This window comes from Paenibacillus sp. S-38 (assembly GCF_049942825.1).
GTDB lineage: Bacteria > Bacillota > Bacilli > Paenibacillales > NBRC-103111 > Paenibacillus_G.
The window spans coordinates 1193874-1249164 of the sequence record NZ_CP187970.1 but is presented as its reverse complement, the minus strand read 5'-3'; the positions used below and the strand labels follow the sequence as shown (position 1 = coordinate 1249164).

Here is a 55291-nt window from a genome sequence, read left to right as displayed (position 1 = left end):
GAATCCGGGTTAGGAGGTCGTCGAACCGCGTCAGGGCGGAGGCATAGGCTGCGCCAAGCGAGCGGACCTGGCCTCCAAGAATGACGGCGCGCTTGTCGTTCTGGTTTTCGGCCGCAAGGCACCCCGTGAAGGAGTCGGCCTCCCGGATCTGAAGCGAAGCCTTCTGCAGCAGGGCGATCAGCGGAAGCAGCGCAGACACCTCCGACGGCGAGGCAGGAGCCGGGGTGGAGCTCAGAAGCTCCTCGGCCTCGGCAATATGCTGGCGGAGCCCGTCCAGGAAGCGGCCGAACTCCTCAGAGGCGCTGCCTCCGGGAAAGAACCTCTCGAGGTTCCAGGTTTGCGGAAGCGGGGTTTTCATGGGGCTGCACGCACCTTTCCTAGGGTTATGTAGTAAGAGCACGTCCTATTGTATGATATGAGCTTACCCCTTCATTAAACCACATTTTGCCACTCGGGCCCAAGTCTCTTCCACCGGATTATTCCTTTAGGATTGAACTTTCCTTTAGGATTGAACTTTCCTGCGGGAGTGTGATTAAATGAGGGGAAGACCGGCATACTACCCGCCAACGTACAAAAAGGAGGCCCTATCCATGAGACCCCTGCAAATATCGCCCGATACGGCGCAAAAACTGGCTAAGGAGCTAGGCGTCCCGCTCGAGCACCTGATGCATATGCCCCAGCACATCCTGCTGCAGAAGCTGGGCGAGCTCGCGCGCAAAGAAGCGTCTCCCGCCGGGGAAGCGCCCAAAGACCCGGCTGCCGGCGAAGGCACCAAGGAGTAACCAAGGCCATGATTCCATTCCAGAATACCTGGCCCTACGAGAGGGTCGGACAGGATATCTACGTGCAGAATTGTCCGTTCTGCGGCGCGGATAACGTGCTGCTGGCCCTCAAACCCAGAGAGCTCCAGGATCTCAAGGACGGGGTGAAGAAGCTGCTCATCTTCCCGTGCTGCCGGAACAAGCTCACGCTCGTCGGAGCCGATTCCGACTACCTGCTGGCCTCCCGGGCGCTCAGCCGCTCCGGCGGGCGCTGAAGCCCGGGCCGTCATTCCGCGGCAGCCCCCTCGGCACAGAGCATGGGGAGCCGCCTCTCCCCTCCCAAAAAAACGCACAGAGCCTGCGGACTCTTCAGCCGCGCAAGGCTCTGTGCGTTTGGTCTTTCCGGGTGTGCCCCCGGGGTATAGGATAAGAGCGGGACGCTTTAAGTAAGCTCGGTTTCGTCAATCGGCTCCAGCTTGTCCGCCTGCATGTCCTCCCGGACGACCGCCCACTGCTCCCGGCAGGCGCGGATCATGCCCGCGTCGTTAATCGACTTGTCGTTGATGACTCGCGTGAACCACTTCACCGCCGGCTTGTAATGTTTCAGCCGCCGGTTCAGCTCCCCCAGCAGATACATCAGCCGGGCGTTGTTCATCTCCCCGCCCTCCGTCTCGAAGGCCCGGGTGTATTCGTCCAGCGCGAACTGCAGGAAGCGCTTCTCCTGCGCTTCGTCCCCTTTTTCCCGGTAGAGCCAAGCGATATGGTGCAGCAGCCCCGCCGTCACCCGGGCGCTCTCCTTCACGATCTGCGAACAGAGCAGGGCGAGCTTGTAGCTGTACAGGGCATCGCCCCAGGTGCGTTCACCGCCGTACTCCTTATAGGTCCACTGCGATCCGACCTTGCTATAGAACGCTTCTTTCTCCGCCGCCGTCAGCTTCGTCTTGGAATTCTCCGTGCCGGCGAAACCGCAGTCGGGACAGATCCGCACCACATAATGCTCCGGATTAATATCCTTGTAATGGAGACAGAAATCCGTATCCGTCCGCACGGTCTTCTTGAAGCTCGGCCTCACACGCGAGGATTGGAATTCCCGGCCGCACTGGGGACAGGTCACTTTCACTTGAAATAAGGGTTCCACCATGCTACGCCACTTCCTTCAATTCGTGTATATCCTTCTCAGCTGTTCACAAAATGGTAGGCCGGCCCTTCCAGCCGCTGCAGAACCGCCCGCCGCAGCTCCTTCTCCATGCCCGTCTCCTCGAGCGCCTTCTCCATACAGCCGAGCCAGGCAGCCGCACGGGCGGGCGTAATCTCAAAGGGGAGGTGTCGGGCCCGCATCATCGGATGGCCGTATTCGTTCGAATACAAAGGAGGCCCCCCGAAGAACTGCGTCAGAAACAGCTGCTGCTTTTCCATCACCGGGGTGATGTCCTCCGGAAAGAGAGGACCCAGCAGCGGGTGCTCCTGCACCTTCGGATAGAAGGCCTCCACGATCCGGCGAATGCCCGCTTCGCCTCCCATCGCCTCAAAAAACGTCATTCCTTGTTCCTCGGACAAACGTCCTCTCTCCTCTCCCTCGCTGATTGTTCCTGGTGATCCGGCGTCCATACGAGGACGCCGGGATGAAGCTGTATGAGCTCAGGAACCCATCCTATCGAAAAAAAGATGCTACTGCAAGCTGCCTTAGCATCGTCATTTGGTAAGGTCTTATTGTGCCCCAAAAGCCTGTTCGATGCAGCTGACGCTACATATCCTCTTCACCGGAAGTCATCAGCGTCTCCCTAATGACATATACAAAAGCACATACGAGAATTCCAGCAATGACACCCATCATAAGGATCAACTCCCATTCTCATATTGGCACCATTGTACCACGAATAGTCCGAAAATTCAGCACCTTTCCAGCGGCCCGGCCTTATTTTCATCCGCTTTTCACGAAGGTCCTCCGGCATGTCTCCCCTCTCCTCTACATATATCAGAATGACAGGCTTACTCGGAAAGGATGTGGGTGCTGTGCGCCGCCGAATGTTTCCCTTCTATGCCGCGACGCTGTTCGCAGTCACGCTAGCGGGCCTGATGCTGATCTTTCCTACGGAGGCTCTGCGCGCCTCGCTCAAGGGCGTCTCGATCTGGTGGGATGTGCTGTTCCCCGCCCTGTTTCCCTTCTTCGTCATCTCCGAAATGATGCTTGGCGTGGGCATCGTTCACTTCTTCGGCACCCTGCTCGATCCGCTGATGCGGCCGCTCTTCCGCGTTCCCGGCATCGGGGGCTTCGTCATGGCCATGGGTTTCGCTTCCGGCTACCCCATCGGTGCCCGACTGACCGCCCAACTGTGGGAGCAGCGCCTGGTGAACCGGGAGGAGGGCGAGCGGCTCGTCGCCTTCACCACATCATCCGATCCCATCTTCCTGATCGGAGCCGTGGCCGTCGGCTTCTTCCATGATGCCGCCCTGGCGGGTGTTCTCGCCGCCGCGCATTACGGGGCGGCGGTGTTGATCGGTCTCCTGATGCGGTTTCATGGCAAGCCGGGGGCGGGTAATAACGCTCAAACCGCGCCTGCCGGCACGTCCGGGCCCATGCCCGGGAGGGGGCTGTGGCAGCGTGCGTTCGACGCCATGCATGAAGCCAGGATGAAGGATGGACGGCCGATCGGCGTTATGCTGCAGAAGGCGCTGGGGTCCGGGCTTCAGCTGATGTTCGTGGTGGGCGGGCTCGTCGTGTTTTTCTCCGTCGTCATGGAGGTCATGAATTCCGCCCATATCATGAATCTGCTCTATGCCGGAGCCGAATGGATTCTGCAGCTGTTTGCGATTCCCGCTCCTCTGGCGGAGGCGGTGGTCGGCGGCTTCTTCGAGGTAACGATCGGCTCCAAGGCAGCCGGCGGCGCAGCTGGGATCCCTGAGATGTACAAAGCGGCTATCGCCGCCTGGGTGCTCTCTTGGGGAGGTCTCTCGGTCCATGCCCAGATCGTCTCGCTGCTTCACCAGACCGATCTCCGCTACGCTCCCTTCGCCGCCGCCCGGCTGATCCACGGCGTGCTCGCAGCCCTGCTGGTGCTGCTGCTATGGGAGCCGCTCTCCCCCGCCCTCGCGGTCTGGTCCGTCCTGCCCGAGCCTGAGGTCACCCGGCCGGTCAGCACCCTGCTGCACCATACGCTCCCTACGGCGGCAGCCCTGTTCGCCGCGCTGCTTGGTATTCTGCTGCTGCTTTCCTTCCTGCTTTCCTTTGGCAGACGAGGTATGAACCCCCGCTCCAGATAAAATACTACTGTACTGAATGCCAAGGAACGGGCCTGCAGAGCGGTCATCCTCCGGATGGATCCGGACTTCGAACCGCCTGTCAGCCTGACACCGGCCGCAACCGTCCGCGCAGGTTCACACCGGGACGGCATGCTCCCCCACCGAGCCCGTCCGTCCCGGAAGAGATCAATGACGTCCCGGCCTCCCGAACCCGGGCACGTAAAATTGGGGTAGAGGTGAAACTATGCTTACGAAATTCCAAGCCCGAAATATCAAACTACCGTCCCGGCTCCGCCGCTTGTCGGAGCTCGCTTACAACCTGTGGTTCAGCTGGAATAACAGCGCCCTGTCCCTGTTCTCGCGGATCGATCCGCTCCTGTGGGACCAGTATCAGCACAATCCGGTACGCCTGCTGACGGAGATTGACCCGGCCATCCTCAAGAAGTGGGCGCAGGATGATGGGTTCGTCAAGCAGATGAATGCGGTTCTTGAAGAATACGACGAGTATATGGCGGCTTCCACCTGGTTCGGCCAGCAGTACCCGCAGCACACCCGGCAGGCCATAGCCTATTTCTCCGCCGAGTTCGGCTTCCATGAATCCCTTCCGATCTATTCCGGCGGACTCGGGGTGCTTGCCGGCGACCACTGCAAGTCGGCCAGTGATCTCGGTATTCCCCTTGCAGGCATCGGGCTCCTCTACAAGAAAGGCTATTTCAATCAAAAGCTGGATGCGGGCGGCGCCCAATTCGCCGAGAACGTGTCCTATGATTTTGAGAAGCTCCCCATCATACCGGCTTATGTACCGGGTGAGTCCGGAGACGCCTCCACCGAGGAGCTGTACATTACCGTCGCCGTTGCCGACCGGGAGGTCCGCCTGAAGGTATGGCAGGTACAGGTCGGCCGCAATCCGGTCTATCTGCTCGACGCAGACCTCGAGATCAACAGCCCGTGGGACCGCGAGCTGACCGCACAGCTCTACGGGGGCAACCAGGATACGCGGATCGCGCAGGAGATTCTGCTTGGCGTGGGCGGGGTCAAGGCGCTCCGGGCCCTCGGTCTGCCGACGGGCGCTTACCATATCAACGAAGGGCATGCCGCCTTCCTCGCCTTCGAGCGGATCCGGGAGCAGCTCGACAAGGGGCTGCCGTTTCATGTGGCGCTGGAGATCATCCGCGCTTCGACGGTATTCACGACCCATACGCCGGTGCCGGCCGGACATGACGCTTTTCCGATGGGGATGTTCGACTATTACTTCAGCCGTCTGTTCCACGACTATCCCGAGCACCGGGAAGCGTTCCGGACCCTCGGCTACGATCAGGGCAAGAATGCGTTCAACATGACGTACCTTGCCATGAATGCGGCGGCCCTGCGCAACGGGGTCAGCAAGCTGCACGGACACGTCTCCCGGGAGATGTTCCGCGCCTTCCACGGCGATATCGACGTAGGGGAAGTCCCGATCGGCCATATCACCAACGGCATTCACCTGCCGACCTGGCTCGCTCCCGAGCTCAAGGAGCTGTACGGCCGTTTCCTGCCCGGTACCTGGACGACGAACCAGGCGAATGCCGATCTCTGGGAGAGAATCCATCTCATCCCGGATGAATCCCTGTGGTCCGTCCATCAGAGGCTGAAGGAAAAGCTCATCCTCCATGCCCGCTCGAACCTGCGCGAGCACCGGCGCCGCAACAGCATGACGGCGGATCGGATCGAGGAAGTGCGGGAGTACCTGAACCCCGATGCGCTGACCATCGGGTTCGCGAGGCGCTTCGCGACCTACAAGCGGGCCAATCTGATCTTTGGCGACCTGGACCGGCTGGACCGGCTCGTCAATGATCCGCAGCGCCCGGTACAGTTCCTCTTCGCGGGCAAGGCCCATCCGGCGGACCACCCCGGACAGGAGCTGATCCGCGAGATCTACCGGGTCTCGCAGATGGACCGCTTCCGCGGCAGGGTCGTGCTTCTCGAGAATTACGACATGAATCTTGCCCGCTATCTTGTGCAGGGCGTCGATGTCTGGCTGAACAATCCGCGCCGGCCTTATGAAGCCAGCGGCACCAGCGGCGAGAAGGCGGCGATGAACGGTGTTATCAACTTCAGCGTGCTCGACGGCTGGTGGGAGGAAGGCTATGACGGCACGAACGGCTGGAGCATCGAAGCGAACAACGAAGCCGACTTCGAGACCCAGGAGCGGGAGAATACGGAATCGATCTACCGCGTGCTCGAGGAAGAGATCGTTCCGCTCTACTACCGCGAGAGCGGCGTGCGCTCGTCCTGGGTGAAGCGGATGAAGCGCTCGATCGTCACCCTCGGGCCCGTATATAACACCGATCGGATGGTCATGGATTATACCAACGTCACGTACGTGCCTTCCCTGCAGCGGACCGGGCATTTCCTCGCCAACGGGAACGAGGAAGCGACGAAGGTGGCCGATTACAAGCGGTTCATCCGCGAGAACTGGCACCATGTCCGCATCGTGGAGGTGAATGACGGGGGAGTCCGGACCGGAGAGAAGGAAGTGACGGCCACCGTCAAATTCGGCCCCGTGTGGTATAAGGATACGGCCGTTGAAATTCGGTATTATGAAGAGCGTCCGGGCGGCTGGGAGCCGGTCCTCGTTACCATGGAGCCCGCCCGCGAGCTTGAAGAGCGCACGGTGCTCTACCGGGCGAGCATTCCGGGACATCTGAAGCATGGGGCGCACTTCTCCGTGCGGGTTCACCCCGTCTCGCCGAACTTCATCCGGCGCTTCGAGCTTCCGCTGCTGACGACGCTGTAACCTCAGGGTCCCTTTGAACCAAGCTGCCGCCGGCAGCTTGGTTTTTTTGGCGTCGCATTCGTGGGCCGTTCCCCTGCCGGGGGCCTGGGAAGCATAGAAACCCCTTCGCTCGAAGGCATTTGTTTTCTCCCCCATAATAAATTATGATGGAACTAACAAAGAGACAGAGGGGTTCCCACTAACGAACACGCAGGTGATCGCTCATGAAATGGAACCAAGCATTAGAGACCGGCATGCTTCCGCTCCCCGGGAGCTGCACCCTAGTCCTTGTCGGCGAGACGAAGGACGGGCTTCCTTTCTGCTATGAGGACGAGTTCCGGCTGCTCCGGGCGGACGGTGACCGGATGACGGTGACCCTGGAAACTCCGGCGGTCCACCCTCTGGAGAAGCTGCATCATGTCAGCTTCGTTGAATTCTCTTACCGGGCACACGGCATTCTGCATCATGCCTTGGTGGAGCTGCAGCAGCTCGAGCTCCGCCGGAGCCTGTGCACCCTTACGCTGTCCGCGCCCGAGGCGCTGCAGAAGGCTTCCCACCGGAAGCACGAGCGCGCCCCGCTCGGGGTCCGGACACCGGTCACCTGCCGCATCGTCGGCATCCGGGGACAGACCGCGCCGCAGAGCGTCGCCTTCACCGGTCAGATTCTCGACTTGTCCGGAGGCGGGATCTCCTTCGTCACGCCCGTCCGGCTCTTCCCCGCGCTGGACCTGGAGTTCACCTTCGTCCTGCCGGCTCTCGAACGGAAGCTGAGCGCTTACGGGGAAGTGGTCCGGGTGGCCCATTTCGGAAGCGACGCTTACCGGGTGGCCGTACGCTTCAGACATGTTCCCGAGAGTCTGGCGGCTCTGATTGACCAGTACTGCATCGCCACGACAGCCGAAGGCTGACGGGGCGTATTTATAGGAGGGCAACCGTTTGAAATACAATGTGGTTCACCGCGGCGATGAGATTTCATTCCAGTTGATGCACACTTTCCACAAGCTGATTCAAGCGCACGGTCTCATTCATGAGGAGGAACAGCCCGACATCGTGCTGTCGATCGGCGGCGACGGCACCCTGCTTCACGCCTTCCACCGGTATAAGGAGCAGCTCGACCATATTTCCTTCGTCGGCATCCATACCGGCCGCCTCGGCTTCTTCGCGGACTGGAAGCCCGACGAAGTCGAACTGCTCGCCGAGCTCATGGGCGAGAGCGCCAAGCAGAATGATCTGCGGGTCGTGAAGTACCCGCTCGTCGAGATCCAGATCACCACCGGCAGCGGCCAGATCGAAACGGAGCTCGCGCTCAACGAGTTCACGCTGAAGGGCGTGGACGCCACCCTGGTCGCACAGCTGCATATCAACGACGAGCTGCTGGAGACGTTCCGGGGGGACGGCATCTGCATCTCCACCCCGTCCGGCAGCACCGCGTACAACAAGAGCCTCGGGGGCGCCATCGTCCACCCATCCCTGGACGCGATTCAGATCGCCGAGATCGCTTCGATCAACAACCGGGTGTACCGGACGCTCGGATCGCCGATCCTGCTGCCGAAGCACCACCACTGCGACATTACCCCGAGAACGAATCAGAATATCGTGCTGTCGCTCGACCATGTGTACATGCAGCGCAGCGACATTGTCTCGATCCGGAGCATGGTAGCCGCCGGCAAGAAGGTCAAATTCGCGCGCTTCCGCCCGTTCCCCTTCTGGAGCCGGGTCCGCGAGGCGTTCATCGGGTACGATATGATGTGAGGGGAAGCATTGGAACTACTCCGCTCCCATATGTAAAGCCGCTGCTTCCTCGCAAGCAGCGGCTTTGCTTGTTGCCTGTTATTCCTTCCGGGGAGGGGGGACATACCTGTTCTCCGTCTCCATGAAGGCGCTCTCTTCTTCGACCCCGGTGCCCCTGCGGCCCAGCACCATTCCTGCGCTAATCCCGCCGATCATGATGAAACCGACGATCCCCGCTACCAGACCGAACCCGGTGGGCCGTCCGGCATAGGCATACAGAGCGCAGTTCATCGGCATATCCATCCACAGCTCCAAAGCTAACTACTCCTTCTTCTTCCCTTCAGCGGGATGCTGCTTCTGATTATATCACCCTTCTGGGCCCCTAGACCTAAAATTTACTTTAGCTTCCTATCCCAAGGCTGGACCGCCCGAAGGCTGAGCGATGCGCTGCCCTGCTTGAAGGTCCGCACCAGCCCGTATCAAAAAAAGCTTCGCCCGCTCTCCCGCAGCAGGTGCGAAAAAGCAGACGAAGCTGATGTGGCTGCCGGTGTTACACGTTGGCGCGGGAGGATTCGGACTTCGGCTTAGGCGAATGCCCGCCTCCCTGGGAGGAGCCGCGGCCGGGCTTGCCGCCCTGATGTCCGCGGGATTCCCCGCCCTGCTGGCCCTTCGGCCCGGAGCCGTGATGGCCTCCGTGCGGCCGGCCCTGACGGCCTTCGCCACCGCGTCCGCCGCCTTGACGGCCGCGCCCGCCTCCCTGGTGGTCGCCGCCTTGGCGGCCGCCGTGACTGCGCTCGCGGTTCTGTGGGCCGTGCCGGTTCGGCTGGTAGCCCTGCCGGTAAGGCGCCGCCCCGGCTGCTGCCGGCGCCTCGCTTCCGCGGCCCGGCTCCGTCCCGGCTGCTGCAGCGGGCCGCTCCGCCGCTTCGCCCTCGGCGGCAGGCACCGGAACCGGCGCACTGTCGTCGTAGATGCCCTCGGGATAGCTCTCACCCGGACCGAGCTGCTTGCTGGCCACCTTCTCGATGATGAAATAGGCGCAGCCGAAGTTGCAGTATTCGTTAAGATAATCCTGCAGGGTCGAGATCGTCGTGTCGCGGGTCGCCTTCGGATGGTTGTCCTTGAAGAACCCGCGCAGCCTGAGCTGGCTGTAGCCCCAATCCCCCACAATATAATCATAGCGCTCCAGCACCTCGCTGTACCGTTCGCGGAATGCTTCGAAACGCCAGCCGTTCTTGTGATCAACGATCACTTCGTAACTCTTGCCCGCAATATGGATCACGATGCTTGCCTCCCCTGGGGTTTACGAATGCTGCGCCGATTGAACTTGTTCGTGGGCATGGTAGGAGCTGCGTACGAGCGGGCCGGACTCCACGTGGGAGAAGCCTCGCTTCAGGCCCTCCTGCTTCAGTTCCGAGAACTGCTCCGGCGTATAGTACTGGGATACGGGCAGATGCTGCAGGCTTGGCTGAAGGTATTGGCCGATCGTCATGATATTGCAGTCGACGGCACGCAGATCGTCCATCGTCTTCAGGATCTCGTTCCACTCTTCACCGACGCCGAGCATGATGCTCGATTTGGTCGGAATGGCCGGCGCGATCGCCTTCGAGCGCTGAAGCAGCTCCAGGGAGCGGGCGTACTTGGCCTTGGCGCGTACCTTATCGGAGAGGCGTTCCACCGTCTCCATATTGTGGTTGAGGATGTGGGGCTTGGCATCCAGCACGATGCGCAGCGACTCCTCATCCCCCTGAAAATCCGGAATGAGCACTTCCACACCGGCCAGCGGCAGCCGCCGGCGGATGGCGCGGATCGTCTCCGCGAAGATCGAGGCGCCGCCGTCCTTGAGATCGTCCCGCGCTACGGAAGTGACGACCACATGGCGGAGCCGCATTCCTTCGGCCGCTTCGGCAACGCGTTCGGGCTCCTGAAGATCAAGCTCCGTAGGCAGGCCGGTCTTCACCGCACAGAAGCGGCAGGCCCGGGTGCAGATATCGCCGAGAATCATGAAGGTCGCCGTCCCGCTCGCCCAGCATTCGTGAATGTTCGGACACTTCGCTTCCTCGCACACGGTATGGAGCGTTTTGCTCCGCATCATATTTTTGAGTTCCTTGTAGTTATCTCCTGTGGCCAGCTTGACTTTAAGCCAATCCGGTTTGCGCTCTATAGATGAAGTCGCCATGGCTGCTCCCCTGCTTTCTGAGAATGCGGTTCTATCCGAAACCATTGCTTTTCTCTGTTCCCCTTATTATATCACGAATGGCGGAACAATCCACTTTTGAAAATTACGCAGCGGCCCTGGAAGTATGGTACACTAAGGAATGTGTGTTTAAAGGTTTAAAGGAGGATGCCCCGAAATCATGATGAATACCTTACATATTCTAAAGCTCGTCCGTTCGGGTGATCTTGACATAGAGGAAGCCCAGCGATTGCTAGAGGAAGGCTTCTCGGGATCCGCCGTTTACAATGCCGCCGAGATGGACAAGGCGTGCGGGGAGCAGGCCCGGGGACAGGAAGCTCCGGCCCCCAAGCCCACTGAACAGGCCGCAGGCCTGGAGGCTCAGGAGGTCGACGATTCGCTCGGCTACGCCGCCATCGACCTCAGCCGCCCGTCACGGACCGGCTTCCCCGAAGTGATCTACGGGGAAGGCAAGACCGCGGTGCAGATCGCGGAGATCTTCGCCCGTATGACGCCGCATAACGCCCGGGTGCTCGCCACCCGCGTCGACGCGGACAAGGCCGCTTACGTGCTCGCTCAGGTGCCCGGCGCGGAGTACCACCCCGAGGCCCGCACCGTCACCTGGACGCGCCCGGGGACGCAGCCGGAAGGCGGAGGGTACATCGCCGTCCTCGCTGCCGGTACATCCGACCTGCCCGTGGCCGAAGAGGCGGCCATCACGGCCGAGAGCATGGGCTGCCGCGTCGAGCGCATCTATGATGTCGGCGTGGCCGGTATCCACCGGCTGTTCCGCCGTCTGCCGGCCATCCGCGGCGCAAACGCTATCGTGGTCGCCGCCGGCATGGAAGGCGCGCTGGCCAGCGTGGTCGGCGGGCTCGTAGCGGTGCCGGTCATCGCCGTGCCGACCAGCATCGGCTACGGAGCCAGCTTCCAGGGGATGGCGGCCCTGCTGTCCATGCTCAATGCCTGCGCGCCCGGCATCTCGGTGGTCAATATCGACAACGGGTTCGGGGCAGGTTACAATGCGGCGCTGATTCATCACAACCAACTGAAGAGGGATGAGCCATGAAACTATTGTATCTCGACTGCTTCTCCGGCATCAGCGGAGACATGACGCTTGGCGCTCTGGTGGATGCGGGCGCGGACAGGGAGTACATCGAGGAAGAGCTGCGGCGTATCAAGATCGAACCGTTCACCCTGGAGTGGAAGCGGGTGAACAAGCGCGGCATCTCAGCCTTGAAGATGGACGTGCTGCTCGACCCAAGCTCCCCGCCGAAGCATCACCGGCACTATTCGGAGATCGTGCGGATGATCGAGGGAGCCGGGTTCAACGACCGGGTCGTCAAGCTCAGCCTCGCGATCTTCGAGAAGATCGGGGTGGCGGAAGCGAAGATCCACAACATCCCGATCGAGAAGGTGCACTTTCATGAGGTGGGAGCCATCGATTCGATCGTCGATGTCATCGGCACGGCGCTCGCAATCGACTCTCTGCGGATCGAGAAGATTCTTTCATCCGCCGTGCCGCTCGGCTCGGGCACCGTCCACTGCGACCACGGGATCTATCCTGTACCTGCTCCTGCTACACTGGAGATGATGCGCGGCCTTCCGATCCTCCCTACTTCCCATGCGCTGGAGATGACGACGCCGACAGGGGCGGGCATTGTCGCCGGACTAGTCGACGAGTTCGCGAAGAGCCTCCCTCCGATGATCGTCGAGACGATCGGATACGGGGCGGGCACCCGCGAGCTGCCCAACCAGCCGAACGTGCTTCGCGTCGTGGTGGGCCAGGCCGATCCGTACCTGAACAAGTACCATGTACATCATGAGGAAATCCATCATGAGCACGATCATCACCACCATCATCATCACGATCCGGACCATCATCACCATGGTCATACGCATGCTCATGACCATCATCATGGGCATAGCCACGATCATGCCCATGAGCACGGCCACGATCACGGACATGAGCACGGACATGAGCATCACACCCATGACCATCCGCATCCCCATCCGGCTGAGCACGTCGAGGATCGGGATCCCAAGGCCGTGACGCATCGCCATTAGCCGGCAGGCGGCACAGCCCCGGCAGGTTCTCCAGCCACGGGAACCTGCGCAGTTGAAAGCCGGCATCGAGTGAAGGATGCTCCGCTCCCCTTCCGATAGGTACGGCCCGGCTTCCGGTCCGATGCGTGCCCGCAACGGGGCGGACAGCTCCCGCTCTCTCCCTCGGCAGCACAAAGAAGCGGTTCCCTATCGGGAGCCGCTTCTTTGTGCTGCCTGTCTGCTTGTCTGCGGCCTTCTTGAGCGTCACGCCCCTCTCACCGGCCTTCGTCGTGCTGGGCCTCCGTGCCGCCTCCAGTCCGCTGAAGAAACCGGAGCCGCACTTCGTCATACACCCGCTTCAGCGGGATTCCTCCAGCTTTGGCCGCCCTCTCGCAATCCTTAAACTCCGGCGCGAATTGAACCAGCTCCCCGCGGTGGAACCCGGCCTTAACGGCCACATTGCCCCACGGAGTCTCGATCTGCTCGAAGCTGCGGCCCAGACGGTGGCAGGCCATGCGGCCGTACCGCAGCCCCAGGGTCGTCGTCTCCCGGAAGATGACCGTCTCCATCCGGCCCGCCGACGCCTCGTCCGTCAAGACGTTCAGCATGATCCCGGGCCGGCCCTTCTTCATAATAATCGGAATCCAGAATACATCGTGCGCCCCCTGCTCGAACAGCAGGTCGGTGACGTAGGACGTAATCTCGGGATTCATATCGTCCAGATTGGCCTGGATCATCAGCATGCCCTCGTCCACATGCTCCTCGCGGTGCTCGAACCCCATCACATATCCCTCCCAGCCCTCATCATAGCAGACTCCCTCATGGATAAAAAGACAGCCCCACGCGCATCCTACCCTTATATGATTCATCCAAGAATGAACACCTGCGGCGGGAGGCTGGGCATCCCGCCAAGGTATTGAAAGTTGACCCTTACGGCACCGGGGCGAGCGCTGCTGCAAACGGATGGTTCACCTTCTGGCCCTCCATCCGCCGCAGCTCCCGGCCGACGCGTCCATAACCAGCAGAAGGAGGAAGCTTACCTATGACGGCAATCCATACCAGGGCCTGCGCTGCGGTTCTGACCGGCACACTGCTCCTTGGGCTCGTGCTTGGAGCGGAGAGCGCCCTGGCCGGCGTGCCTGCCAAGGCCCCTTCCGCCGCCAAGCCGGAAGCCGGCGGCGGGATGAAAGCCATGTTCGCCGAACGGAAAGATCTGTTTGATAAGGTCAGCACGCTGACCGGCATACCATGGTATCAATTGGCCGCCGTGGACCAATACGAACGTACGCTCAATCTCGCGAAGAAGCGTCCGGCGCCCGACGGCAGGATCGCGATCCATTACACTGATCTGCAGTGGGGCGGTGTTATGAATCCCGACCATGAAGACAAGAATCCGGCCAGCATCCGCTTCTTCGGCGGCCGCGGCAGAGACGGCGACGGGGATGGTCTCGCCGACCGCAACAGCGATATCGACCGCCTGTTCACCATGGCCTCCTACCTGCTGGAGCAGGGCACCTCGGAGGACGACCTGCGCATCGGCCTCTGGGAGTATTACCAGAACAGCCGGAGTGTAGACCGGATCACCCAGTTCGCCCGGATCTATGCCGCATTCGATACCCTGGATCTCCATGAGCACTGCTTCGTGCTGCCGCTCGGCTCGGACTACTCCTACCGCAGCACCTGGGGAGCCAGCAGGGGCTGGGGGGGATACAGGGTCCATGAGGGCACTGATCTATTCGCCGGCCATGGCGTCCCAGTCCGAAGCGCGACCTATGGCATCGTCGAGATCATGGGCTGGAATCCGTACGGAGGCTGGCGAATTGGAATCCGGGACCTGAACAATGTATACCATTACTATGCGCACCTGTCGGGCTTCAATAAGAAAGAAGTTAAGCCGGGGGAGATCGTGAAGCCCGGTCAAGTGATCGGCTGGGTCGGCAGTTCGGGTTACGGCAAGCCAGGCACCTCAGGCAAATTCCCGCCCCATCTGCACTACGGGTTATACCGGGACAACGGCCTGTCCGACTGGTCGTTCGACCCTTACCCGCATCTGCGCAAGTGGGAGCGGGAAGAGCGGCTGCGGCGCCGCAAGTAGACCCAGGGATCCCAGGGGCAGCCGGCTGCTCGGCGCCAAACTGCCATTCCCAGAACAAAGCCCCGTGAACATGGTCACAGGGCTCTTTGCCTGCCATTGGGCAGCAGGTCGCGGCCACGTACAGGTGGCGCCATTCGGTCCGGCATCATGGAGCAGAGTCCAACCGCCGGACTACGTTGTGACCTGCGTACTGGGGTCCCAGGGGTCAGGCGCTTTTTCATGTTCCCTGCCGCTTTAGCCTCCTGCCGATTCCGCCGCGCCCTCCTTCGGCAGCAAATTGAGATTCGGTACCGTGAGGCCGGGCGGCGGAGCACTTGCTGCGCCGACGGGGTTGCCTTTGCCGTCAAAATAATACGTCGGCACATCCCCCACGACGAGCGAGTAAGAAATGGGGATCTCCGTCTCCACGGCCTCGGGTACGGTGTCGAACGGAATGATGATGCTCACTTCGACCCGGATGCGGATGAACACCTCCACTAGCACCATGTTGATGCCCGCATTCTGGTGCCGCGTGCTGAGATCCACTTTGGCCGAACCGGCGGGTTCCAGCCGGATCGGGATGTCCGGCCCGAAGGAAGCCAGCAGCGGGGAATTCATCGCCTGCCCGAGGGGAATCTCTTCCGGCATCGAAGCCATCTTCTCCAGCTGCTGCTGCACCAGGCGTATCGTATCCCCGGTAATCCGAAGGTTCTCCGCCGTGTTCAGCATGAAGGCCGTCACCTTCCCGTTGCGGTCGGTCTTCCAGTCCATGAGCTGATCGAAGCTCGTCTTCATCGCAATCTGCTCGGAGATCGCCCCATTCAGCGTTTCCGTGGCGGTCTGCTTCACCCGTACCTTCGCCAGAGCGGCAAGAGGCGGATTCAGATTCCTTTCGATGAAGAGAAACAGCTGCAGCAGGAGCAGCACGGTCACAGCGAGGGCGATCAGCAGATTGCGCTTGGTCCGGGCGCGGCCCGTGGGACTGCTCCTCCAGCGGCGCCTAAGCATGCGGCCTCTCCCCTTCCCGGCCGCAGAGGCGGCCTGCCTACCTTACAAGGTATGCGGACCCGCCCTGATTCATCCCGGGCAGGGATTACCTTTCTTTCCATGACGGCAAGGCTGCTTTCTACCTGATCGGTCTAGGTCTGCGACGGCCCTCCGAGGAAATAAGTATCCATGGCTTGCTCGATTACTTTGTCATTTTTATAGACCCTGTAGGCTCTTGCCTTAGCTCTTGAACTAACCACTTTGTGAACGTGCCGCCCGATGAAATGAAGGGCTGCTCCATCATCCACCGCTATACCCGGACTAAGCTTACTGGATTGGATCAGCTTATGGTAAGCTGGCCTCCTCTCCTGCTCCCCATCATAATGCGGGCAGCTGCTGCCCTCTATGAAACCTAGACACCTGATCGGCTCGAGACCACTGCCATAGGAATCAGTAACCCCCTCTTCAAACCAACAGATGGACCCTGCACTTATACCCGCCAAGACGACCCCTTGGTGCCATGCTTTATGCAAAATGAGATCCAGTCCCCAATCTTTCCATAAGGCTAACAAATTTTTGGTATTCCCACCCCCGACATAAACAACATCCTTGTTGAGAATAAAGTCCTCTAAGTCTCTGGCCGGCGGCTTGAACAAGGAAAGGTGGGAGGGGACGCAATTCAGCTTCTGAAAGGAGGCGTAAAATCGGGCTGTGTAAGCCTCCGAGTCCCCGCTGGCCGTAGGAAGGAAGCAAACGTTCGGACATGGATTTGTGGATTGTTTTAGCACATATTCATCCAATAGAAGGTTGTCGGGCTCCATCGAAAAGCCTCCTCCTCCTAAAGCAATGATTTGACGCATATTTGGACCTCCTCATCCGGTAATAGCCGTTCAAGGTACTCTAACAGCTTTTTGTGCAAAGAATACGGCAAAATCTAAATATTTGTACATGCAATCCATGTCCGCAAACCCAGCTTCCCTCAGCCATCGAAGCTGTTCATCCCCTCTCGCGTTAATATCTACTTTCCTTCTTTCCACTGCAGCTTCAATGGCTTCTGGGGAGAGACCGCTCTGATAAATGGATTCCAGCCACCGCTTCCGATAATAAGCGTCCGAAGCTGCCGTTTCCCCCTGTACCTGATCGGCATTCACAAAGATCCCGCCGGCAGTGAGGATCCGATGAATCGTTCGAAACAGCCTTTTCTTCTCTTCGTGAGTCAAATGATGGATCGATAAAGATGAGATAACAAAGTCATACTGCTCAGTAAACGGGTAGTTGGAATAATCCGCAGCGATGTAAGCGACGTTCGAAGCATCACCGAATCTCGCTCGGGCGCCCTCCAGCATATTCTCACTAACATCCATCAGCGTGAAGTGGGCATTCGGGTATTTCTGAGAAAGGAGACTTGCGAACAGCCCGGTTCCCGAACCCAAATCAAGTATCCGCGGGGATGCGTCGGCACTCTCCACCAGGGATAAGGCCATCCCATAGAACTCGTCAAAACACGGAATCAGCTGCCTTCTCTGACGGTCGTAATCGCTGGCTGCGGCATCGAATAACATTTTTACGTTTTCGTTCATCGGGCTGCCTCCCAAAGTTTGGCGTTTACCCTATTGTAAATAACATAGCTATATACGTGAAATATATTACACTTATTGAATCAATAGGAAATTCCTATAGAGCAAGCTCGGAACATATAAGGCAGTACATATTCCGGTTGTCATTGTTCGCAATCAAAAATATAATGAGCTCAAGGAGCGTGATCATTTGCCAACGATTCGCAAGGACATTTTGATTGATGCCTCACCTGAGCAAGTCTGGGATGCAATCCAAGACGTAGGTGCAGTTCACTATCGTCTGGTTCCCGGCTATACCGAGAATACGATAATGAACGGCCACGAAAGAACGCTACTTCTGCCCAATGGCGGTAGGGTACGCGAGCTTATCATTTCTATCGATGAAACGGAACGTCGAATGGCCTACGCAGTAAAAGAAGGGAAGATGCCGCTAGTGCATCATCAGGCCTCCTTTCAGGTCTTCCCTCATAACCAAAACGAAACTAAACTTGTTTGGATAACCGACTTCCTCCCGGAGCAGCTGACAACAGAGATTCAAGCCCGTGTAACTCGCGGTGCAGAGGTTATGAAACAGACGATCGAGGCGGAAGCACAGAGAAACCAACAGTAATCCAGTCCCATACGTGTGAAGAGGCAGCCGCACCTATTTCGGATCGGCTGCCTCTGTGTCTTATTCAGCTTTCGTACCCGTCCCACAGTATTAATGAGATATGCCTCCACTCCAGCATCTTCTTATAATCTATTTTACCAGAAACAATGTGATGCAGATGGCCGCGGTGTCCGGAGCCATCCGGACCGAAATCAATTGCCCGTCCCTTCCTCCGGCCGCTGGAATCTTTGGCGCGCGGCATCAACCTCCGCCCGGATCGCACAGCCCTCGACATGATCATTGATTAACCCCATCGCTTGCATGAAGGCGTACATGGTAGTTGGCCCGACGAATTTCCAGCCTTGCTTCTTCAGCTCTTTCGACAGCGCGATCGATTGCGGCGAGGTCGATAAGGACTGCGGTGCTGCCAACTGACCCGGACCCGGCTCGAACCGCCAGATGAAGGCGGCCAGTGAGCCTTCGCGCTGGACGAGTTCCTGTGCACGCCGAGCGTTATGAATGACCGCTTCGATCTTACCGCGATGACGCACGATACCTTCATCCCCGAGCAGCCGGTCTACATCTTTCTCTGTAAAACATGCGATCCGATTGAAGTCAAATTGATGGAACGCCTTACGGAAGTTCTCCCGTTTGACAAGGATGGTACGCCAGCTTAGCCCGGACTGGAAGCCCTCCAGACTTAACTTCTCGAACAATCGGCGGTCGTCTTTGACGGGAAATCCCCATTCCGTGTCGTGATAATCGGGAAACTCGGGCGCAGCGCTGCACCAGCGACAGCGCGTTATGCCGTCATGTCCTACTACTGTCGTCGCGCTCATAAGCTCCTCCTGTTTCATGTATTATACGGGCTGATTAGGACTTCCCATGCGAGCTCAACCAGGCATACATTTGTTCGACCTCGCTCTGAATAAATTTCTCATCCTTGAAGGCCTGCGCCAGTGCGGCTACCCCTTGGCTGCGGGCGAGCAGATGCATCGACAGCTCGTCGGCATCCGCTTCGCGACCAAGCAGGGCGAACTGCCGGCTCAACCATGTCCTGAACAGGTAGAACAGCTCGTTCGCCTCCGCTCGCGAGGCGTGGTTCAGTTTAGCCAGCTCCGCGCACAACGTGCCGACTGGGCATCCGTACATAGTAATATCGGTCTGATTCGCGATCAGCATATGGATAAAGCTTTTGATGCGATCCTCCGGCTGTTCCCCTTCGGCTTCCCAACGCTCCAGCATGTTCCGGGTATGTTCCATTCGGCGTTGGATGACGGCAGCTAGAATTTCGTCCTTCGATTTGAAGTGATAATAGAAATTCCCCTTGGAAATTTGAACAAAATCAGCAATATCCGCCAAGGATGTATGCTCATAGCCTCGCTGATAGAACATTCGGTCGGCCGTTTCGACGATAAATTCTCGAGTCATCTTCCCTTTCATGTCTTACACCTCCGCAGCCGAACACACCTTCAAGGTCAGTCGGCTTCCTCATGCTTCTTCTTAGCTGTAAAAGGAATAGTCGATGTATCCTGCTTCACCGCCTTGGTAGAACGTGGTCCCATCGGCTTCATTCAATGGCAGGCCCTCCCGATAGCGGCTCACCAGATCCGGATTGGCCAAGAACGGAGTTCCAAAAGCAACCAGGTCCGCGGCGCCACTACGGACAGCCGTTTGAGCACGTCCCAAGTCATAGCCATTGTTAGCGATATACGGACCGGAAAACTTCGAACGCAAGGCGCTATAGTCCAGCTCACTGTTCTTCGTCATCATGTCACCTTCGAGCACATGGACATAGGCCAAACCACGCGGATTCAACTGCTCGACGAAATACGAAAAGTGCGTCTGCGGGTCGGAATCCGACATGGAATTGAACCGATTCTCCGGGGTCAAGCGTACACCTACACGCTGCGCCGGCCACACGGCACAAACCGCATCGAGGACTTCGTTCAACAGGCGCATACGATTCTGCATGCTGCCTCCATACGCGTCGGTGCGGCGGTTGCTGCCGTCGCGGAGGAACTGATCGATCAGATAGCCGTTGGCGCCGTGCACTTCTACGCCATCAAAGCCCGCGTGTTTGGCCATCTCGGCGGCGTGTTTAAACTGCGCTGCAATATTCGGAATTTCAGAGACCTTAAGTGCACGTGGCGTTACAAAGTCGTGCTTACCGGTGTATGTATAGACCTGGCCCTCCGGCCGCAGTGCCGATGGAGCCACCGGCATGGCGTTGTCTGGCTGTAAGCTCGGGTGGGAGATCCGCCCGCAATGCTGCAGCTGAAGAAAGATACGGCCACCGGCGGTATGCACCGCATCAGTCACCCTCAGCCAGCTGGCAGCATGGGCAGCCGTGTAGATCCCCGGGGTGAACGGATAGCCAACCGCCTCCGGTGAAACGGGGGTAGATTCCGCGATGATGAGACCTGCACTGGCGCGTTGTTGATAGTAAGTCACCATGATTGGCGGAACAACTCCATTAGCATCAGCACGATTACGAGTCATCGGTGCCATAACCATTCGATTGGCCAGTGTCAGGTCACCAAGTTGAACAGGCTCGAAGATATCCTTTGACATCACGATCACATCCCCCTTCAAAATTAGGACGTACGTCCAATTCATGAAAATTTTAGCACGATCGTCCTAATTCGTCAATTGAAAAGGAGCCTCAACCGGTCGCCTCCATATAACCCGTTACAGCCCTCAGGGCATTATTAAGCCAAACTGCCAGTTACTTCAACGCAACCAGGGAGGAGCTGCCGCGCGGCATCTCCTCCCTGGTCATTACGTTATCGCTCTTCATGCCTCAGCAAGGAGCTTGATTTCAGAATAACTTACCAAAGATTATGCGTTTCTCTTCATCCGTACTGAATCGTAGTGGGAATCGGTCCATTTATGCAGGATTCGCATCGGTTCGATCAATGATTCACCTAAAGGCGGACTGCTCCCCGGTTCTGGTGCAAATCGTATACTGCTTAGCTTAAAGTTTGAATCGAGTGTTTTATAAACGTACCCGACTACTTTCACCTGAAAAGAGCTCTAGTTCTCTTGCAACTATTTCTTTCATCTTAGCAGCGCAGTTCTCACTGCAAAGAGCAAATATCCCATCCTGTCCATTTCTTTTTGCCTCCGAGTCATCAGCCACTACGATCAAAGGAACACTCGTATTTCTTGTTTTTAAATACAATGATATGATTCTCCCATCCTTTTGCTCAAAATCTACTCCCAGCGCAAACTTGACACCTAGACCGTAGCAGGGCTTATCTTCTCCAATTTTCTTCATACACCATGAGCATCTTAGCATCACTAATTCCTCCTAATTTACTGTGTGCTTATCTTACGGTGACAGGTGACATAACTTGCGGAGGCCGCGCAGGCTCTCGCTGCTGTGTTTACTTTTGGTCACGAAGGCGCGCTGACAGATTGGGCATCTCCACCCTCCAAGGAAACCTCGATATAAATGTCTTAATACAGCCATGGATCGATTCTCATTGAACATTTGCGCGCGGCGATCTGCCCCCCGTTCCCCGTTACTTCAACAGATTTTGGTAATTGGGTTGGAAGTCATCCTTATCGGGTCCTTTGAGATGTTCAAAATGTTCAAGCTCAACCCCAGCCGATGATACCCGATATGTAAGTACATCTTCGCCGACAGGGATATGAGGACCTACTATGGGGTGAGCTTCTATTGTGATTAAAAAATCAAAACCACGGAAAGCAGCTGCCCTTTCAATGTTCTTCACATTTACAGAATCCGGATGGACAACGGGTGGTATTGAAATGACATCCGAGTATACCTCAACAAGTTTCTCTTGCATGTGCGGAAGTAGAATTAAAACAAGCATATCTTGAAGCTGCAGTTCCCTTGAGTCCTCAAGCGGCGGCCTATTATCAGTACTATTTAAAGTTTGCTCTGAAAGAGCCTCTTCAGCAGCATAATGAACATCGATTTTATGTTTGTTATCCGTCTCAGGAGAGGCTACAGAAGCAGTTGTCATGAAGAAGGCACCACACAATACACCTGCAATAAAGTGTTTTTTCAATTCGTCCTCTCCCCTTGAATTGCAAATTATACCCAATTAACGAAGCCAATGTGCTGTTTGATGCAGACATTAACTACCGCCAACATCCATGCGACTCAAGGGAATGGAACATTGCGTTGCACTGCCCGTCAACGCAACGAAGCCACCGATCAATGCCGGCAGCTTCGGGAATGCGAGGTCAATCGTCCGAGGAATGAGGATGCAGGTTTGCTCTTTCATTGTAAAGATCTCCCCATTCTTTCATCAGCAAAATAATGGGGTTCAAGGTTTTACCAAATTCGGTTAGCGAGTATTCAACCTTTGGCGGCACCTGATTGTACGTCTTGCGCTCTATGATTCCTTCACGTTCGAGTTCCCGCAGCTGCAAGGTAAGCATATGATGCGTGACCTGAGGGTAAATTCTGCGAAGCTCGCCGAACCGCTTCGTTCCGCCCATTAAGTGATAAAGAATCACCCCTTTCCACTTTCCACCAATGACACCCATCGTCGTTTCGACTGGACACTTTTTTTCTGGCGCATCTGCCATCCCGTTACCCCTTGCACAGTATTATTTCTGTTACTTGGTATTATTAATTTGCGTACTTTAAGTATATTACTAACTTAAATATAATGTAATAGCCAACGGTACCTAATATGTGAAGGGAATGATTGCAGTGGGGAATGCGAAAGACATGAAGAGATTTGAGGGCCAGACAGCGATTGTCACTGGAGGCGGCACCGGGATGGGCCGCGCTGGAGCGCTAAGACTCAGTAGAGAAGGCGCCAATGTTGTCATAGCGGGTCGACGGTCGAAAGAACTTCAAGAAATTTATGAAGAAATTGTCTCTGAGGGAGGTAAGGCCCTCGCTGTTCAGACTGACATTGCCGATCCTCGCCAGGTCGAAGCGCTTGTAGACAAGACGCTGGATGTGTTTGGAAGTCTGGATATGGCTTGGAACAACGCCGGCATTCTTGGTGCTTTCTCCCCTGTGCACAAACTATCCTTTGAAGATTTCGACACTCTGATGTCAGTCAATCTGCGCGGTGTGTTCGCCTGTCTGAAATACGAAATCGCAGCAATGCTCGACCGTGGAATCCGAGGCTCGATCGTTAACACTTCTTCGTGGACGGCGCATGGGGCAATGCCAGGTACTTCAGCCTATGCGGCCTCCAAGGGAGCACTCGACGCAATGATGAGAACCGTGGCGTTGGAAGTTGGTCCTAACAGCATTCGAGTTAACAATGTCAGTCCTGGAATGATCGCTACCCCGATGTCGCAGGAGGTTCTAAGCGACGAGACGACGGCGCATCCCTTCGTCAAACAAACTCCCTTACAGCGGCTGGGGCAATCCGAAGACGTGGCGGATGCAGTGGTGTGGCTTCTCTCCGACGACGCTCGTTTTGTTACTGGTCAGAGTATACTTGTAGATGGCGGTTACACGATCGGCGGATTACGCCCGTGACTGAACGAAGCGATATAGCGATATATTTAAGTCAAATGGCAACAGCCTGAACTCATCCTAACTCATTTTTTATCCTTAGGATCGAGGACTCCCGGTTCACGAGCTAGCCCTAGCTGCCACATACACACTGCATCACCTATAGTTCCTATATTTCATTCGCTCTGCTATGATTCCACCGCAATTACCCCGTCGCGGCAAACTGATCCCTGATCGATAACCTAACGTTCTACGTGTTTACCCTTTGCAAACCTAATTCGCGCTTGTCTCAACCTGATGCGCATAAAAGCTGCCGGCATGGTCATCCTATTCTGTGGTTGAAACAGCCAGACTTAGGGAAAGGTGGGATACCCGCATGGCGACAGCAGTACAAAACTGGCAGGAGCAGTGCCAGGAGATCCAGAATGCTTGCTCCAATGGCAACTGGAGTCAGGTGATCCAAGAGTGCAACGAGCTGATCCAGTACGCACAGCAGCAATCCGTCGTTACAGCAGATACAGCAGCACAAAACAACGCACAGCAGTCTTACCAAGGCAATGCACGGCAGCAGCAGCTGCTCATTCAAGCGCATGCCGAACAAGACTAATCGCAGTATCAGCCAAACCAATCGCATCCAGAACATGCAATAATCATTCGGGTGGTGTCAAGAAAACATAGGCAGGAGGGCCCCAATCTCCCGTGGGCGCCTCCTTTTTTGTGTCCTATCCTCCTCACCCTCAGATGAATGGTTTTGCTGCTCCTTGTTACCAATCGATTCGTTTGCCATCCCGGAAGAATTCCCCGTTAGGCCCCTCAGGTCCAATCGCCGCCAGCCAAAGGATAGACCCCGCAGCCTGCTTTGGCGTTCTCGGAGCAGAAGGTCCCCCCATATCCGTGCTCACCCATCCCGGATCCACCGCATTTATTTTGATATCACCTTTGATTTCTGCAGCTGCCAATCGCGTCAGTCCATTAAGGGCAAGTTTTGACAACTTATAAGCGCCCGCCCCTGGATAGGACATTTCACTTATCGCCCCATTATGATCCAACTAAAGAGGCACACCGGTATTGGCGTGCCCCATCATATGCTGCAAGGATGAATCGTTATTCCTTGTCCATCGTGCTGATATCGATAACGAACCGATACCGGACATCTGAAGCTAACACGCGCTCCCAGGCCTCATCAATTTGATCGGCGGAAATCACCTCAATCTCAGGAGCAATGTGGTGTTCAGCGCAGAAGTCAAGCATTTCCTGCGTTTCGCGAATACCGCCGATCATCGATCCGGCAAACGACCGGCGCTGACCGATAAGAGTTAATGCATGTACGGACAATGGATCTGCCGGCGCACCGACGTTCACGAGTGTACCGTCCAGTGCGAGCAGCGAAAGGTAGGCGTTCAAATCGACCTTCGCGCTCACCGTATTTACGATGAGGTCGAACGAACCGGCCAGATTCTTAAACGTCTCCGGATCGTTCGTGGCATAATAATGGTCCGCGCCAAGCCGCAAGCCGTCTTCTTTCTTCTTCCATGTTTGCGATAAAACCGTAACCTCTGCCCCCATGGCATGAGCGATTTTCACGGCCATGTGTCCAAGCCCGCCAAGTCCAACAACAGCGATCTTCTTACCTGGAGCGGCCCCCCAATGGCGCAGCGGTGAATACGTTGTAATGCCGGCACACAAGAGTGGAGCGGCAGCGTCAAGCTCCAGATCGTTGGGAATGCTAACCACGAAGTCTTCGGTTACAACGATGTGGGTGGAATAGCCGCCCTGCGTATATTGCCCGTACCTGTCGATGGCTCCATAGGTGCCCGTATTCCCACTTAGACAATACTGCTCCTCTCCCTTATGACAGTTTACGCACTCTCTGCAGGAGTCAACCATGCAGCCTACCCCTACCCGGTCGCCAACGGCATACTTGGTGACTTCCGAACCAACCTGGGTGACAATCCCGGCAATCTCGTGCCCCGGAACGAGAGGATAATTCACCGGTCCCCACTCGCCGCGAGCTGTGTGAATGTCAGAGTGGCAAATACCGGCGTACTTAATCTCAATGAGGACATCATGCGGCTGGAGATCTCTGCGTTCTATTGTGGCCGGCTTGAATGGACCTTCTGGACTGAACGTTGCGCGTGCATTAACAGTAATCATCGTTTAACCTCCTGTAATCTTTCAATTTATTGGTTTTGTACATTCAGGAATGCGTGAGTTCGTAGAACGGGGTTGTCCTTCTCTCCGTCACGGTAACTTCCTCGAGATACTAAGTAAACAACGTGAAGGGAATAAACAAAATACATTGTTTAATCAACTCATGTCTAATATTATATAATGAAGAAGCGTACGTTCAATGGTTAAAGCAACGAGATTTGTTGATATATCAACACAGAAATCAAAATTGTTCATTATCTTTAGAAGGCTAGGTGAATATTTCGATGTCCAAAGTGGACCGGAGAATTCTTAAGACACAAGAAGCAATGAAAAAAGCGGTCATTGAGCTGATGACCGAAAAAAACTTCGATCACATTACCATTCAGGATATTGCCGATCGCGCGAACATTAACCGCGGAACCATTTATCTTCATTATCAAGACAAATATGATTTATTGGATAAACTCATTGAATCTCACTTTGATGAATTAGAGGAGATGGATAAGTGGGCATGTGAGATGGATTGGATCGATGCCCTTATCCCTTATTTTGAATATTTTGAGAAAAATTATTTATTTTTTTCGACCATGTTAGCAAGTAAAGATGCAAAAGGGGCCCCATCTTCCTTCCGAACCCGGCTTCTTGCTTCTTTTATGGAGGGATTCGAAGGTGAGATTGACAGAGAAAGCGGGAAGAATGCTGATTTAAGTGATGATGTGATATTGCAATATGCCGGGACGGCCTATGTAGGGGTCATTGAGTGGTGGATTCGAAATGGAATGCCGTATTCACCGCAGGTTATGGCCAAACAAGTCGGGGTTTTATTAGGGAGAAGCTTATAGTCATCTATAAGAAGAGCCAGGAGGCAGCTGCCGATAACATAGACCGCGAACGGCAAAAAAGACCGGGGCCTCGTCCGAGGCCACTGAAAAAGTCCGTCTAAAAAAAGCACAGCCCTTCAAGAAACTTGAAGATGCTGTGCTTTTTTTGACGTATAATTGAGTCATCACGAAAAGCGGGTGAGACGGATGATTCGACAACAACAAAGTTTGGTTCTGAGTCCTTATGCAGCTCTGTACGATATCGTCGTGCCGAAGGACAACATGCTCCGTCAAATTAATGAGCTGGTGGACTTTACCTTCATCTATGAGGAACTGGAAACAAAATATTGTTTGGACAAGGGACGTAGCGCAATTGACCCCATCCGAATGTTTAAATATTTGTTGCTAAAAACCATCTTTGAACTATCTGACATGGATATTGTCGAGCGTTCCAAGTATGACTTGTCGTTTAAATATTTCTTAGGCATGGCACCGGAGGACCCGGTCATCGACCCGAGTTCTCTGACAAAATTCCGCAAACTGCGGCTCAAAGACATCAACTTGTTGGATATGCTCATTGGTAAGACGGTAGACCTCGCCATCGAACTGAAAATCCTGAAGAGCAACTCCATTATCGTTGACGCCACGCATACAAAAGCACGCTACAATCAGAAGTCTCCGCTAGAAATTCTGCAAGACCGTGCAAGGAAGCTGCGAAAGTCCGTTTACACGATGGATGAATCAATCAAAGCCAAGATGCCCGCAAAGAACATGAACGGTGTACTCGAAGACGAAATTGAGTATTGTCAAAAGCTTATAACCTTCATCGAGATGGAATCCGGGATCGCGCAAGTGCCAAAGGTTTTGAAGCCGTTAAACCTGCTGAAGGAAACGGTGGAGGATGACATCGAGCAGCTTCGTCTTGCGGCGGACCCGGATGCTCGGGTTGGACATAAAAGCGCCGATTCTGCATTCTTTGGATATAAAACGCACCTGGCCATGACGGAAGAACGCATCATAACGGCAGCTGTCATTACAACAGGCGAGAAGAATGACGGCAAACAACTGCAGACGCTCATCGAAAAAAGCAAGACAACGGGAATGCAAGTGAGGACCGTCATTGGCGATACCGCCTACTCCGAGAAAGATAATATTTTGTACACAACGAACAATGATATTGAACTTGTAGCGAAACTCAATCCGTTGATTACGCAAGGCAGCCGCAAGAAAGAAGAGGAGTTTCTGTTCAACAAAGATGCCGGCATGTATGTATGCCCGGCTGGTCACATGGCGATTCGAAAGGCCCGGCAAGGCAAGAAAGACGTCGGCAAAAACCAGCAGGATACCTATTATTTTGACGTAGAGATCTGTAAGAGTTGTCCCTTCAAGGAAGGCTGTTATAAAGAAGGCGCCAAAAGCAAAACGTATTCCGTAACGATTAAGTCTGAAGTACACTCAGAACAAATGGCGTTTCAGGAAACGGAATATTTCAAGGAGAAATCCAAAGAGCGCTACAAGATTGAAGCAAAAAACAGCGAACTCAAACATAGGCACGGGTATGATGTTGCCACATCCTCGGGTCTGCTTGGCATGGAAATGCAAGGTGCAATGGCCATATTCGCTGTAAATCTTAAGCGGATATTGAAACTGGTGGATTGAAAAGCGCGTCAAGCAGGCCCATTTTGAGCCATTAAAAAAGACATCTGTCTCCAGAAAAATGGAAACAGATGTCTTTTTTGCGATTTATGCAAGGCCCCCGAGGAAAAAGCGTGAGTTCTTCAGTGGCCTCGCCTCGTCCCCCGGTCTGCTTCCGTTCCATCCCTTACAGATTCGTATGCTCGGCGGACGACTGCTCGGGCCCCGTCTGCTCTATACGCTTCTTCCGGCCGAAGAAGCCGCGCAGATACTTCCAGGCTCCGCCCAGCACGACCAGAAGAATCACGCCGAACTTCTTGGCGAAGACAAGAATCATAGCGAGCAGGCCCACTTTCTTCGCTACGGCGAGCCCAGCCCCTCCGAGTACGAGTGCTGTCAAGCCATATTCAGCCACCTTATCCTTGGTCGGGTCAAAATCCTCATAGCGCTGTCCCTGCTTCATAGAGATCTTCGGCAGAATGGATTCCGTCAGCACCTTGCGGTCCGCATCCCGGTGCGCGGGATCGGAGACCAGAATTACGGAGATGACGCCTTCACGTGTCAGCAGCCGCACGTTGTAATTGAGCAGCGGCTGCTTCGCCTCGGTCTCCGCCAGCATGGACCAGGTGAGGTTATGCGTCTTCTCTTCATAGAAGGGCTGGATATCCCAGCCGGTGACATGGACCCGGTCCGCGGCCGCCCGGTCTTTATTGCTTTCCTCCGTGCCTTCTTTATAACTCTTCAGGATGTCGTCCGAATCGAGCTTGGCTTTCTCGTCATCTTCGACATGACCGGTCTCTTCATATTCAAAGAACACGCTCCACTGCTGATCGGGGTCCTTGGGAAATATACTTCCGATCTCCAGGCCGGATGGATGCTCCTTGCTGTCTGTCAGCATCCGCTTCGTACTCTCGCCGTCCAGGAAGACGAACGGAGCGTCGAGGTCGATCTGGGATACGGTTCCGAGATCCACCTTCTTCGGGCCTTCTACCCACGGATAGGTGTTCGCATCTTCCGCCCACACCGCTCCCGTCGTACTTAGCATACACAGTAATGCCAATGCTGCAATCGTCTTTTTAACCAATTCCTGTTACCTCCTGCGAACCTTATGTAATTTCTGGGTGCCTAGGGCTTTCCTAGTGTACTACGAAAGTCCTACGAAGGGAACCCATAATTCTCCCCCTATTCTTAAGATTCCTTTAGAATTAAAAATTTTAATAGAAAAAGAACCACACCTCCACAGGGGGCGTGATTCTTTTCCCGTCAGGCAAGCAGCGGACCTCCCAACCTAAGAGCGAGAGAGCTCGGTACCACCCGTTACTGGACGTATCGGGTACTCTGCGGACTTACCCAAGCTAGAGATGGCCGGCTGGGCCTCAATCACTTTCAGGAGGCTCGAGATCATTCCCAGATGAATGGCTTCGTGCATCAAGGCAAAGTTGAACACCTCGCCGGCGGTATGGAACTGAAACGGTCCCATGACAAGCGGCGAACCCAGCTTCTCTTCCAGCATGTCGGGCGTCAGCTCGGACAGGCGGGCAAGCTGCTCCGTTAACAGCCCGAGCAGCTCCTCCTTCGACGGAGGCGCCGATGTCCAGTCCCCCGGCTTGGTACCGGAGTTGAAGAAGGCCTCATACGTACCCGGTACGGCCGATGGGGAACCGAAGCTGAGGGAAGCAAACTTATCCATGAAGTACACCATGTGGCCGGCATGCCATCGGATCGTATTGCTGAAGCCTTCCGGCTGCACATCGAACAGCTCCTCCGCGGCTCCCTGAACCTTCCCGAGCACGATCTGACGCAGTACTTTTCCCGTATGAATAATCGCTTGTGACATGATTCCAACGCCTCCCTGTTTTCTTGTGGATGTGGTTCGTGGTTCGTGGTTCGTTGTTCGCAACTTAAGAATACCTCCCCCTCTAGTGAGCAGCAATCACGTAGTTCCGATGATATGAATCGGTTTCAGTAATGATGGTCAGGGAATGAATGTAAAAATCAGCCGTTCCCCGTTATAATGAAGCTTAGCGTTTAGTCGGATCGAAGGGAGCCAGTACATGGAGCTGAGGCAGCTTGAATATTTCGCCGCCATCTGCAAGGAGATGCATTTTTCCAGAGCGGCCGAGAATCTCTGCACGACACAGTCGAATCTTAGTCAGCAGATCAAGTTTTTGGAGAACGAGCTGGGGCTGCCGCTGTTTGACCGTATCGGCAAGCGGATCGCACTAACGGAAGCAGGCAGCATCTTATTGGAGCAAAGCCGGCTCATCTTCGAGCGTATCGATTATATCCAAGGGGCGATTGCGGACCTGAAGCAAATGGAGGGCGGCCGGCTGGACATCGGGATTCTGCCGGGTGACGGGGACTTATTATTCGACGCTCTGCTGGTCGACTTCCACCGGACTTACCCCAAGCTTTCGCTCAGCGTCACGGAGTCCACGGATGTGTATGAACAGGTGGCTGCAGGTACGCGGGATCTTGGGGTTACCACGGTGCCGGGCAAACCCGATGACCGCATGGCCGTCATTCCCTTGTTCCACGAGGAGTTTGCACTGGCGATCCGCTCGGACCACCCCCTCGCCAAATCGAAGGCCATTCCGTTCGAGCAGCTGCAGCAGTTGAGGATGGTGATGTTCGGTCCGGAGCATCAGATTACGAAGGTGATCCAATCGTGCTGCCAGGCCCAAGGAGTTAAGATCGACAATCCGATCGTAACGTCGACGTTATCGACGCTTCTCTCCCTTGTGGAACAGGGCATTGGAGCTTGTATTCTCCCCCGCCTGCTGCTGGATCATCTGAACCGGGAGCATATCGCCGCCGTCACGCTGCTGAATCCCACTCCGAGCCAGGACATCTGCATCCTGTACCGCACGGACCGGTTCATGGGGCAGGCGGCTAAGCTGTTCATCGAGGTGCTGCAGGCTTACATCCAGAATGTAATGGAGCGTACCCGGCGGTCGCTGGGATAGGGAGAGGGACGGCCGCCGCCGATCAAAGATGGGGGTCCGACCGACGAAGGCACACCTTTGGGCATTAACAGACAGCCAAAAGACCGGGGCCCGGCTTCGGACTCCAAACCGTCCTTACGCCCTCCCCGGCCCTGCCGGTTACACATTCTTTGCAGAAGCACGCCCGCTGAGCTTGACTGCCGCAGACCTCACGCCCCTTTTTATCCATGCTTCACATGCTTCAGCATCTGGACGAAGATCTGCTCGATATGCTCGTCATCAAGCGAGTAGAATACCGTCTTGCCTTCCTTGCGCCGCTTAACGATCCGCAGGTTGCGCAGATACCGCAGCTGGTGCGACACGGCCGACTGGCCCATCTCCAGCACCTGAGTGATATCGTGGACGCAGAGCTCCTGCTGGAGCAGCGCATAGATGATTTTGACCCGGGTGGGATCGCCGAGAGCCTTGAACACATCCGCCAGACCCGCTGCCGTCCCCTCGGACATCATACCCTCCTTGAGCGCATCCAAAGAGGAAGTGCCTTGACACGTGTCGTCGCACGCTTCTCCCGCTAGTTTCTCCATGAATCCATCGCCCGCCTTTTTGCCCGTCCTTTGTCAGAACATTATAGCAGAAAATGCTCCGGGCTGCCGGACACGGGGGAACGGAAGCTGCCTAAAGTCCCGGAACAGCCGTAGAAGTGACTCGAGCAGGGATGAAGCGGGCGGCCCCCGGCAGCACGGCTTCGTTAAGCTTCATGAGCGGCTCGCTGCATGGGGCCGGCAGTCCACCTGCGGACCCTCAGGACGAAACCCGGAGCGTCTCCTCCAGCTCTCCCCTGGACATGGCGGTTTCGCCTGTGCGCGCCACCTCCAGGATCCCGTACGCCCCGGCGAGCCGCAGGAACGCGTCGTTCTTCTCCGTCTCGCCGGTCGACTGGAGTATCAGCGAGTTCTGTCCGGCATCCACCACCGAACAGCGGAACGCCTCGGCCATCGCGAGAATCTCCGGGCGCCGCTCCGGCGCGGCCCGCAGCTTCACCAGCATGAGCTCCCTCCCGATGACACCGGAAGACGGACCGAGCTCCCTCACCTCCAGCACATCGATCAGCTTGAGCAGCTGCCTGCAGATCTGCTCCGTGCTCTTCTCGTCTTCGCGGATAATGATCGTCACCCGGGCCGTGCCCTCTTCCTCCGAGGCTCCCACGGTGATGCTGTCCATGTTATAGCCCCGGCGTCCGAACAGACCTGCGATCCGCTGCAGCACCCCCGGACTGTTCTGGACCGTAAGCGAAAGCGTGCATTTTCTCATGGAGTACCCCCTCCCAATATCATGTCGTCGAGACTTCGCCCTTGGGGAACCATCGGATAGACAAGCTCCTCCTTGGCTACGACAAAGTCCACCAGAGCCGGCCCCGGATGCGCAAGCGCTGCTCTCCATACCTCGTCGGCCTCCTCCCGGCTCGATGCCCGGAATGCCTTGACCCCATAAGCCTCCGCAAGCAGAACAAAATCCGGGGAGCCCGCCAGGTCAATATGCGAATAGCGGCCTTCATAGATGAGCTCCTGCCACTGGCGGATCATGCCGAGCGTCCGGTTGTTGATGACGGCGATCTTGACCGGCAGTCCGTGCAGAGCGCATATCGCGAGCTCCTGCGCGCACATCTGCATCCCCCCGTCCCCGTTGACCGAGATAACCAGCCTGCCGGGACTGCCGATCTGGGCGCCGATGGCGGCGGGAAACCCGAAGCCCATCGTGCCGAGGCCTCCCGAAGTGAGGAACGAGCGGGGCTGCGTGAAGCGAAAATACTGCGCCGTCCACATCTGATGCTGCCCGACGTCGGTGGTGACGATCGCCTCCCCGCCGCTTGTGCGCGACAGCAGCTCGATGACATACTGCGGCTTCAGCTCGGCCGCCGAGTCCGTATACCGCAGCGGCTGCTCTTCCTGCCAACGCCGTACCTGAGCAAGCCAGGCCTCCCTCGCCGGCGGCTGTACGGCCGGCTGCTCCGGCATCCGCTCAATCACCGCTTCGAGCACCGTGCGGACATCCCCGATCAGCGGAATCGATACCGGTACGAGCTTCCCCACCTCTGCGGGGTCCAGATCGATATGCGCTACCGCCGCCTTCGGAGCGAAGCTCTCGAGCTTCATCGTGACGCGGTCGTCGAAGCGGGCGCCGGCGGAGATGAGCAGATCGCACTGCTGCAGCGCCTGATTGGCCGCATAGGTGCCGTGCATGCCCGGCATGCCGAGCCACAGCGGATGCCCGCCCGGGAAGGCGGCCATCCCGAGCAGCGTGGTCGTCACGGGAATGCCGGCACGTTCGGCGAAGGCGAGCAGGGCTTCCTCCGCGCCGGACCGCACGGCGCCCCCTCCCACGAGCAGCAGCGGCCGCTCCGCACAGGCGAGGGCGTCTAGCAGCTCGACGATCCGCTCGGGCTCGGGCTTCGGATAGGGTGCATAACCGGGCACCTCGACCGTCTCCGGGTAGCGGAACGCGGCAAGCTCTGCCGACACATCCTTCGGAATGTCGACGAGCACCGGCCCCTTGCGCCCCGTCCCCGCCAGATAGAAGGCGCGGCGCAGGGTCGGCGCGAGGTCCTCCGCCCTCCGGACGAAGTAGCTGTGCTTCGTGATCGGCTGGGTCATCCCGATGATGTCCGCCTCCTGGAAGGCGTCCGTACCGATCAGCGTGGTGGCGACATTGCCCGTAATGACGATCAGCGGCACCGAATCGGCGTACGCTGTGGCGATGCCCGTCACTAGGTTCGTCGCCCCCGGCCCCGAGGTCGCAAGACAGACCCCCGTCCGGCCGGTGGAACGGGCGTACCCGTCCGCCGCATGGATCGCCCCCTGCTCATGGCGCGTGAGAATATGGCGGAACTGCCGGCTGCCGTGCATGGCGTCATAGATGTACAGCAGCGCACCGCCCGGGTAGCCGAAGACGCATTCCACCCCCTCGAGCAGCAGGGTCCGCAGCAGAATCTCCGATCCCGGCAGAATGTCCTCCCTCAGCAGAGCGGAGCGAACCTGCTCGCTTCGCAGGTCTCCTTGCTCCTTGGTGATTATGTTCATGTTCCTTGTCCTCCCTCCGGCTTGTTTCTCCCTATTAACCCTAGCATGGGAGCCGGCAAGGGAGACACTACCCATTGGGTGACTTTGGTAGTATACTTTGGATTACCATTTGGGAAAGAAGGGACGGATGACGTTGGATCGGCTTCTTTTCGAACACTCGTTTCCCGGCGGAAGCCTGGCCCAGCAGCTGGCAGCCTGGAATGAGGCCTCTTTTGTGGGACGCTCGTTCGAGCTGCAGATGTTTGAGCAGTATGTGACCGGCCTCTCCCTGCATACCGAGCGCATTCTGCATATCCACGGAACCGGCGGGATGGGCAAAAGCTACCTGCTCTCCCGGTACAGGCGAACGGCGGAGGAGAAGGGCATCCCCTTCCTTCTCACCGATCTGCGGGACTATGCCAATACGCCCGCGCGCATCTGCAGCCGGCTGCTTGAGCTGCTCGGGGCGGACAGGGAGACCGCCGGCCTGCCTCTGCAGGAGCACTGCATCCGGGCCGTGAACCGTGCAGCGGCGGAAGCCCCCATCGTGCTTGCCTTCGACCACTATGAAGAGGCGGGGAGCCTCGACAGCTGGTTCCGGGAGACGTTCATCCCCGGGCTGAGCACGAATGTGCTCCTCGTCACGTCCGGCCGATTTCCGCTCGAAGGCCCCTGGCGCCGCCTGCCGGGATGGCGGCGGCTCGTGCTGCCGATTCATCTGAGGGAACTCGGCTATGAGGAATGCAGGGCTTATGCGCAGCTGCACGGACTGACGGAAGAGGCGGACATCGATACGCTCTGGCTGAGGACCCTGGGCCATCCGCTGTCTCTCTCGCTGTTCATTCCAAGCGTCCGGGAGACTTCGGGTCAAGCAGCGGCCGGCGGAATCTCCGCAGGAGACTTCGAATCCCTCCTGACGGACTGGCTCAGGGAGGCGCCCCGAGAGGAGCTGCGGGAACTCGTCCTGGCCGCCTCCGTCCCCCGGTCCTTCCATCAGGAGCTTCTCTCCGGCCTGCTCGGCGCGGCCGTTCCTTCCCCGCTCTTCGAAGCGCTCATCCGCCTCTCCTTCGTCGAAGAGACTGCGGGAGGCTGGCAGCTGCACGGCCTGGTCCGGGAGACCGCTTCCCATGTGCTTCAGACCCGCATGCCCGCCGCCTACGAACAGTACCGCCGGGCGACGGCCGCCGCCTTCTATGCGTCCGCACGGGGAGCACTGGAACGCGGTGAGGATGCATCATGGGAGATCGCGGAGCTCCTGCGGGTGGCAGGCCCTCCCGTGCTGCGCGCCCACTACCGCCATTCGCGCACGACCTTTAACTATTACGAAAGCGTAGGGCCGCACAATCTCGCGGAGGCCGAGGACTACATCCGCCGGCGCCTGGAGCAGGCACGGAGCTGGAGCGTGCGGTGCTCCACTCCCGAACTGGCATCGATCTACCGCTTCACCTTCTCGGCGGAGGAAACGCTGTACCGGCTGTCCGGCCTGCCCCTCGAAGAGCTGGTGAGGCTCGATCCCAACGCCGTGAAGCTGCTGCGCCGCCCCGGCGGGGAGACCGCCGGGCTGTCGGCCCTGCTGCCCATTCACTCCGGCACCCTCCCGTTTCTGCTCGAGGCTCCGCTGTCCAGGGCTTATTTTCGCTCCCTGACCCCCCAGCAGCTGCGGGCCTTCGATGTGCCGCCCGGAAAGAAGGCAGGCTCGTTCCTCTTCACCACCGACGTCGAGAACCTCGAATCGGAGGAGCTGCGCTCGGATTCGATCCGGCTGCAGTTCGAGTGGATTCTCGGGGGGCAGCTGCTCATCACCTCGCCGCCTCCGCTTCCCTACTTCATCCAGGCGGTCGAAGCCCTCGGCTTCCGGCAGGCCGAAGCAGGCGTGCATACGGACTATGATGGGGTAACGCCGGCTTATACGTACGTTCTGGACACCCGCCGGGAGAAGCAGCTGGCCTTCCTCCACCGCATGATGGAGAGCTCGGACCCCGCTTGGCGTCATGCGCCCGGCGGTGAGGGCGGTCCGGCAGGCCTGTCCCACCATTCGCTGCTCACAGCGCGGGAGCTGGAAGTGGCCGAGCGGGTCGTGCAGGGGCGCACGAATCCGGAGATTGCCGCCGAGCTGTACATCAGCGAAGCGACCGTCAAGAAGCATGTGAACGCTATGCTTCAGAAGTTCAGTGTCAAGAACCGCACACAGCTGGCCAAAGCTCTGCTGGCGACGGAGCGGCCGCTCCCGGAAGGATCAGCCTAGCCGGCTGAAGGCTCTCTTATTTATAACAATTATAAGATAGTATTGATTATTATGTTCGTCGTGATATAATCAGGCATATTGAACTACCTTACCTATGGAAAAAGGAGCGATCATTCCCATGTCTACCCCGGTAATTGTCTATTCCAACGTAAACTGCCCGTTCTGCGAACAGGTCAAAGGCTTCCTGAAAGAGCAGGGCGTGGAGTTCGAAGAGCGGAACATCGCCCACAATGACCAGTACTTCGACGAGCTGACCGGTATGGGCTTCCAATCCGTCCCTGTGACGGTGATCGGCGAGCACAAGATCCTCGGCATGAACACAACCCGTCTGAAGAAAGCTCTCAGCGCCGAGTAATCCTGCATGCTGCGGGAGGCTTTCCTCCGCAATTGCATAAAAACCTCCATCCTGGGGTTACCTTAGGCGGGAGGTTTTTTTGTGTTCATGCACAGGGATGGGATGCCGGGCGGCTATCAGGTCCCGTCGCTACAGCAGACTTGAGATCACGGAGCAGAATGTGGTGATCAGGTAAGATGCCGGAAAAAGCAGCACCTGGGCAAGCAGTGTCCCCGCCAGCCGGGAGAGCATCAGCAATCCGAACACCTTGGTAATTTCGGCTGCCGGTGTCCGGCCCGTATTAACCTTGTCCGACAGCAGAGCGACCTTCGGATCGATGAAGACCGTCAATAAAATGATGGCAATGCCGTTGATCAGACCCACCGAGGAAGCGGCCATCGTGCTGTTCTCGGGAACCAGGAACGAAGCGTACTGTGCAGATAAAACCCCCACAGTATAGGCCCCCGTTATGAACATATTGAGCAGCAGCAGCTTCACCGGCACCCCTCCGGCGCCCAAGGAGCGGAGCATGCCCAGATTCGGCATACGGAAGCGGACCTGTCTCAGCTCGGGCAGGAACCCCCTGAAGGCCGAAAAGATCGATCCCGCCGTATCCAAACGCCGGAGGAACATCATGCCGCCGGACACAATCGTAGGCGAAAGAAGGATGGCAAGCAGAGTTCCCAATGTGGCCCCCACCAGGATCGTCTGCAGATTGGCAAGCAGTGCCTCCCCTCCGCCCGCCTTAGCACTATCGACCATATTGCCGGTCAGCGGAGCCTGAAGTAGGTTGGAGGTCCGAGCTACCAGGGCCACGATACTGTTAAGCGAAAGAGCCACCGCCAGCTTCCCGACGCGAATTCCAGCCAGACGCACAGAGAAAGAAACGGTATCGGAAGCATGGATAGCCATGGTTAGCAGCGTAACGATGATCATTTGCAGGCTCATGAGAATAGATCGTAGTCGTCGTCTTTATTGCGTTTCATCATCGAGATGGAAACCAGGGAAACTGCCACGATAAAAACCACTACCGCAGCCACACCAATCAAGATCAGTTTCAACATGTACGACCCCTTTATATGTATTCGTTATCCGCTCCTCGTCGCATATATACAACGTAAATCTCGGTATGAATGCGCCCTGTTTCATCCAAATCTCTGTAATATGAATGATACAAATCGTACTATAGTCCCAGTCCTTCATCAACTAAATTTTTCTTTAGAAAAGTCGAATTTTGATGATTTCCTACATTCCATCCTGAATTTGGGTTTATTTATTGTTTGCATACCCATTTTGACTGGACGAATGGTCCCGGATTTCCCGCATGATATGACCAACGTCAGATACAATACGTATCTAGTCATATGACTTGTCATGCCTGGAAATTTGTTGCATACTCAAACCCGGTTAGAGCCTTTATGGCAGTTCCCCCTCTCCCTTACCCTCTTCTTTCAAGTCACCCCCTCCCCCAAAAAAGTGGTACAATACAAGCAGTCACAGCTAACGGATGAACTCATTCTTGTCGAAGGGGTTGGGGTTATGACGCGTTTGCGCGCATGGATGGTGAACAAGACGGAGGACGGCACGTTCTCCGCCGGACTGCAGGAGCTTGGACGGGAGCAGCTGCCCGAAGGGGAGGTCACGGTGAAGGTCGCCTACTCCGGCATCAACTACAAGGACGCCCTGGCCTCTTCCCCTTCGGGGAAGGTGGTCCGCAGCTATCCGATGGTGCCGGGGATCGACCTGGCGGGGACGGTTGCCGCCTCCTCCCATCCCCGCTTCCGGGAGGGCGACGCCGTGCTGGCCACCGGCTATGAGCTCGGCACCGGCCGCTTCGGGGGCTTCGCCGAAGAAGCCCGGCTGCCCGGGGACTGGCTCGTCCCGCTGCCGTCCGGCCTGACGCTGCGGGAGGCGATGATCCTCGGCACGGCCGGCTTCACCGCGGCCCTGTCCGTGCACCGCCTGGAGGCGGCGGGGCTGCGGCCGGAGACCGGCGGGGTCCTCGTCACCGGCGCGACCGGCGGGGTCGGCGGCCACGCGGTCGCCATGCTCGCGGGCCTCGGCTACGAGGTGACCGCCTCGACCGGCAAGGCCTCCGCGCACGCCTACCTGGCGTCGCTCGGCGCCTCGGCGGTCATCGACCGCGCGGAGCTGGCGGCCGCGGGCGGCCGGCCGCTGCGCAGCGAGCGCTGGGCCGGCGCTGTTGATCCCGTCGGCGGGACACAGCTGCCCACCGTGCTCTCGCAGATCCGCTACGGCGGCTCCGTGGCCGTCAGCGGGATGACCGGAGGCGCGGACTTCACCGCCTCCGTGTTTCCCTTCATCCTGCGGGGCGTCTCCCTGCTCGGGATTGATTCGGTCTACTGCCCGCAGGAGCTGCGTGAAGCCTTATGGCATCGGCTCGCCTCGGACCTGAAGCCTGCCGGACTGGATGCCATGGTCCAGGCCGAAGTCCGGCTCGAAGACCTCCACGCCGCGCTGGCCCGCATTCTTGACGGCAGCGTGCAGGGCCGCTATCTCGTGAAGGTGGCCGGCGGGGAGGTCTAGAACGGCGGCAGCCGCCTACCCGGTGAGGCAGGGCGAGCGTGCACGGCAGCGCGCCAAAGCGCAGCCGGTGCGGCAGGGCAGTAGAGCACGGAGCTTGTCTGTACAGCCCAAAAGGCCGGGTTTCCTTGTGACGGAAACCCGGCCTTTCTTTGCCTCTATGTCTTTCCCTATCCCGGCGGCTTCCCAGCATCTTCCCAGCGCCCATATGGATTATACAAGAACTTTCGTCGGAGGGTGCCGCAGCGGGGGAGCTTGAACCGCCTAAGCCAAACGTCCAGCCACCACCTTACGGCAGCCGTTGTCCGCGGGAGCTGACGTAGAGCGAATACCATTGCTCGCGAGTCAGCTCCACCTTCAGCGCTTCGGCACAGTCCGCGATCCGCTGCGGCTTCACCGTACCGAGCACCGGCTGGATCCCGGCCGGGTGGCGCATCAGCCAGGCCAGCACGATCGCTTCGCGAGACACGCCTTTGGCTTCGGCCATCTCGGCCACCAGGGCTGCGGTTGCCCGCACAGACTCGGATTCCCCCTCGAGGTCCCGTCCCGTAAACAGACCGCGGGCCAACGGCCCCCACGCCTGTACCTGCACTTTCTCGCTGCGGCAGTACTCCAGCGTCCCGTCCGGGAACGACCCCCCGGTGCCGGCCGCCTGGTTCACATGCACGCCTGCATCCACCCAGTCCAGCTTGGCCAGATTAAGCTCCAGCTGATTGACGAGCAGGGGCTCATCCAGCGCGGCCTGCAGGAAGCGCATCTGTCCGCCGCTCATGTTCGAGACGCCGAAGCCCCTTACCTTGCCCGAGGTCTTCAGCCGGGCGAAGGCCTCCGCAACTTCCTCGGGCTCCATCAGCGGATCGGGGCGGTGCAGCAGCAGGATATCCAGATACTCCGTGCCCAGCCGCTGCAGAATGCCGTCCACCGAGGAGAGAATATGCTCCATGGAGAAATCGTACCGCCCTGGACGCCCCGGCCCTTCCTCGAAGCGGATGCCGCATTTGGACTGAAGGATGATCCCTTCCCGCAGCTGCGGGCGCTCCTTCAGCACCCGGCCGAAGACCACCTCCGCCTTCCCGAGCGTATAAATATCTGCGTGGTCGAACATGGTGATGCCCGCCGCGAGAGCGGCTTCCACCGCTTCGTGCGCCTGCTTCACATGCTCCTCCGTGACCGACTCCCGGTCCCAGCCCCCGCCGAGCCCCATACAGCCCAGCACCAGCCGGCTTGCTTCGATTCCGTGATGCTGCAGTGCCAACGTTCTGCCCATAATTCATCCTCCATCTATTTGGGAATCTATGTAAATATCCATCATCCTGCACACGGACTCCCCTAGTATAGACCAAGCTGCAGAACCTGAACATTACTGAAATGCTTGTAACCTGCTTACCTTTTCGTAAGCTGCCGGCAGATGCCTTCCTTCCGGAAGAGGAGCGTGTAATAAGCCGGGGAACAGTAGCGAATACTGTTACGGTGTGCTTCCAAAGCCGCAAAAACCTTACAGTAAAGGAAGGATCCCATGGCAACTCTCCTGTATATTACGGCTCACCCCCACGATCACCAGACATCCTTCTCCATGGCGGCCGGCCAGGCATTCGTGGAAAGCTACCGGGAATCGCACAGCGGAGATCAAATCGTTACGCTCGACCTCTACAATGCCAATATCCCGCACATCGATGCGGATGTGTTCAGCGGCTGGGGCAAGCTGCGTTCCGGGCAGGACTTCGGCGCGCTCTCCGCAGAGGAGAAGACGAAGGTATCCCGTCTTGGCGAGCTCACAGACCAGTTCGTCGCTGCCGACAAGTACGTATTCGTCACGCCGCTGTGGAACTTCTCGTTCCCTCCGGTGATGAAGGCATACATCGACTCGATCTGCACGGCAGGCAAAACGTTCCGCTACACGGCGGAGGGGCCGGTGGGACTGCTTACCGATAAGAAGGCTCTGCACATCCAGGCCCGCGGCGGTATCTATTCCGAAGGCCCGGCGGCGCAGATGGAGATGGGCCACCGGTACCTCGGGGTCATCATGCAGTTCTTCGGCATCCCTTCGTTCGAAGGCCTGTTCGTCGAAGGACATAACCAGTTCCCTGACCGTGCGCAGCAGATCAAGGAAGACGCAATCGCCCGCGCCCGCGAGCTCGCACGCACCTTCTAGAGGTCTCTTTCCGGCAAGATAAATGCCTGTCGTCCTTTTAGGACGGACCGTTCCGAGCCGCTATTGCCTCAGTCGGGCGCGATCCGCGGCCTGCTGTTCGAGCCGGAAGGTGTGCGGGGCAGCCTCCGCCTCCGGTGACCGGCTGTTTTGGCAGGGCGTAGGAGCGCATCTGATTTCCTTTATTTGCGGTGGGAACCATCCAAAAGCGGGATTAACGCACCGTACTTCCGCTATGTTTCATAGACGGCTGCCGCGCCGGCAGGATCGAGCCTTGGCGAGATATCCGTTCTTAATCTTTCAACAAAATCCCCCATACGACGGAGACAGGCTCCGGGTATGGGGGATTTGTATTCTTCCCGCACGCGGGAGGCTGCACTCCGGCCATCTTCTTACGCCAAGGCCGCCCGGGACGCTGCCGGTACTGTCAGGTCCCACTTCCGCAGGCCGGCCACGAAGCACTCGCCTTCGGAGAACAGCTTGATCCCTCGGGACTTTGCTCCCGGGTAGATCCGCGCGGTCATGACCTTGTGTCCGTCCTGGATGAACACTTCCACGGAAGAACGGTCCACGAAGATGCGCAGCGTCAGCTTACCGTCCTCCAGGCTAACCTCTGTGCGGCGTTCCCCCCCTGGGCCGATGCCCGAACGATCCCTGTCCAGCACCAGCGCCTGCTCTGCGGCCAGGTACGTCAGGACCGTTTCTTCGCCGCCGTGGGTCCGCAGCTTCAGACCGAACGCGGATGCCGCCCCTGCCTGGAACTCCACCTGCAGCTCGTAGCTGTCCCCGTCCGTCTCTAGCTCCCATTCCCCCTGCAGGGCCTTCCCGTGCAGTTCATACGGGTTCGTCCGGTAAGCTTCGATCTCCTGAACCGGACGGAATACCAGCCGTCCTTCCTGCAGCAGCACCTCTCTCGGAAGCGTCATGGCGCCCGCCCAATTGTGGCCGTCCTGGGTTGGCATCGCGCTCTCCCACATATCCATCCATCCGATGAGGATGCGGCGGCCCTGCGCGTCTTCGGTCGTCTGGGGAGCATAGAAGTCAAAGCCATAATCTGCCGGATGATAACCGCCGTAGTGGAAACGGCCCCGCTCCAGATCCAAAGTGCCGATCATATAAGTCGTGGAATGCAGGTTGCGGTAGTCGTCTCCCTGCGCCGGTACCCGCTGCGGTGACATGATCAGCACATCCTGGCCGCCGAGCCGGAAGAAGTCCGGACACTCCCAGTTGTCGCCAAGCGTCCCGTCACTCTTCGCAGGGATGCCCGCGAATTCCCATGCCTGCAGATCCGCGGACCGGTAGAGCAGCACCAGGCCGCTGCCCTGCCCGTCATTGGAGCCCAGCACAGCATAATATACCCCGTCCCGGGAGAACACCTTCGGGTCGCGGAAGTCCTTGCGGGAGACACCCTCCGGAATCTGAGAGAGCCCGATGACCGGATTGGCCTCGGCTTTGACGAAATTCACCCCGTCCTCCGAGACGGCAAGGCACTGGGTCTGAACGTAATCGTTGTCTTTGTCCGGACCCGTCACGACATGCCCCGTGTACATCAGGATCAGCCTGCCGTCCTTCTCCACCGCGCTGCCGGAGAAGCAGCCTCCGCTGTCATACGGCCGGTCCGGCGCGAGGGCGACCGGAAGATACTCCCACGAGATGAGGTCGCGGCTGACCGCATGGCCCCAGTGCATCGGCCCCCAGACCGACGCGTAAGGGTAATGCTGGTAGAACAGATGGTAGACTCCGCCGTAGTGGATGAATCCGTTCGGATCGTTCATCCATCCGAGCTCGGCCATGAGATGATAGTTCAGGCGGTGCTCCTGCCGGACTTCAGACTTGTGTTCGGAAATATAGTGTTCGGCTTGCTGTAGTGTGTATTGGATATGGAGCCCTCCCCTGCATTTATTTGATGGAACCCTGCATAACCCCTTGAATAATGTACCGCTGCGCGAACAAATAAACCACAATGACCGGCAGAATGGTGAGCATCAGCCCCGCCATCAGCGGACCATAGTCCACCGTGTAGGTGCCGAAGAAGTAGAAGGTCGACAAAGGCAGCGTCCGCTCCTCCGGTTCAACGAGCACCAGGGACGGCAGCAGAAAGTCGTTCCAGATCCAGATGACATTCAGGATGGCGATCGTCGTGGTGGTCGGTGTGAGCACCGGAAAGACGATGCGGAAGAACGTCTGCGTCCGGGTGCACCCGTCCATCATCGCCGCTTCCTCCAGTTCGGCGGGAATGCCCTTCACGAAGCCGTGGTAGATGAACACCGCCATCGCGCTTCCGAACCCGACGTACATGTAGATCAGCGACCATTTGCTGTCGAGCATACCGATCGAGCCGTAGATCTTCACGAGCGGAATCATCAGCGCCTGGAACGGAATGATCATCGAGGAGAGCATGAGGAAGAACGTATACTGATTGAAGCGGGTATTGTGGCGGACGAAGTAGTGCGCCGTCATGGAAGAGAACAAGGACAGGAGCAGCACGCTGACGGCCGTGATGATCACCGAGTTCACGAAGGCGTCCATATAGTTCATTTTGGCAAAAGCGCTGATATAGTTGGACAGATTCCAATCGGTCGGCATTGCCAGCGGGCTGGATGTGATCTGCTTGTTCGCCTTGAACGAATTGACGAAGAGCAGGATGAACGGAACGATAAACAGGAAGAGGCCGGCAGTCAGCAGAGCGATCGGGGCCCATGAAACGGAAGCTTTGTTCCCTGCAGCTTTCATTACGCTTCCACCTCCATCTTCTTGCTGAAGTAGACCTGCACCAGCGTCACGGCGGTAACGAGCAGGAACAGGATGAAGGCTTCCGCCTGGCCTACCCCGTAATCGTGAGAGCGGAACGCCTTCTCGTAGACATGCATGGCGACCATCTCCGTGCTCTTGAACGGCCCGCCCTTCGTCAGAGCAAAGTTCACGTCATAGACCAGGAACCCCCGCTGCAGCGACAGGAACACGCAGACGATGAACGACGGGACGATCATCGGCAGCACCATGCGCCGAAGACGGGTCCAGCCGCTGGCGCCGTCGATGGATGCCGCCTCGAGAATATCCTTCGGCACGTTCATCAGCCCCGCGACATAGATCACCATCATGTATCCGGCATACTGCCAGACCGTTACGATGATAAGAGCCCAGAGCGCCTTGTCCGGCGTGGAGAGCCACGAAGCCCGGAACAGTCCGATATCGTAGGTTTTTCCAAGATAGACCAGCACATTGGAGAAAATAAACTGCCAGATAAAGCCAAGAACGATCCCGCCGATGAGATTCGGAACGAAAAAGCCCGCACGGAAGACGCTCTGCCCCTTGAGTCCGCTGGTCAGCAGATAGGCCAGCCCGAACGCCACCACATTGATGCCCACAACGGTAGCTCCAACGAATTTCAGCGTGAGGTAGAACGATTTCCAGAAGTCCGTATCCTGAAACACCGAGACGTAATTCTCGAAGGCAACGAAGGTCAGCTCCTTCGAGATGCCGTCCCAGTTCGTAAATGTGAGATAGATGCCGAAGACAAACGGCAGAATCATAACGGTCGTAAATGCAAACAACGTAGGGCCGGTAAACAGGAGCCGGGTACGGAACCGGTTCAAGCGCCCTTTTTCTGCGATCATAACTTCCCTTCCTTTCCGAATCCATACGGTTCTCCGCGGACAAAAGCAATGGATAAGACGGTGTGCGTCTTATCCATTACCGCCAGTCTTATGACGCTCGCTTAGAGCACAGACACGTATCTGCGAAGGCTACTTGACGGACTTCCAGTAGCTCTCGATATCCTTGATGAGCTCGGCACGGTCCCCCGTCTTCGACAGGTACTTCTGCATGGCGGCCCCATTCTTCGCCCAGTGGTCTGCGGGCAGGGTCCCCATCGCTTCCTGCGTCTTCCCGCGTGCAATGTAATCCTTAATGGACTTCGCCAGCGGATCCTGCGGCTCCAGCTTGATATTCTTGAAGGCCGGAATCAAGCTCGCCTTGTTCACGAGGAAATCCTGCCCCTTCTCCTCATAGACCATCCAGTTCAGGAACGTCTTGGCGGCAGCCAGCTGCTCCGGCGTGCTCTTCTCCTTGTCGAGTACAAGCCGCTTCGAGACTGCGGCCGCGATCTGCGAGTTGCCGAAGTCTTCCGGGTTGTCGCTCAGCGGAACCGGAAGGAAGCCGTACTGGCCGCCGGCCGTATCGAAGCTCTGAATCTGCGGCCAGGCCCAGTTGCCCATGAACCACAGGCCGACTTCGCCTTTGCCGAGCAGCTCCGGCCCCCGCTCGTATGTACCTGATAAGGCGGATGCCTCGTCGATGTTGTTCTTCATCATGAGATCGAACGTATCCATCAGGCCGCCGAACACCTTATTGTTCGCCAGACCGCCCTTCCCGGCCTTAAGCTCTTCAATCCATGCCGCCACCTTCGCCGTATCCGGCGATTGGGCCGAGTAGGCAAGAGACAGGTAGTGCGCGCCGAGAGACCAGTCCATCGGCGAGATGACCAGCGGAGCCGTACCCGCAGCCTTGATCCGGCCCATGAGCTGCTCCAGATCCTGCCTCGTCTTAACCGAGGACGGATCGAAGCTGCCGCCCGCCGCCTTGTCCAGCACCGCCTTGTTATAGATCAATCCGAATCCTTCGATGGCCAGCGGGAACGCGAGCACTTTTCCATCCAGGGTGGAGCCGTCCAGGCTCTTGTCCACGGCATCCGCCTTCCACTTCTCCCCCGAGAGATCGGCGATGCGGTCCTTGAATTTGATCACGTCGGACGGGTCCAGCATCGTGATGGTAGCGGGGTTGCCTGAGGCATACAGGGCCGATGCCTTCTCGAACGGCGACTGTCCGGCAGGAACCGGAATGATCTCCATCGCTATATCAGGATGATCCGTCTTGAACGTTTTGGCGGCTTCCTCGAGCTGCTGCTGGATCTCCCCTTTGGAGTTCAGTAAGGTGATCTTCACTTCCTTCGATGTGCCGCCCGCACCTGCCGAATTCCCCTGCGGCGCCGATGAACTGCAGGCTGTAACCGTTGTCACCAGTGCCAAAGATAAGATCCATGCGCTCAGTCTCTTTCTACGTTTCATGCTGCTTCCCCCGTTCGACGAATGGTTTAGTTAGATATCAAGTGATGATGAGTACCGCTTTCAAACGTATTATAGTGCGGCTCCTGACGATATGTCAATCGTTTGACATATCAAACCTTTGACATAATGTATAAAAAAACCGCAAACCCTTATGCAGCAAGGGTTTGCGGGGAATCAAAAAGTTATGTCGTTTCCCGTTCCACCAGTTCAACGGAGAGAATGTGCTCCCGGACGGTCAGCTCCTCGTCCAACTGCTTCAGGATCAGCTCCACGGCCAGCCGTCCGATTTCGCCGATCGGCTGCCTGATGGTCGTCAGCGCAGGATGCAGCCACGAAGCCGCATTGACGTCGTCATAGCCGACGATCCGCACGTCCCGCGGGATTTCTTTGCCGAGCCTGCGGCAGATCTTGACCGCGAAGGCCGCAATAATATCGGAGGTGGCGAACACCCCGTCAATGTCGGGATGCTCCCTAAGCACCGCTTCGAGCTTCTCCTCGTATTGATTCTGGTCGAACACGTTCATGTCCGTCTGCACGACGACATGCTGGACCCCATGCCGCCGCACGGTCTCCAGGAAGGCGTCCGTCCGGCGGTTGGCCAGCAGCTGCAGGTCCAGGTTGCCGCAGATATGCGCGATCTTGCGGCATCCCCTGTCCACCAGATGCTGCGCCGCGAGTTCGCCGCCCCGGTAGTTGTCGGCCGAGATATACGGGATGCTCTCGTCGATCAGCCGGTCGACCGTCACGATCGGATGCCGGAGATTGCGGTACTCCTCCACCTCCAGTGTATGGGAGCCCATGATGATGCCGTCCACCCGGTTGCGCTTCATCATTTCGATGTAATCCCGCTCCTTCACCGGATCGAGGTGGGAGTTGCACAGCAGCACCTTGAAGCCGCTGCGGTGGGCGTGGAATTCCACATGGCTCGCCAGCTCGCCGAAGAAGGGATGCGAGACATTCGGAACAATGAGTCCGATGAGATTGGACTGCTTCTTGAGCAGCGAACGCGCAATCTCGTTCGGCTGGTAGTGAAGTGCTTCCATCGCTCCGTATACTTTGCGCCGGGTCGCTTCGCTGATATACCCCCGGTTATTGAGCACGCGGGATACCGTCGTCACGGAGACACCCGCCATTGCCGCTACATCGTTTATCGTTGCCATTACCTGCCCCTTTGTGGACCGTCCGGAGATTAAGAAAAACGGTTACAGCGGGTATTTCATACAGTCCTCCCGCCCGAACCATGCCAGAGTCATATACCCACCTTCAAGCTTATTGTAACACAGGAAGGAGCGGAATTTTACAAATTCCAAAGGCGGCGCGGGCATCTAATCGACAGCGCTCCTGAATACAATGGCATTACAAGGCAGGTGAGCGAACATGAACTATGAAAGCATCGAACTCCAGGCGGGAGACATTCTCACGGCTTGCGACAACGAACTGCTGATTCCTACGGGCTACCTCGGCCACAGCGCCCTTGCCATCGGGCCGCAGCATCTGGTGGAAGCCGTCATGAATTATCCTTATATCCGTGTCGTGCCGAAAAAGGATTTCTTCGAACCGCATCCCACATCGGCCGTTTACCGTCCGCGCGACCCGGAGATCGGCAGGAAAGCCGCGTCGCTCGCTTACTCCTATTACGGGCAGAGCGAGCGCAACCGCAAAATGGGGATTGTCCGCCCTCCGTTCTCTTTCTCTCCCCAGGTGCCGCTGCAGGATCCGTGGACCTCGGTCTACTGCTCTAAGCTCGTCTGGTTAAGCTATTATTACGGGGCCGGCGTGGCTCTGCCCAACGATCACGGGCTGTTCACCCCCGAGGATATCGACACCTTCCTCAGCCGGGACCCGAACTTCCTTTGTGTGTACCGGCATCCTGACTTCCATTTCCTCATCGATTCGTAACCCGGGGCATCCACCCAAGTTGGGCCGCTTCAGGACACCGGCCCAGGGCACCTCCACTCCTGCCGCATAGAATATACAGAAATAACTAATAAGGAGTGGTTACACGATGGCAGGATTTGGTGTAGACGCAGGGTTTGGTTTGGACGCAGGGCTTCACGCGAACGCGCATCTCAACGCGCATGCAGGGGTTGGCGCAGGTTACGGCCACGGTCATCATGGCTACGGCTACGGCGGCTTCACAACCGTTGGCGTCATCCTCGTACTGTTCATCCTTCTGGTCATCGTGACCCGCGCTTTCATCTAAGAAAGCTGATGCCGCCCTGCCTTGAGTACACCGGGTGAGGGCGGCAGCAGACCGGCTGGCATCATACCAGCGGCCGGCCGGTCTGTCCGTCACGGGACTCCCACTCCCAGGTTGTACATAACGATGCACCGCCCGGCAGCCGGCCGCCCTTCTCATCCGCCGTCCCTGAAACCAGAAAGCACAAGAACCCTCACCGTCCTCCTTTTGCGGACGGTGAGGGTTTGTTATTTCTGGAGCATCCTTAAGAGGCCAGCGATGCTCCAGCGAATGAAACCCGCCGGGCGACCGCCCATCGGAGCGCATCCCAAAAAACCGGAAGGGCTTATTCCCTGCCGGCTTCGGCCGATGCTTCGGAAGTACATGCCCTGCTCGGGAGCGTTACTGGGCCGTAATCTGATACGTCGCCCGCTCGGTGACAAGCTGGAGCGCTTCTCCCTGCGGGGTTCCGTGCCACTGCCCGAGCAGCGGAATCTCATATTGGTCCTGCGGGAGCGGAGGATTCTCCTCCCCGTTCAGGACCGTACCGCTTCCATGCAGTACAAGCTCCTGGCGCGGGATATAGTCGTCCCCCCGGTTCGGAATCCCGTCCCGGAAGCTCACGTTCTCCAGCCTGATGCTCGTGAGGTCCAGGTCCTCCTGCTCCCTCTTCTCAATCTGAAGCGTTTGTCCCTTATGCGAATCCAGCCATGCCGTAATCTGATCCAGCTGTGTCATGCCTCTCATCCTCCCTGGTTCGGTTTTTCATTCCTGCCGTCTCATCTTATGGTAGTATGGGCAGATTGCCGCCCATTCTACACGCAGCCTTGACTCTTTTTACCCGTGGGCCGCGGAGGACAAACGATGCTCCGTCCCCCTCGCCGCCTGCTCTTCACTGCATCACCGGCACGCAGGCTCTCGGTACGAAGATCGATGTGCTGAATCGGCTGAACAGCAGTGCGCAGAGCCCGGTGTTAAACGGTGCGGTCACCCGTCTCGAAGAGCCCCGCACGAAGCTGAGCCGGCAGGCGGAGCTCGTCCAAGGGAGCTCGGCAGCGTTCGCCCAGAGAGCGCTGCTCCGGGACGCCCAGGCCAGCATCGCCTTCGGGCAGGAGCAGCTCGCCGCCCTGCAGGAGGATCTTCCCCGGTTCCGGGCCGGCCTCAGCGAAGCCTCCGCGGCGGTCACGGAGAACATGACGCGGTTCACGGACGCCGTGAACCGGGCGGTTCCGTTCATCCGCAGCGACCTGCCGAAGGTGGAGCAGCGGGTTCATGAAGCGGCCGATTAAGTGCGCAGCGACCTGCCGAACACTGAGGCGGACATCCGGCGCATGTCCGCCCTGATCCGAGAGAAGCTGCTGGTCCTGCGGGAGCGGAGTAGTGTTTTAATATAGCGTTGGAATCGGGGAACAATGGAAGGAAAGCACATCTCTCAATGCAATGGAATAAGGATTCCATCTTCCACCGAAAAACCTGTATCCATAAACTCTTGACAGCAGCCTCAATTTCCTAAAAACGCGCCGCCGTTAACATGAATCGTTTGACCGACCACATAGGAAGAATCGCCGGAGGCTAAATATAAATAAGCCGGAGCGATTTCTACAGGCTGAGCAGATCGTTTGACCAAAGTAATGCTTCCATAGGTTTGATAGACCTCGGGCGGATACGATGATGCAGTAAGAGGGGTCCAAACGGTTCCCGGCGCAACGGCGTTCACTCGAATCCCCCTAGGGATAAGTGATACCGCTAGAGCGCGGGTAAACGCGGAAACGGCCCCCTTGGATGCGGAATAATCGACAAATCCGGGGAAGCCTTCGACGGCCGCAATCGAGCTCGTATTGATAATGGTACCTCCTGCTTTCAGATGAGGGGCGACCGCTTTTGCAAAATAAAAGTAAGAAAAGACATTGGTTTTAAATGTACGTTCAAGCTGTTCTGCAGACAATTGCTCAAAGTTCAACGAAACGTGAAGCTCACCAGCGTTATTAATCAAGGTGTCGATTCGGCCGAATTCGGCTACAGTCTGCTGGACGACCTGTTGGCAAAAAGATTCGCTGCCTATATCACCGGCGAAGGTCAAGCATCTGCGGCCCAGCTGCCGAATGCGCTCCTTCGTTTCCATGGCATCACTATGCTCATTCAGGTAAACGACGGCGATATCTGCGCCTTCTTTGGCAAACAAATAAGCGACGGCGCGTCCGATTCCGCTGTCTCCCCCGGTAATGATAGCCACTTTGTCGCGTAATTTCCTTGTCCCGTAGTGAAGGGGATTTTCTGACACCGGTCTTGGAATCATAACCGATTCAATACCAGGCTGACCGGGTTGATCTTGAAGCGGAAACTCCAAGGGTAAAGCTTCACATTTTGTGATATGACCGTAGTACGAGCGCATAACACATTCCTCCAACAAACGGTTTATTTCAGGCTATTCCGCGAGATGAAACCGGGTGATTGCCTATTCAAAAAATTGGCGAATAACGACAACTATGGATTAAGTGGATTCTCCCAATGATTGTTTAAGGTCTAGGAAAAATCCCCATAATGATATGTAAGTATTATGTTTTTGAGGGTGTTTTTTTGAATAATGACAAAACACCAAGAAGGCCGCGATTGCTCCACAGTGCTGACGGTATCACTTATCTTTGGAGGCGGAGTCCTTATTTAGCTTTGTGGTGGGCCGCCTCATTTTCCGGTTTCGGAAAAGTTTTACATGGTCAATACGCACGAGGCATCCTGCTCACGTTAGCAGAGGTTTTTGTTAATTTGTTCAGTCACTTTAACGAAGCAATGGTGTATTCGTTATGCGGGCGTTTTGATTTGGCCAAAGCAACCCTGCAGCCCCGTTGGATGTATGGATACTTGGTGGTATATATTTACACTTTGTGGGACAGTTACCGCTCCACGCTCACATACAACCGGGTTAGTCATTTGGCGGAGCTTGAAAATGCCCGAATAAAGCCCATGGTTATACATCCAGTGGAGATTCAGTACCTAGAAAGAAAAAACCCGATCATGGGTGCTTTTTGGTCATTTGCTTTTCCCGGACTGGGGCTATTGTATAACCAAAAAATCGCACTTGGGATATATAACGTACTTTGGTGGTGGATCTTTGCCTCCATGTCCAATTTTTACGATTCGATATTTTTGCTGTTTTATGGACGTTTTGAAGAATCGATTGCGGTACTAAACGCACAATGGCTGCTATATATGCCATCAGTTCTCGGGGGTTCTGTTTATTACGGATACATTTTAGCAGTTGATCAAAATCATCTATTCATGGTTGAACAACAGCAATATTTTGAAGAACGCTATAAGGGAGAGAATATCCATATTTTTCCTTCAATAGGAGAGGAAAATGTTACTAGTCAGCACATTTGAGTACTCCCTCGAACTGGAAGAAGCATTAGCTGTTGTGGAAAAAATGGGGGTTGAAAAAAGCGATATTCTTTCGATACCGATGAAACTATATGCACCGGATCCCAGACAACTCACATTCCGATCGGAAGAGCGGAATGCTCGCGCCTTTGAAGTCGGAATGGCTCTGGCCACAGCTTTCGGCGTGGTTGGGGCAAGCGTTGGATTCGTATTCACATTAGGTCCCATACTTTGGGGATTGTTTTACGCCATTGTAGGATTTGGTATCGGTTTTGGGGGAGTCGCGTTCCTTAGTCATAAAAAGCAAAAAACAGCCCGCTCTCCCGGCAGACCCAAGCCAGAAGTGGTTGTCATCATCCAGTGCAGGCAAACGCAGTCTGAAGAAATCCAAAAGGTCCTGTGGGAGTACAGGGCTATTTCAGTTGGAGAAACGAAGACAATCGAGTAGGAGGAGGCGGCTAGCCTCCGTCCTCTCACACCACCGTACATGCGGGTCCGCATACGGCGGTTCCAAAAGGTTAACAAAGTTCCGAGTAACGAGAAAGCAAACTTTTAAGCCCTTTCGCTTCCCAGTAGGAAGTCGGGAGGGCATTGTTTGTGCTACGGGACATTTCCCACGGACCTCGACGGGAGTTTGCCAACATATAGGCAGCCCAGTTCGGAACGCCGAGCGCACGTAGTTCGCGAATGCGTGTCTTCACCCGTTTCCACTGTTTCCATAGACACATGCGGAGTCTTCTCCGAATCCACTTGTCAAAGGCTTGGCAGTGCGTCTTCGCCGAGGCTAGGCGAAAATAACCTAGCCAGCCCAGCATGTACTGGTTCAGGCGCCGGATGCGTTCCTCCATCGGTACAGGCTTGGTTCGGTTCGTCAGTTCCCGGACTTTCTCTTTGAATCGCGAAATTGTCTTAGGAGCCAGCCGAATCGTCGCCTGTTTGTTCGACAGGAAACTAAAGCCTAGGAATTTGCGGTTCCATGGCCGGTCCACTGCACTTTTATCCCGGTTCACTTTCAGTTTCAGCTTTCCTTCCACAAAGCGAATCACCGATTCCATCACGCGCTCCCCTGCTCGCTTGCTGGAGACAAAGATGTTGCAGTCGTCCGCATAGCGGACAAACCGCAGTCCCCGTCTTGTCAGTTCCTTGTCCAGATCGTCCAGCAGGATGTTCGCCAGAAGCGGACTGAGCGGACCGCCCTGCGGCGTGCCTTCCGGTGTGCGCTCCAACGCTCCATGCGACATGACTCCGGCGTTCAAATAGGAGCGGATGAGCTTCAGGACACGCTTGTCCTCCACCTTCCGTGCTACTCTAGCCATGAGCATGTCATGGTTCACCCGGTCAAAGAATTTCTCCAGATCCATATCCACGACCCATCTGAGGCCGCTTTGGATATAGCTTTGTGCCTGCTTTACGGCGTCATGCGCCCGTCTTCCCGGGCGGAAACCGTAGCTGTACCCCGAGAAATGTGCATCAAAAATCGGATTCATCACTTGCAGAAGCGCCTGCTGGAGAAAACGGTCCATTACGGTCGGGATGCCAAGCAGCCGTACACCGCCTCCGGGTTTGGGGATTTCCACCCGTTTGACTGGCGCGGGTCTGTAGCTTCCCGTCAGGAGGTTGGCTTTCACCTGTTCCCAGTGGGTTTTCAGGTAAGCTTGTAGCTCGGCTACCGTTACACCATCCACTCCGGGCGCTCCTCCGTTCTGTACCACTCGCTTGTAGGCGAGCCGAAGGTTGTGCCCTTCGAGCATCTTCTCCAGCAGCCTGCTCTGGCCTTTGCGAGAGAAAAGGTCGGCTTGTGCCGGCGAAGAACTCGGCGCTCCGGCATACCCTGGCGGCTTCACCGCTTCTCTCTGCCGCGAGCTCCCTTGCGGAATATTCTGCTGTCTCTGCTCTTCACGCGAACGCACCGGTTTCCTCTCTCCTTTCGGTTCAGCCCTTCCGCTTTCCGGCGTCCCGTACTCGCGTACTATGGCCTCTGCTGACTCCTGCGGATTCAGCGCGGCTTCTCAGCCGCGGTTACGAAGTCACTTCGCGTATCCGCAGGCCTCCCCAGATAAGAACGCCATCTGTCTGCCCGCGACCACCTAAGTTTACAGCATCAGCCCTTGGCGGCTTTGGATTTCGTCTTGTCTTGGAGACTCATCCGACTGACACTGCCTCAAATTAGGTTCGTGTACCTTGGCCCGTGCATTTGCCTCCGGCTTCCTTCAGATTCCGCCTCACGGCCGACACCCTTGCCCTTGGCTAACGGTAGGCGCTCGCCAGCCCCCGTTCGGGACTCTCACCCTAGAGATGGCGCCCATGCTGGGCGTACAAGGAAAAATAAGTCCCGGCCAGAGTCTGTCGGGATTTATTTATTTTGGCATGCCCAGCCTGGGCGTCCTCTTTAGGGTGTAAGTCCCGGGTCCTTCGATACTTGGCTTGAATTTTTAATAAGGAGATAATCCAGGTATCTCAAATGAACTAATATGATAGATGCTTGAAAAAGAATAGCTTTTTGGATGGTTTCCGAAGTAGTGGAGTAGTATAGGTGCAACAAACGATCGAATTGTTTGGCTTTCTGCATAATCGCAAGTTGAATTCCATCCAAATAGCTTGTAAATGTAGGTTCGGTGATAGAAGGAAGCACTAGCGGATCGCATGTCATTTGCTTGTATAAATCCTTTAATACGTCAAAGTTTGTTTTGTTATCCTGAATTAACACCCTTATAATCTCAGCCTGCCTGGGATCTTTCGTTAGAGCAAGCAGCCTTTCATTATGCTTCTGGGATTCCATAACCGATTTCAAGTTTTCGATGATTTGTCCAGGAGTAATCCCCAACATTTTTCCGCACTGGGCCATATCGATTCTCACCCCGGTTTGGGAATAAATTTTTAGTAATCAGGTATTGCAGCAGTGATCCGTGCAAAAAGGGGGTAGCCGCGAGAATAGCAATGATGCCCCTAATACTTGTATATTCAGCCGTATAGTAGATGTTCGGAGCTCCTAAATACATGGTTACAAATTTGGGGAGAACCTCCGCTTCGAGCGATCTTACTTTACTCAAACCTTCTAAGTAATTCTTCACATTAGGTGATTTTACGTGTGGAATTTTCAGTTCGGTACAGGAGATAGCTTGATATAATTCGCCGATTCTTTTCATGTTAAGGGCATTTTCGGTTTGGAGCTTCTTCAGAAGATCCGCCTGTTCTTGATCGGGAGCCATGCCAATCAGTTGATCGTAATATCCGTTGATTTCAAGCAGCAGCCTTGCCAGCTCTTGCAATTGTTCTAAAGAAACTCCATAGATTGTTCCGCAAGTATTCACTTTGAAAACCACCTGTTCATCCATTGAGTAATTCCTGTTTGCCGCTTACATGGGCTGCATACATGAAATTTAAATTCGCCGCTTGGGCG

General features: G+C 56.8%; 58 protein-coding genes and 2 pseudogenes (2 of these 60 only partly in view). 24 read left to right on the top strand and 36 right to left on the bottom strand.

Features of this window, described 5'->3' with window-relative positions; all coding sequences use genetic code 11:
• Nucleotides 1–358: the 5' portion of a M3 family oligoendopeptidase gene (locus ACP26L_RS05945; RefSeq protein ID WP_426451620.1), read on the bottom strand. The gene continues 1439 nt to the left of window position 1, outside the view; 358 of the gene's 1797 nt are visible here — the first part of the coding sequence; its start codon is at nt 356–358; the stop codon falls past the left edge of the window.
• A gap of 232 nt (nt 359–590) precedes the next feature.
• On the opposite strand from ACP26L_RS05945, the gene ACP26L_RS05940 reads away from it, so the two are divergent.
• The gene (locus ACP26L_RS05940) at nt 591–782 is read left to right on the top strand and encodes a YycC family protein (RefSeq protein WP_426451619.1); all 192 of its coding nucleotides are present in this window, start codon (nt 591–593) and stop codon (nt 780–782) included.
• Nucleotides 783–790: 8 nt separating this feature from the next.
• Nucleotides 791–1036, top strand: a complete 246-nt coding sequence (locus ACP26L_RS05935) for a hypothetical protein (protein ID WP_426451618.1) — start codon at nt 791–793, stop codon at nt 1034–1036.
• A 167-nt stretch (nt 1037–1203) separates the two neighbouring features.
• Here the strand turns inward: ACP26L_RS05935 and ACP26L_RS05930 are convergent, their stop codons facing one another.
• On the bottom strand, nt 1204–1902 hold the full coding sequence (locus ACP26L_RS05930; RefSeq protein WP_426451617.1) for a DUF2225 domain-containing protein: 699 nt from the start codon (nt 1900–1902) through the stop codon (nt 1204–1206).
• Between the two features lie 35 nt (nt 1903–1937).
• Nucleotides 1938–2318, bottom strand: a complete 381-nt coding sequence (locus ACP26L_RS05925) for a globin (RefSeq protein WP_426451616.1) — start codon at nt 2316–2318, stop codon at nt 1938–1940.
• A gap of 456 nt (nt 2319–2774) precedes the next feature.
• On the opposite strand from ACP26L_RS05925, the gene ylbJ reads away from it, so the two are divergent.
• The 4 genes from ylbJ (at nt 2775) to ACP26L_RS05905 (ending at nt 8508) form a co-directional block, all read left to right on the top strand.
• Nucleotides 2775–4022, top strand: coding sequence for a sporulation integral membrane protein YlbJ (gene ylbJ, locus ACP26L_RS05920; protein ID WP_426451615.1), 1248 nt, complete (start codon nt 2775–2777; stop codon nt 4020–4022).
• Nucleotides 4023–4245: 223 nt separating this feature from the next.
• Nucleotides 4246–6777: an alpha-glucan family phosphorylase gene (glgP, locus tag ACP26L_RS05915; RefSeq protein WP_426451614.1), complete on the top strand. Its 2532-nt coding sequence runs from the start codon at nt 4246–4248 to the stop codon at nt 6775–6777.
• Nucleotides 6778–6980: 203 nt separating this feature from the next.
• The gene (locus ACP26L_RS05910; RefSeq protein WP_426451613.1) at nt 6981–7664 is read left to right on the top strand and encodes a PilZ domain-containing protein; all 684 of its coding nucleotides are present in this window, start codon (nt 6981–6983) and stop codon (nt 7662–7664) included.
• A gap of 28 nt (nt 7665–7692) precedes the next feature.
• Nucleotides 7693–8508: an NAD kinase gene (locus ACP26L_RS05905; protein ID WP_426451612.1), complete on the top strand. Its 816-nt coding sequence runs from the start codon at nt 7693–7695 to the stop codon at nt 8506–8508.
• 78 nt (nt 8509–8586) lie between these two features.
• Here ACP26L_RS05905 and ACP26L_RS05900 read toward each other — a convergent pair whose 3' ends face one another.
• The 3 genes from ACP26L_RS05900 to lipA form a co-directional block, all read right to left on the bottom strand.
• Nucleotides 8587–8802: a hypothetical protein gene (locus ACP26L_RS05900; RefSeq protein ID WP_426451611.1), complete on the bottom strand. Its 216-nt coding sequence runs from the start codon at nt 8800–8802 to the stop codon at nt 8587–8589.
• 235 nt (nt 8803–9037) lie between these two features.
• The gene (locus tag ACP26L_RS05895; RefSeq protein WP_426451610.1) at nt 9038–9766 is read right to left on the bottom strand and encodes a YutD family protein; all 729 of its coding nucleotides are present in this window, start codon (nt 9764–9766) and stop codon (nt 9038–9040) included.
• A 21-nt stretch (nt 9767–9787) separates the two neighbouring features.
• Nucleotides 9788–10663 carry a lipoyl synthase gene (gene lipA, locus ACP26L_RS05890; protein WP_426451609.1) on the bottom strand — a complete coding sequence of 292 codons (876 nt, stop codon included), beginning with the start codon at nt 10661–10663 and terminating at the stop codon, nt 9788–9790.
• A gap of 178 nt (nt 10664–10841) precedes the next feature.
• Here lipA and larB point away from each other — a divergent pair, with 178 nt between their 5' ends.
• Both larB and ACP26L_RS05880 read left to right on the top strand, forming a co-directional pair.
• Nucleotides 10842–11729: a nickel pincer cofactor biosynthesis protein LarB gene (gene larB / locus ACP26L_RS05885; RefSeq protein WP_426451608.1), complete on the top strand. Its 888-nt coding sequence runs from the start codon at nt 10842–10844 to the stop codon at nt 11727–11729.
• Nucleotides 11726–12727 carry a LarC family nickel insertion protein gene (locus ACP26L_RS05880; protein WP_426451607.1) on the top strand — a complete coding sequence of 334 codons (1002 nt, stop codon included), beginning with the start codon at nt 11726–11728 and terminating at the stop codon, nt 12725–12727. Before larB ends, ACP26L_RS05880 begins: the two co-directional genes overlap by 4 nt.
• Nucleotides 12728–12981: 254 nt before the next feature.
• On the opposite strand, the gene larC is transcribed toward ACP26L_RS05880, so the two are convergent.
• On the bottom strand, nt 12982–13488 hold the full coding sequence (gene larC, locus ACP26L_RS05875; protein ID WP_426451606.1) for a nickel insertion protein: 507 nt from the start codon (nt 13486–13488) through the stop codon (nt 12982–12984).
• A gap of 260 nt (nt 13489–13748) precedes the next feature.
• Here larC and ACP26L_RS05870 point away from each other — a divergent pair, with 260 nt between their 5' ends.
• The gene (locus tag ACP26L_RS05870) at nt 13749–14801 is read left to right on the top strand and encodes a M23 family metallopeptidase (RefSeq protein WP_426451605.1); all 1053 of its coding nucleotides are present in this window, start codon (nt 13749–13751) and stop codon (nt 14799–14801) included.
• A 234-nt stretch (nt 14802–15035) separates the two neighbouring features.
• Here the strand turns inward: ACP26L_RS05870 and yunB are convergent, their stop codons facing one another.
• The 3 genes from yunB to ACP26L_RS05855 form a co-directional block, all read right to left on the bottom strand.
• Nucleotides 15036–15788, bottom strand: a complete 753-nt coding sequence (yunB, locus tag ACP26L_RS05865; RefSeq protein WP_426451604.1) for a sporulation protein YunB — start codon at nt 15786–15788, stop codon at nt 15036–15038.
• Nucleotides 15789–15919: 131 nt separating this feature from the next.
• Nucleotides 15920–16627: a Type 1 glutamine amidotransferase-like domain-containing protein gene (locus ACP26L_RS05860; protein ID WP_426451603.1), complete on the bottom strand. Its 708-nt coding sequence runs from the start codon at nt 16625–16627 to the stop codon at nt 15920–15922.
• Nucleotides 16628–16657: 30 nt separating this feature from the next.
• Nucleotides 16658–17347, bottom strand: a complete 690-nt coding sequence (locus ACP26L_RS05855; RefSeq protein WP_426451602.1) for a class I SAM-dependent methyltransferase — start codon at nt 17345–17347, stop codon at nt 16658–16660.
• A 187-nt stretch (nt 17348–17534) separates the two neighbouring features.
• Between ACP26L_RS05855 and ACP26L_RS05850 the strand changes: the two genes are divergently transcribed.
• Nucleotides 17535–17954: an SRPBCC family protein gene (locus tag ACP26L_RS05850; protein ID WP_426451601.1), complete on the top strand. Its 420-nt coding sequence runs from the start codon at nt 17535–17537 to the stop codon at nt 17952–17954.
• A 191-nt stretch (nt 17955–18145) separates the two neighbouring features.
• Here ACP26L_RS05850 and ACP26L_RS05845 read toward each other — a convergent pair whose 3' ends face one another.
• From ACP26L_RS05845 to ACP26L_RS05820, 6 genes are all read right to left on the bottom strand, one after another.
• Entirely contained in the window at nt 18146–18772 is a 627-nt protein-coding gene (locus tag ACP26L_RS05845; RefSeq protein WP_426451600.1) for a DNA-3-methyladenine glycosylase I, read from the bottom strand.
• Nucleotides 18773–18806: 34 nt separating this feature from the next.
• The gene (locus tag ACP26L_RS05840) at nt 18807–19376 is read right to left on the bottom strand and encodes a TetR/AcrR family transcriptional regulator (RefSeq protein ID WP_426451599.1); all 570 of its coding nucleotides are present in this window, start codon (nt 19374–19376) and stop codon (nt 18807–18809) included.
• Between the two features lie 60 nt (nt 19377–19436).
• Complete coding sequence (locus tag ACP26L_RS05835) at nt 19437–20507, bottom strand: alkene reductase (RefSeq protein ID WP_426451598.1); 1071 nt, start codon at nt 20505–20507, stop codon at nt 19437–19439.
• Between the two features lie 424 nt (nt 20508–20931).
• A complete protein-coding gene (locus ACP26L_RS05830) occupies nt 20932–21213 on the bottom strand; it encodes a hypothetical protein (protein ID WP_426451597.1) in 282 nt (93 codons plus the stop codon).
• A gap of 247 nt (nt 21214–21460) precedes the next feature.
• Entirely contained in the window at nt 21461–21973 is a 513-nt protein-coding gene (locus tag ACP26L_RS05825; RefSeq protein WP_426451596.1) for a DUF3888 domain-containing protein, read from the bottom strand.
• Nucleotides 21974–22151: 178 nt separating this feature from the next.
• The gene (locus tag ACP26L_RS05820; RefSeq protein ID WP_426451595.1) at nt 22152–22499 is read right to left on the bottom strand and encodes a winged helix-turn-helix transcriptional regulator; all 348 of its coding nucleotides are present in this window, start codon (nt 22497–22499) and stop codon (nt 22152–22154) included.
• 145 nt (nt 22500–22644) lie between these two features.
• Here ACP26L_RS05820 and ACP26L_RS05815 point away from each other — a divergent pair, with 145 nt between their 5' ends.
• Both ACP26L_RS05815 and ACP26L_RS05810 read left to right on the top strand, forming a co-directional pair.
• Complete coding sequence (locus tag ACP26L_RS05815; protein WP_426451594.1) at nt 22645–23415, top strand: SDR family NAD(P)-dependent oxidoreductase; 771 nt, start codon at nt 22645–22647, stop codon at nt 23413–23415.
• A gap of 352 nt (nt 23416–23767) precedes the next feature.
• Nucleotides 23768–23998: a hypothetical protein gene (locus ACP26L_RS05810; protein WP_426451593.1), complete on the top strand. Its 231-nt coding sequence runs from the start codon at nt 23768–23770 to the stop codon at nt 23996–23998.
• A gap of 157 nt (nt 23999–24155) precedes the next feature.
• On the opposite strand, the pseudogene ACP26L_RS05805 reads toward ACP26L_RS05810, so the two are convergent.
• Together ACP26L_RS05805 and ACP26L_RS05800 are read right to left on the bottom strand one after the other, a co-directional pair.
• A pseudogene (locus tag ACP26L_RS05805) lies at nt 24156–24428 on the bottom strand (SDR family oxidoreductase); the annotation flags it as partial.
• 67 nt (nt 24429–24495) lie between these two features.
• Nucleotides 24496–25545 carry an NAD(P)-dependent alcohol dehydrogenase gene (locus ACP26L_RS05800; RefSeq protein WP_426451592.1) on the bottom strand — a complete coding sequence of 350 codons (1050 nt, stop codon included), beginning with the start codon at nt 25543–25545 and terminating at the stop codon, nt 24496–24498.
• 281 nt (nt 25546–25826) lie between these two features.
• On the opposite strand from ACP26L_RS05800, the gene ACP26L_RS05795 reads away from it, so the two are divergent.
• Together ACP26L_RS05795 and ACP26L_RS05790 are read left to right on the top strand one after the other, a co-directional pair.
• A complete protein-coding gene (locus ACP26L_RS05795; protein WP_426451591.1) occupies nt 25827–26384 on the top strand; it encodes a TetR/AcrR family transcriptional regulator in 558 nt (185 codons plus the stop codon).
• A 186-nt stretch (nt 26385–26570) separates the two neighbouring features.
• On the top strand, nt 26571–28022 hold the full coding sequence (locus tag ACP26L_RS05790; protein ID WP_426450322.1) for an IS1182 family transposase: 1452 nt from the start codon (nt 26571–26573) through the stop codon (nt 28020–28022).
• A gap of 163 nt (nt 28023–28185) precedes the next feature.
• Here the strand turns inward: ACP26L_RS05790 and ACP26L_RS05785 are convergent, their stop codons facing one another.
• Together ACP26L_RS05785 and ACP26L_RS05780 are read right to left on the bottom strand one after the other, a co-directional pair.
• Nucleotides 28186–29043, bottom strand: a complete 858-nt coding sequence (locus ACP26L_RS05785; protein ID WP_426451590.1) for a DUF2167 domain-containing protein — start codon at nt 29041–29043, stop codon at nt 28186–28188.
• 330 nt (nt 29044–29373) lie between these two features.
• Nucleotides 29374–29835, bottom strand: a pseudogene (locus ACP26L_RS05780) (DinB family protein); the annotation flags it as partial.
• Nucleotides 29836–30052: 217 nt separating this feature from the next.
• Between ACP26L_RS05780 and ACP26L_RS05775 the strand changes: the two are divergent.
• A complete protein-coding gene (locus tag ACP26L_RS05775) occupies nt 30053–30964 on the top strand; it encodes a LysR family transcriptional regulator (RefSeq protein WP_426451589.1) in 912 nt (303 codons plus the stop codon).
• A gap of 200 nt (nt 30965–31164) precedes the next feature.
• On the opposite strand, the gene ACP26L_RS05770 is transcribed toward ACP26L_RS05775, so the two are convergent.
• The 3 genes from ACP26L_RS05770 to ilvB all read right to left on the bottom strand — a co-directional run bounded on the left by ACP26L_RS05770 (nt 31165) and on the right by ilvB (nt 34020).
• Nucleotides 31165–31527 carry an ArsR/SmtB family transcription factor gene (locus ACP26L_RS05770; RefSeq protein ID WP_426451588.1) on the bottom strand — a complete coding sequence of 121 codons (363 nt, stop codon included), beginning with the start codon at nt 31525–31527 and terminating at the stop codon, nt 31165–31167.
• A 217-nt stretch (nt 31528–31744) separates the two neighbouring features.
• Nucleotides 31745–32254: an acetolactate synthase small subunit gene (gene ilvN, locus ACP26L_RS05765; RefSeq protein WP_426451587.1), complete on the bottom strand. Its 510-nt coding sequence runs from the start codon at nt 32252–32254 to the stop codon at nt 31745–31747.
• Complete coding sequence (ilvB, locus tag ACP26L_RS05760) at nt 32251–34020, bottom strand: biosynthetic-type acetolactate synthase large subunit (RefSeq protein ID WP_426451586.1); 1770 nt, start codon at nt 34018–34020, stop codon at nt 32251–32253. Before ilvB ends, ilvN begins: the two co-directional genes overlap by 4 nt.
• Before the next feature lie 127 nt (nt 34021–34147).
• Here ilvB and ACP26L_RS05755 point away from each other — a divergent pair, with 127 nt between their 5' ends.
• Nucleotides 34148–36244 carry a LuxR C-terminal-related transcriptional regulator gene (locus ACP26L_RS05755; protein ID WP_426451585.1) on the top strand — a complete coding sequence of 699 codons (2097 nt, stop codon included), beginning with the start codon at nt 34148–34150 and terminating at the stop codon, nt 36242–36244.
• Between the two features lie 118 nt (nt 36245–36362).
• Nucleotides 36363–36599, top strand: coding sequence for a glutaredoxin family protein (locus ACP26L_RS05750; RefSeq protein ID WP_426451584.1), 237 nt, complete (start codon nt 36363–36365; stop codon nt 36597–36599).
• A gap of 129 nt (nt 36600–36728) precedes the next feature.
• Here the strand turns inward: ACP26L_RS05750 and ACP26L_RS05745 are convergent, their stop codons facing one another.
• Complete coding sequence (locus tag ACP26L_RS05745) at nt 36729–37526, bottom strand: lipid II flippase family protein (RefSeq protein WP_426451583.1); 798 nt, start codon at nt 37524–37526, stop codon at nt 36729–36731.
• Nucleotides 37527–38117: 591 nt separating this feature from the next.
• On the opposite strand from ACP26L_RS05745, the gene ACP26L_RS05740 reads away from it, so the two are divergent.
• Nucleotides 38118–39125 carry an acryloyl-CoA reductase gene (locus ACP26L_RS05740; RefSeq protein WP_426451582.1) on the top strand — a complete coding sequence of 336 codons (1008 nt, stop codon included), beginning with the start codon at nt 38118–38120 and terminating at the stop codon, nt 39123–39125.
• A 286-nt stretch (nt 39126–39411) separates the two neighbouring features.
• On the opposite strand, the gene ACP26L_RS05735 is transcribed toward ACP26L_RS05740, so the two are convergent.
• On the bottom strand, nt 39412–40389 hold the full coding sequence (locus ACP26L_RS05735; protein ID WP_426451581.1) for an aldo/keto reductase: 978 nt from the start codon (nt 40387–40389) through the stop codon (nt 39412–39414).
• Nucleotides 40390–40638: 249 nt separating this feature from the next.
• On the opposite strand from ACP26L_RS05735, the gene ACP26L_RS05730 reads away from it, so the two are divergent.
• Nucleotides 40639–41274, top strand: a complete 636-nt coding sequence (locus ACP26L_RS05730) for an FMN-dependent NADH-azoreductase (protein WP_426451580.1) — start codon at nt 40639–40641, stop codon at nt 41272–41274.
• Between the two features lie 389 nt (nt 41275–41663).
• On the opposite strand, the gene ACP26L_RS05725 is transcribed toward ACP26L_RS05730, so the two are convergent.
• The 5 genes from ACP26L_RS05725 to ACP26L_RS05705 all read right to left on the bottom strand — a co-directional run bounded on the left by ACP26L_RS05725 (nt 41664) and on the right by ACP26L_RS05705 (nt 47497).
• Complete coding sequence (locus tag ACP26L_RS05725) at nt 41664–43151, bottom strand: glycoside hydrolase family 32 protein (RefSeq protein ID WP_426454828.1); 1488 nt, start codon at nt 43149–43151, stop codon at nt 41664–41666.
• Between the two features lie 19 nt (nt 43152–43170).
• Entirely contained in the window at nt 43171–44004 is an 834-nt protein-coding gene (locus ACP26L_RS05720) for a carbohydrate ABC transporter permease (protein ID WP_426451579.1), read from the bottom strand.
• Nucleotides 44004–44888, bottom strand: coding sequence for a carbohydrate ABC transporter permease (locus ACP26L_RS05715; protein WP_426451578.1), 885 nt, complete (start codon nt 44886–44888; stop codon nt 44004–44006). Before ACP26L_RS05715 ends, ACP26L_RS05720 begins: the two co-directional genes overlap by 1 nt.
• A 129-nt stretch (nt 44889–45017) precedes the next feature.
• Nucleotides 45018–46337: an ABC transporter substrate-binding protein gene (locus ACP26L_RS05710; protein ID WP_426451577.1), complete on the bottom strand. Its 1320-nt coding sequence runs from the start codon at nt 46335–46337 to the stop codon at nt 45018–45020.
• Nucleotides 46338–46519: 182 nt separating this feature from the next.
• Nucleotides 46520–47497, bottom strand: a complete 978-nt coding sequence (locus ACP26L_RS05705; protein ID WP_426451576.1) for a LacI family DNA-binding transcriptional regulator — start codon at nt 47495–47497, stop codon at nt 46520–46522.
• A 217-nt stretch (nt 47498–47714) separates the two neighbouring features.
• On the opposite strand from ACP26L_RS05705, the gene ACP26L_RS05700 reads away from it, so the two are divergent.
• On the top strand, nt 47715–48236 hold the full coding sequence (locus ACP26L_RS05700) for a hypothetical protein (RefSeq protein ID WP_426451575.1): 522 nt from the start codon (nt 47715–47717) through the stop codon (nt 48234–48236).
• A gap of 106 nt (nt 48237–48342) precedes the next feature.
• On the top strand, nt 48343–48540 hold the full coding sequence (locus ACP26L_RS05695) for a DUF3309 family protein (RefSeq protein ID WP_426451574.1): 198 nt from the start codon (nt 48343–48345) through the stop codon (nt 48538–48540).
• Between the two features lie 61 nt (nt 48541–48601).
• Here the strand turns inward: ACP26L_RS05695 and ACP26L_RS05690 are convergent, their stop codons facing one another.
• Both ACP26L_RS05690 and ACP26L_RS05685 read right to left on the bottom strand, forming a co-directional pair.
• The gene (locus ACP26L_RS05690; protein WP_426451573.1) at nt 48602–48724 is read right to left on the bottom strand and encodes a hypothetical protein; all 123 of its coding nucleotides are present in this window, start codon (nt 48722–48724) and stop codon (nt 48602–48604) included.
• Nucleotides 48725–48918: 194 nt separating this feature from the next.
• Entirely contained in the window at nt 48919–49254 is a 336-nt protein-coding gene (locus ACP26L_RS05685) for a hypothetical protein (RefSeq protein ID WP_426451572.1), read from the bottom strand.
• 89 nt (nt 49255–49343) lie between these two features.
• Between ACP26L_RS05685 and ACP26L_RS05680 the strand changes: the two genes are divergently transcribed.
• Nucleotides 49344–49805: a hypothetical protein gene (locus tag ACP26L_RS05680; RefSeq protein WP_426451571.1), complete on the top strand. Its 462-nt coding sequence runs from the start codon at nt 49344–49346 to the stop codon at nt 49803–49805.
• Between the two features lie 212 nt (nt 49806–50017).
• On the opposite strand, the gene ACP26L_RS05675 is transcribed toward ACP26L_RS05680, so the two are convergent.
• Nucleotides 50018–50908 (bottom strand): SDR family oxidoreductase, encoded by an 891-nt coding sequence (locus ACP26L_RS05675; protein WP_426451570.1) that lies wholly within the window; start codon nt 50906–50908, stop codon nt 50018–50020.
• Between the two features lie 185 nt (nt 50909–51093).
• On the opposite strand from ACP26L_RS05675, the gene ACP26L_RS05670 reads away from it, so the two are divergent.
• Nucleotides 51094–51894, top strand: a complete 801-nt coding sequence (locus tag ACP26L_RS05670) for a hypothetical protein (RefSeq protein ID WP_426451569.1) — start codon at nt 51094–51096, stop codon at nt 51892–51894.
• Nucleotides 51872–52339 carry a hypothetical protein gene (locus ACP26L_RS05665; RefSeq protein WP_426451568.1) on the top strand — a complete coding sequence of 156 codons (468 nt, stop codon included), beginning with the start codon at nt 51872–51874 and terminating at the stop codon, nt 52337–52339. The genes ACP26L_RS05670 and ACP26L_RS05665 overlap by 23 nt, the downstream gene beginning before the upstream one ends.
• A gap of 70 nt (nt 52340–52409) precedes the next feature.
• Here ACP26L_RS05665 and ltrA read toward each other — a convergent pair whose 3' ends face one another.
• From ltrA to ACP26L_RS05650, 3 genes are all read right to left on the bottom strand, one after another.
• Nucleotides 52410–53801 (bottom strand): group II intron reverse transcriptase/maturase, encoded by a 1392-nt coding sequence (gene ltrA / locus ACP26L_RS05660; RefSeq protein ID WP_426445489.1) that lies wholly within the window; start codon nt 53799–53801, stop codon nt 52410–52412.
• Between the two features lie 849 nt (nt 53802–54650).
• The gene (locus ACP26L_RS05655) at nt 54651–55226 is read right to left on the bottom strand and encodes a hypothetical protein (protein ID WP_426451567.1); all 576 of its coding nucleotides are present in this window, start codon (nt 55224–55226) and stop codon (nt 54651–54653) included.
• Nucleotides 55219–55291, bottom strand: the end of a protein-coding gene (locus ACP26L_RS05650; protein ID WP_426451566.1) for a hypothetical protein. Its footprint extends 374 nt past the window's final position; the window shows 73 of its 447 coding nt (coding positions 375–447); its start codon lies beyond the right edge, outside the window — the gene reads right to left on this strand; it ends in the stop codon at nt 55219–55221. The genes ACP26L_RS05655 and ACP26L_RS05650 overlap by 8 nt, the downstream gene beginning before the upstream one ends.

Excerpts from the sequence above, each read along its gene's own strand:
- ACP26L_RS05815 (WP_426451594.1), top strand. The coding sequence starts at position 22,645 with ATGAAGAGATTTGAGGGCCAGACAGCGATTGTCACTGGAGGCGGCACC.
- ACP26L_RS05730 (WP_426451580.1), top strand. The coding sequence starts at position 40,639 with ATGGCAACTCTCCTGTATATTACGGCTCACCCCCACGATCACCAGACA.
- ACP26L_RS05830 (WP_426451597.1), bottom strand. The coding sequence starts at position 21,213 with ATGAAGAAAATTGGAGAAGATAAGCCCTGCTACGGTCTAGGTGTCAAG.
- ACP26L_RS05750 (WP_426451584.1), top strand. The coding sequence starts at position 36,363 with ATGTCTACCCCGGTAATTGTCTATTCCAACGTAAACTGCCCGTTCTGC.
- ACP26L_RS05820 (WP_426451595.1), bottom strand. The coding sequence starts at position 22,499 with ATGGCAGATGCGCCAGAAAAAAAGTGTCCAGTCGAAACGACGATGGGT.
- ACP26L_RS05665 (WP_426451568.1), top strand. The coding sequence starts at position 51,872 with ATGTTACTAGTCAGCACATTTGAGTACTCCCTCGAACTGGAAGAAGCA.
- ilvN (WP_426451587.1), bottom strand. The coding sequence starts at position 32,254 with ATGAGAAAATGCACGCTTTCGCTTACGGTCCAGAACAGTCCGGGGGTG.
- ilvB (WP_426451586.1), bottom strand. The coding sequence starts at position 34,020 with ATGAACATAATCACCAAGGAGCAAGGAGACCTGCGAAGCGAGCAGGTT.
- ACP26L_RS05795 (WP_426451591.1), top strand. The coding sequence starts at position 25,827 with ATGTCCAAAGTGGACCGGAGAATTCTTAAGACACAAGAAGCAATGAAA.
- ACP26L_RS05655 (WP_426451567.1), bottom strand. The coding sequence starts at position 55,226 with ATGGATGAACAGGTGGTTTTCAAAGTGAATACTTGCGGAACAATCTAT.
- ACP26L_RS05720 (WP_426451579.1), bottom strand. The coding sequence starts at position 44,004 with ATGAAAGCTGCAGGGAACAAAGCTTCCGTTTCATGGGCCCCGATCGCT.
- ACP26L_RS05685 (WP_426451572.1), bottom strand. The coding sequence starts at position 49,254 with ATGACACAGCTGGATCAGATTACGGCATGGCTGGATTCGCATAAGGGA.
- ACP26L_RS05785 (WP_426451590.1), bottom strand. The coding sequence starts at position 29,043 with ATGCTAAGTACGACGGGAGCGGTGTGGGCGGAAGATGCGAACACCTAT.
- larB (WP_426451608.1), top strand. The coding sequence starts at position 10,842 with ATGATGAATACCTTACATATTCTAAAGCTCGTCCGTTCGGGTGATCTT.
- ACP26L_RS05940 (WP_426451619.1), top strand. The coding sequence starts at position 591 with ATGAGACCCCTGCAAATATCGCCCGATACGGCGCAAAAACTGGCTAAG.
- ACP26L_RS05675 (WP_426451570.1), bottom strand. The coding sequence starts at position 50,908 with ATGCGCTCGTACTACGGTCATATCACAAAATGTGAAGCTTTACCCTTG.
- ACP26L_RS05755 (WP_426451585.1), top strand. The coding sequence starts at position 34,148 with ATGACGTTGGATCGGCTTCTTTTCGAACACTCGTTTCCCGGCGGAAGC.
- glgP (WP_426451614.1), top strand. The coding sequence starts at position 4,246 with ATGCTTACGAAATTCCAAGCCCGAAATATCAAACTACCGTCCCGGCTC.
- ACP26L_RS05870 (WP_426451605.1), top strand. The coding sequence starts at position 13,749 with ATGACGGCAATCCATACCAGGGCCTGCGCTGCGGTTCTGACCGGCACA.
- ACP26L_RS05910 (WP_426451613.1), top strand. The coding sequence starts at position 6,981 with ATGAAATGGAACCAAGCATTAGAGACCGGCATGCTTCCGCTCCCCGGG.
- ACP26L_RS05845 (WP_426451600.1), bottom strand. The coding sequence starts at position 18,772 with ATGAGCGCGACGACAGTAGTAGGACATGACGGCATAACGCGCTGTCGC.
- ACP26L_RS05835 (WP_426451598.1), bottom strand. The coding sequence starts at position 20,507 with ATGTCAAAGGATATCTTCGAGCCTGTTCAACTTGGTGACCTGACACTG.
- ACP26L_RS05800 (WP_426451592.1), bottom strand. The coding sequence starts at position 25,545 with ATGATTACTGTTAATGCACGCGCAACGTTCAGTCCAGAAGGTCCATTC.
- ACP26L_RS05745 (WP_426451583.1), bottom strand. The coding sequence starts at position 37,526 with ATGAGCCTGCAAATGATCATCGTTACGCTGCTAACCATGGCTATCCAT.
- ACP26L_RS05710 (WP_426451577.1), bottom strand. The coding sequence starts at position 46,337 with ATGAAACGTAGAAAGAGACTGAGCGCATGGATCTTATCTTTGGCACTG.
- ACP26L_RS05700 (WP_426451575.1), top strand. The coding sequence starts at position 47,715 with ATGAACTATGAAAGCATCGAACTCCAGGCGGGAGACATTCTCACGGCT.
- larC (WP_426451606.1), bottom strand. The coding sequence starts at position 13,488 with ATGGGGTTCGAGCACCGCGAGGAGCATGTGGACGAGGGCATGCTGATG.
- yunB (WP_426451604.1), bottom strand. The coding sequence starts at position 15,788 with ATGCTTAGGCGCCGCTGGAGGAGCAGTCCCACGGGCCGCGCCCGGACC.
- ACP26L_RS05790 (WP_426450322.1), top strand. The coding sequence starts at position 26,571 with ATGATTCGACAACAACAAAGTTTGGTTCTGAGTCCTTATGCAGCTCTG.
- ACP26L_RS05810 (WP_426451593.1), top strand. The coding sequence starts at position 23,768 with ATGGCGACAGCAGTACAAAACTGGCAGGAGCAGTGCCAGGAGATCCAG.
- ACP26L_RS05705 (WP_426451576.1), bottom strand. The coding sequence starts at position 47,497 with ATGGCAACGATAAACGATGTAGCGGCAATGGCGGGTGTCTCCGTGACG.
- ACP26L_RS05840 (WP_426451599.1), bottom strand. The coding sequence starts at position 19,376 with ATGAAAGGGAAGATGACTCGAGAATTTATCGTCGAAACGGCCGACCGA.
- ACP26L_RS05860 (WP_426451603.1), bottom strand. The coding sequence starts at position 16,627 with ATGCGTCAAATCATTGCTTTAGGAGGAGGAGGCTTTTCGATGGAGCCC.
- ACP26L_RS05740 (WP_426451582.1), top strand. The coding sequence starts at position 38,118 with ATGACGCGTTTGCGCGCATGGATGGTGAACAAGACGGAGGACGGCACG.
- ACP26L_RS05715 (WP_426451578.1), bottom strand. The coding sequence starts at position 44,888 with ATGATCGCAGAAAAAGGGCGCTTGAACCGGTTCCGTACCCGGCTCCTG.
- ACP26L_RS05695 (WP_426451574.1), top strand. The coding sequence starts at position 48,343 with ATGGCAGGATTTGGTGTAGACGCAGGGTTTGGTTTGGACGCAGGGCTT.
- ACP26L_RS05880 (WP_426451607.1), top strand. The coding sequence starts at position 11,726 with ATGAAACTATTGTATCTCGACTGCTTCTCCGGCATCAGCGGAGACATG.
- ACP26L_RS05935 (WP_426451618.1), top strand. The coding sequence starts at position 791 with ATGATTCCATTCCAGAATACCTGGCCCTACGAGAGGGTCGGACAGGAT.
- ACP26L_RS05735 (WP_426451581.1), bottom strand. The coding sequence starts at position 40,389 with ATGGGCAGAACGTTGGCACTGCAGCATCACGGAATCGAAGCAAGCCGG.
- lipA (WP_426451609.1), bottom strand. The coding sequence starts at position 10,663 with ATGGCGACTTCATCTATAGAGCGCAAACCGGATTGGCTTAAAGTCAAG.
- ACP26L_RS05855 (WP_426451602.1), bottom strand. The coding sequence starts at position 17,347 with ATGAACGAAAACGTAAAAATGTTATTCGATGCCGCAGCCAGCGATTAC.
- ACP26L_RS05930 (WP_426451617.1), bottom strand. The coding sequence starts at position 1,902 with ATGGTGGAACCCTTATTTCAAGTGAAAGTGACCTGTCCCCAGTGCGGC.
- ACP26L_RS05775 (WP_426451589.1), top strand. The coding sequence starts at position 30,053 with ATGGAGCTGAGGCAGCTTGAATATTTCGCCGCCATCTGCAAGGAGATG.
- ACP26L_RS05770 (WP_426451588.1), bottom strand. The coding sequence starts at position 31,527 with ATGGAGAAACTAGCGGGAGAAGCGTGCGACGACACGTGTCAAGGCACT.